49 protein-coding genes (1 of these 49 only partly in view) are annotated in these 56,590 nt (G+C 65.9%); 27 read left to right on the plus strand and 22 right to left on the minus strand.

The annotated features are described in order from the left end of the window. Window positions 1-86 precede the first annotated feature (86 nt). A complete protein-coding gene (locus tag AB1Z25_RS06815; RefSeq protein WP_107800235.1) occupies window positions 87-734 on the plus strand; it encodes a CoA pyrophosphatase in 648 nt (215 codons plus the stop codon). Here the strand turns inward: AB1Z25_RS06815 and AB1Z25_RS06820 are convergent. Continuing rightward, entirely contained in the window at window positions 712-2,592 is a 1,881-nt protein-coding gene (locus AB1Z25_RS06820; RefSeq protein WP_107800234.1) for a sensor domain-containing diguanylate cyclase, read from the minus strand. The genes AB1Z25_RS06815 and AB1Z25_RS06820 overlap by 23 nt on opposite strands. Before the next feature lie 86 nt (window positions 2,593-2,678). Further along, window positions 2,679-3,524, minus strand: coding sequence for a carboxylating nicotinate-nucleotide diphosphorylase (gene nadC, locus AB1Z25_RS06825; RefSeq protein ID WP_227107624.1), 846 nt, complete (start codon window positions 3,522-3,524; stop codon window positions 2,679-2,681). A gap of 100 nt (window positions 3,525-3,624) precedes the next feature. Here nadC and AB1Z25_RS06830 point away from each other — a divergent pair, with 100 nt between their 5' ends. Both AB1Z25_RS06830 and AB1Z25_RS06835 read left to right on the plus strand, forming a co-directional pair. Then, on the plus strand, window positions 3,625-4,299 hold the full coding sequence (locus AB1Z25_RS06830; RefSeq protein WP_486636870.1) for an energy-coupling factor ABC transporter permease: 675 nt from the start codon (window positions 3,625-3,627) through the stop codon (window positions 4,297-4,299). A gap of 33 nt (window positions 4,300-4,332) precedes the next feature. Beyond that, the gene (locus AB1Z25_RS06835) at window positions 4,333-4,713 is read left to right on the plus strand and encodes an MAPEG family protein (protein WP_486636871.1); all 381 of its coding nucleotides are present in this window, start codon (window positions 4,333-4,335) and stop codon (window positions 4,711-4,713) included. Window positions 4,714-4,724: 11 nt separating this feature from the next. Here the strand turns inward: AB1Z25_RS06835 and AB1Z25_RS06840 are convergent, their stop codons facing one another. The 5 genes from AB1Z25_RS06840 to AB1Z25_RS06860 all read right to left on the minus strand — a co-directional run bounded on the left by AB1Z25_RS06840 (window position 4,725) and on the right by AB1Z25_RS06860 (window position 9,333). Beyond that, window positions 4,725-5,336: an HAD family hydrolase gene (locus AB1Z25_RS06840; protein WP_486636872.1), complete on the minus strand. Its 612-nt coding sequence runs from the start codon at window positions 5,334-5,336 to the stop codon at window positions 4,725-4,727. A 44-nt stretch (window positions 5,337-5,380) separates the two neighbouring features. Next, entirely contained in the window at window positions 5,381-6,406 is a 1,026-nt protein-coding gene (gene murB / locus AB1Z25_RS06845) for a UDP-N-acetylmuramate dehydrogenase (RefSeq protein ID WP_486636873.1), read from the minus strand. Beyond that, window positions 6,403-7,809, minus strand: a complete 1,407-nt coding sequence (locus AB1Z25_RS06850) for an MATE family efflux transporter (RefSeq protein ID WP_235089406.1) — start codon at window positions 7,807-7,809, stop codon at window positions 6,403-6,405. The genes murB and AB1Z25_RS06850 overlap by 4 nt, the downstream gene beginning before the upstream one ends. 138 nt (window positions 7,810-7,947) lie before the next feature. Next, window positions 7,948-8,247, minus strand: a complete 300-nt coding sequence (locus AB1Z25_RS06855; protein ID WP_107800227.1) for a hypothetical protein — start codon at window positions 8,245-8,247, stop codon at window positions 7,948-7,950. Between the two features lie 327 nt (window positions 8,248-8,574). Beyond that, window positions 8,575-9,333, minus strand: a complete 759-nt coding sequence (locus AB1Z25_RS06860) for a hypothetical protein (RefSeq protein ID WP_486636874.1) — start codon at window positions 9,331-9,333, stop codon at window positions 8,575-8,577. Between the two features lie 203 nt (window positions 9,334-9,536). Here AB1Z25_RS06860 and pcnB point away from each other — a divergent pair, with 203 nt between their 5' ends. The 7 genes from pcnB (at window position 9,537) to AB1Z25_RS06895 (ending at window position 14,933) form a co-directional block, all read left to right on the plus strand. After that, window positions 9,537-10,895: a polynucleotide adenylyltransferase PcnB gene (gene pcnB, locus AB1Z25_RS06865; protein WP_107800225.1), complete on the plus strand. Its 1,359-nt coding sequence runs from the start codon at window positions 9,537-9,539 to the stop codon at window positions 10,893-10,895. Then, a complete protein-coding gene (gene folK, locus AB1Z25_RS06870) occupies window positions 10,896-11,384 on the plus strand; it encodes a 2-amino-4-hydroxy-6-hydroxymethyldihydropteridine diphosphokinase (protein WP_107800224.1) in 489 nt (162 codons plus the stop codon). A 14-nt stretch (window positions 11,385-11,398) separates the two neighbouring features. After that, a complete protein-coding gene (locus AB1Z25_RS06875) occupies window positions 11,399-12,034 on the plus strand; it encodes a deoxynucleoside kinase (protein WP_081545536.1) in 636 nt (211 codons plus the stop codon). Window positions 12,035-12,239: 205 nt separating this feature from the next. Further along, window positions 12,240-13,031 carry a 3-methyl-2-oxobutanoate hydroxymethyltransferase gene (gene panB / locus AB1Z25_RS06880; protein ID WP_107800223.1) on the plus strand — a complete coding sequence of 264 codons (792 nt, stop codon included), beginning with the start codon at window positions 12,240-12,242 and terminating at the stop codon, window positions 13,029-13,031. A 25-nt stretch (window positions 13,032-13,056) separates the two neighbouring features. Then, window positions 13,057-13,890 carry a pantoate--beta-alanine ligase gene (gene panC, locus AB1Z25_RS06885; protein ID WP_107800222.1) on the plus strand — a complete coding sequence of 278 codons (834 nt, stop codon included), beginning with the start codon at window positions 13,057-13,059 and terminating at the stop codon, window positions 13,888-13,890. A 22-nt stretch (window positions 13,891-13,912) separates the two neighbouring features. After that, window positions 13,913-14,293, plus strand: a complete 381-nt coding sequence (gene panD / locus AB1Z25_RS06890) for an aspartate 1-decarboxylase (protein WP_107800221.1) — start codon at window positions 13,913-13,915, stop codon at window positions 14,291-14,293. Window positions 14,294-14,519: 226 nt separating this feature from the next. Continuing rightward, window positions 14,520-14,933 carry a GFA family protein gene (locus AB1Z25_RS06895; protein WP_107801915.1) on the plus strand — a complete coding sequence of 138 codons (414 nt, stop codon included), beginning with the start codon at window positions 14,520-14,522 and terminating at the stop codon, window positions 14,931-14,933. A gap of 7 nt (window positions 14,934-14,940) precedes the next feature. Here AB1Z25_RS06895 and rraA read toward each other — a convergent pair whose 3' ends face one another. From rraA to rsxB, 4 genes are all read right to left on the minus strand, one after another. Continuing rightward, the gene (rraA, locus tag AB1Z25_RS06900) at window positions 14,941-15,429 is read right to left on the minus strand and encodes a ribonuclease E activity regulator RraA (protein ID WP_227107638.1); all 489 of its coding nucleotides are present in this window, start codon (window positions 15,427-15,429) and stop codon (window positions 14,941-14,943) included. A 114-nt stretch (window positions 15,430-15,543) separates the two neighbouring features. Further along, window positions 15,544-17,025, minus strand: a complete 1,482-nt coding sequence (locus tag AB1Z25_RS06905) for a DegQ family serine endoprotease (RefSeq protein ID WP_227107641.1) — start codon at window positions 17,023-17,025, stop codon at window positions 15,544-15,546. Between the two features lie 69 nt (window positions 17,026-17,094). Beyond that, complete coding sequence (gene nth / locus AB1Z25_RS06910; RefSeq protein ID WP_048413849.1) at window positions 17,095-17,742, minus strand: endonuclease III; 648 nt, start codon at window positions 17,740-17,742, stop codon at window positions 17,095-17,097. Then, a complete protein-coding gene (gene rsxB, locus AB1Z25_RS06915; protein WP_486636875.1) occupies window positions 17,739-18,434 on the minus strand; it encodes an electron transport complex subunit RsxB in 696 nt (231 codons plus the stop codon). Before rsxB ends, nth begins: the two co-directional genes overlap by 4 nt. Before the next feature lie 232 nt (window positions 18,435-18,666). On the opposite strand from rsxB, the gene AB1Z25_RS06920 reads away from it, so the two are divergent. After that, window positions 18,667-20,556, plus strand: coding sequence for a methyl-accepting chemotaxis protein (locus AB1Z25_RS06920; RefSeq protein WP_107800218.1), 1,890 nt, complete (start codon window positions 18,667-18,669; stop codon window positions 20,554-20,556). Window positions 20,557-20,629: 73 nt separating this feature from the next. Here AB1Z25_RS06920 and acs read toward each other — a convergent pair whose 3' ends face one another. From acs to AB1Z25_RS06935, 3 genes are all read right to left on the minus strand, one after another. Then, window positions 20,630-22,594, minus strand: coding sequence for an acetate--CoA ligase (acs, locus tag AB1Z25_RS06925; RefSeq protein WP_107800217.1), 1,965 nt, complete (start codon window positions 22,592-22,594; stop codon window positions 20,630-20,632). A 110-nt stretch (window positions 22,595-22,704) separates the two neighbouring features. Beyond that, window positions 22,705-24,384 carry a cation acetate symporter gene (locus AB1Z25_RS06930; RefSeq protein ID WP_107800216.1) on the minus strand — a complete coding sequence of 560 codons (1,680 nt, stop codon included), beginning with the start codon at window positions 24,382-24,384 and terminating at the stop codon, window positions 22,705-22,707. Further along, window positions 24,381-24,692 carry a DUF485 domain-containing protein gene (locus AB1Z25_RS06935; RefSeq protein WP_107800215.1) on the minus strand — a complete coding sequence of 104 codons (312 nt, stop codon included), beginning with the start codon at window positions 24,690-24,692 and terminating at the stop codon, window positions 24,381-24,383. The genes AB1Z25_RS06930 and AB1Z25_RS06935 overlap by 4 nt, the downstream gene beginning before the upstream one ends. A gap of 451 nt (window positions 24,693-25,143) precedes the next feature. Here AB1Z25_RS06935 and AB1Z25_RS06940 point away from each other — a divergent pair, with 451 nt between their 5' ends. From AB1Z25_RS06940 to AB1Z25_RS06960, 5 genes are all read left to right on the plus strand, one after another. Beyond that, window positions 25,144-26,037 carry a LysR family transcriptional regulator gene (locus AB1Z25_RS06940; RefSeq protein WP_107800214.1) on the plus strand — a complete coding sequence of 298 codons (894 nt, stop codon included), beginning with the start codon at window positions 25,144-25,146 and terminating at the stop codon, window positions 26,035-26,037. Between the two features lie 116 nt (window positions 26,038-26,153). Continuing rightward, a complete protein-coding gene (locus tag AB1Z25_RS06945; RefSeq protein ID WP_146176693.1) occupies window positions 26,154-26,624 on the plus strand; it encodes a hypothetical protein in 471 nt (156 codons plus the stop codon). A gap of 393 nt (window positions 26,625-27,017) precedes the next feature. Next, window positions 27,018-27,671, plus strand: a complete 654-nt coding sequence (locus tag AB1Z25_RS06950) for an ABC transporter ATP-binding protein (RefSeq protein ID WP_233246723.1) — start codon at window positions 27,018-27,020, stop codon at window positions 27,669-27,671. Next, window positions 27,668-29,032: an ABC transporter permease gene (locus tag AB1Z25_RS06955; protein WP_486636876.1), complete on the plus strand. Its 1,365-nt coding sequence runs from the start codon at window positions 27,668-27,670 to the stop codon at window positions 29,030-29,032. Before AB1Z25_RS06950 ends, AB1Z25_RS06955 begins: the two co-directional genes overlap by 4 nt. Window positions 29,033-29,065: 33 nt before the next feature. Beyond that, window positions 29,066-29,836 carry an outer membrane lipoprotein-sorting protein gene (locus tag AB1Z25_RS06960; RefSeq protein ID WP_227107648.1) on the plus strand — a complete coding sequence of 257 codons (771 nt, stop codon included), beginning with the start codon at window positions 29,066-29,068 and terminating at the stop codon, window positions 29,834-29,836. 15 nt (window positions 29,837-29,851) lie between these two features. On the opposite strand, the gene ppk2 is transcribed toward AB1Z25_RS06960, so the two are convergent. Next, window positions 29,852-30,703, minus strand: a complete 852-nt coding sequence (gene ppk2 / locus AB1Z25_RS06965; protein WP_199226031.1) for a polyphosphate kinase 2 — start codon at window positions 30,701-30,703, stop codon at window positions 29,852-29,854. 382 nt (window positions 30,704-31,085) lie between these two features. On the opposite strand from ppk2, the gene AB1Z25_RS06970 reads away from it, so the two are divergent. The 8 genes from AB1Z25_RS06970 (at window position 31,086) to AB1Z25_RS07005 (ending at window position 43,231) form a co-directional block, all read left to right on the plus strand. Then, window positions 31,086-31,757 carry an ABC transporter ATP-binding protein gene (locus tag AB1Z25_RS06970; RefSeq protein ID WP_253314138.1) on the plus strand — a complete coding sequence of 224 codons (672 nt, stop codon included), beginning with the start codon at window positions 31,086-31,088 and terminating at the stop codon, window positions 31,755-31,757. Further along, entirely contained in the window at window positions 31,754-33,130 is a 1,377-nt protein-coding gene (locus tag AB1Z25_RS06975) for an ABC transporter permease (protein WP_486636877.1), read from the plus strand. The genes AB1Z25_RS06970 and AB1Z25_RS06975 overlap by 4 nt, the downstream gene beginning before the upstream one ends. 22 nt (window positions 33,131-33,152) lie before the next feature. Then, window positions 33,153-33,923, plus strand: a complete 771-nt coding sequence (locus tag AB1Z25_RS06980) for an outer membrane lipoprotein-sorting protein (protein ID WP_227107654.1) — start codon at window positions 33,153-33,155, stop codon at window positions 33,921-33,923. 2 nt (window positions 33,924-33,925) lie between these two features. Then, on the plus strand, window positions 33,926-35,158 hold the full coding sequence (locus AB1Z25_RS06985) for a hypothetical protein (protein ID WP_486636878.1): 1,233 nt from the start codon (window positions 33,926-33,928) through the stop codon (window positions 35,156-35,158). A 265-nt stretch (window positions 35,159-35,423) separates the two neighbouring features. Then, on the plus strand, window positions 35,424-36,710 hold the full coding sequence (locus AB1Z25_RS06990; protein WP_107800205.1) for a serine hydrolase domain-containing protein: 1,287 nt from the start codon (window positions 35,424-35,426) through the stop codon (window positions 36,708-36,710). Window positions 36,711-36,866: 156 nt separating this feature from the next. After that, a complete protein-coding gene (locus AB1Z25_RS06995; RefSeq protein ID WP_486636879.1) occupies window positions 36,867-41,414 on the plus strand; it encodes a PAS domain S-box protein in 4,548 nt (1,515 codons plus the stop codon). 185 nt (window positions 41,415-41,599) lie between these two features. Continuing rightward, complete coding sequence (locus tag AB1Z25_RS07000; RefSeq protein ID WP_107800202.1) at window positions 41,600-42,664, plus strand: beta-N-acetylglucosaminidase domain-containing protein; 1,065 nt, start codon at window positions 41,600-41,602, stop codon at window positions 42,662-42,664. A 153-nt stretch (window positions 42,665-42,817) separates the two neighbouring features. After that, window positions 42,818-43,231: a hypothetical protein gene (locus AB1Z25_RS07005; RefSeq protein WP_227107660.1), complete on the plus strand. Its 414-nt coding sequence runs from the start codon at window positions 42,818-42,820 to the stop codon at window positions 43,229-43,231. Between the two features lie 108 nt (window positions 43,232-43,339). Here the strand turns inward: AB1Z25_RS07005 and AB1Z25_RS07010 are convergent, their stop codons facing one another. Then, on the minus strand, window positions 43,340-47,185 hold the full coding sequence (locus tag AB1Z25_RS07010; RefSeq protein WP_486636880.1) for an EAL domain-containing protein: 3,846 nt from the start codon (window positions 47,183-47,185) through the stop codon (window positions 43,340-43,342). Between the two features lie 204 nt (window positions 47,186-47,389). Further along, on the minus strand, window positions 47,390-48,148 hold the full coding sequence (locus AB1Z25_RS07015) for an SDR family NAD(P)-dependent oxidoreductase (protein WP_227103989.1): 759 nt from the start codon (window positions 48,146-48,148) through the stop codon (window positions 47,390-47,392). Between the two features lie 127 nt (window positions 48,149-48,275). Here AB1Z25_RS07015 and AB1Z25_RS07020 point away from each other — a divergent pair, with 127 nt between their 5' ends. Next, entirely contained in the window at window positions 48,276-49,175 is a 900-nt protein-coding gene (locus tag AB1Z25_RS07020) for a LysR family transcriptional regulator (protein ID WP_486636881.1), read from the plus strand. 226 nt (window positions 49,176-49,401) lie between these two features. Further along, entirely contained in the window at window positions 49,402-50,319 is a 918-nt protein-coding gene (locus AB1Z25_RS07025) for a bestrophin family protein (protein ID WP_107800197.1), read from the plus strand. Between the two features lie 111 nt (window positions 50,320-50,430). Here the strand turns inward: AB1Z25_RS07025 and AB1Z25_RS07030 are convergent, their stop codons facing one another. The 4 genes from AB1Z25_RS07030 to AB1Z25_RS07045 form a co-directional block, all read right to left on the minus strand. Then, window positions 50,431-51,003 (minus strand): cysteine hydrolase family protein, encoded by a 573-nt coding sequence (locus tag AB1Z25_RS07030; protein ID WP_486636882.1) that lies wholly within the window; start codon window positions 51,001-51,003, stop codon window positions 50,431-50,433. Between the two features lie 25 nt (window positions 51,004-51,028). Then, complete coding sequence (locus tag AB1Z25_RS07035; protein WP_486636883.1) at window positions 51,029-51,487, minus strand: MarR family winged helix-turn-helix transcriptional regulator; 459 nt, start codon at window positions 51,485-51,487, stop codon at window positions 51,029-51,031. Window positions 51,488-51,565: 78 nt separating this feature from the next. Beyond that, window positions 51,566-51,976, minus strand: a complete 411-nt coding sequence (locus tag AB1Z25_RS07040) for a VOC family protein (protein ID WP_107800194.1) — start codon at window positions 51,974-51,976, stop codon at window positions 51,566-51,568. Between the two features lie 39 nt (window positions 51,977-52,015). Continuing rightward, the gene (locus AB1Z25_RS07045) at window positions 52,016-52,339 is read right to left on the minus strand and encodes a thioredoxin family protein (protein WP_486636884.1); all 324 of its coding nucleotides are present in this window, start codon (window positions 52,337-52,339) and stop codon (window positions 52,016-52,018) included. Window positions 52,340-52,492: 153 nt separating this feature from the next. Here AB1Z25_RS07045 and AB1Z25_RS07050 point away from each other — a divergent pair, with 153 nt between their 5' ends. Continuing rightward, the gene (locus AB1Z25_RS07050) at window positions 52,493-52,852 is read left to right on the plus strand and encodes a translation initiation factor Sui1 (RefSeq protein WP_486636885.1); all 360 of its coding nucleotides are present in this window, start codon (window positions 52,493-52,495) and stop codon (window positions 52,850-52,852) included. 192 nt (window positions 52,853-53,044) lie between these two features. Here AB1Z25_RS07050 and AB1Z25_RS07055 read toward each other — a convergent pair whose 3' ends face one another. Next, on the minus strand, window positions 53,045-56,590 hold the 3' portion of the coding sequence (locus AB1Z25_RS07055; protein ID WP_486636886.1) for an amino acid adenylation domain-containing protein. Its footprint extends 345 nt past the window's final position; only the last 3,546 of its 3,891 coding nucleotides appear in the window; the start codon falls outside the window, past its right edge; its stop codon occupies window positions 53,045-53,047.

The following is a 56,590-nucleotide window of genomic DNA, read 5'->3' on the forward strand; positions in this document are numbered from 1 at the left end:
AGCGGGGCCGCGATTTGGCCTAAGATGGAGCAAGAACATCGCCGGCGCGTTGGCCCGGCGAGCGGATGACGGCAGGGGACAATAAAATGTGGTCGATGGAGGCGGGAGAAGCGGCCGACTGGATTGCCGGTCGGCTGTCGGCTTATGACTTTACCGGCAGGGTGGGCGATTTCAGCTTCCGTCCGGCCGACGGCGGGCTGCGGCCGGCGGCGGTGCTGGTGCCGCTGGTGTGGCGGCACGAGGGGCCGACGGTGATGTTGACCCGTCGCGCGGAGAACCTGCCGGCGCACGCCGGCCAGGTGAGCTTTCCGGGCGGCAAGCTGGAGCGGGACGACGGTTCGGCCGAGCGCGCCGCGCTGCGCGAAACGCGGGAGGAGACCGGGCTGGCGGAAAGCCATGTCCGGCTGCTGGGCCGCTTGCCGGATTATGTGACGATTACCGGCTTTGTGGTGACGCCGGTGGTGGGTCTGGTGTTGCCGCCGTTCGAACTCAGCCCGGAGCCGGGCGAGGTGGCCGAGGTGTTCGAGGCGCCGCTGCCGCTGCTGATGGATACCGGCGCTTACCAGCGCCACAGCCATCAGGGCGACGACGGCCAGCTGCGGGCCTATCTGTCGCTGGATTGGCAGCGCCACCGCATCTGGGGCGCCACCGCGGCGATGTTGTGGCTGCTGTCCGACGCCTTGGGCGTGGCCGGGCAGGAGCCGCCGCCGTTCAGATCATGTCCAGATCGTTGAAGAGGATGTTGCGGCCGGCGACCTTGGCTTCGTAGAGCAGGCGGTCGGCGCGCGCCAGCATCAGTTCCGGCGTGTCGTGCGGCCGCCAGTCGGTCAGCCCGCCGCTGAAGGTCACGCTCTGGTCCACCAGCGGGAAGCGGGTCTGGCTCAGCACCACCTGGACCCGTTCCATCACCTTTTGCGCGTCGCGCAGACGCGTGCAGGGGAAAATCACCAGGAATTCCTCGCCGCCCACCCGCGCGCTGATATCGGTGTTGCGCGTGGTGTCGGTCAGCGCGTTGGCCACCGCCACCAGCACATTGTCGCCGGCCTGGTGGCCGTGGCGGTCGTTGAATTGCTTGAAGTGGTCGATGTCGAACACCGCGATGGTCATCGACTGGCCGTAGCGCTCGCAGCGGCTGATTTCGTCTTTCAGCATCATGTCGGCGTAGCGCCGGTTGTACAAATGGGTCAGCGGGTCGGTGGCCGCCATTTCGCTCAGTTGCTGATTGCTTTCCTGCAATTGCTGCTCCAACTGCTTGCGGCTGGAAATATCGTAGAGCGCCACCAGCGTGGACGGCGGGGTGCGTTCGCCCAGGGGCCGCAGCGAGACGATGACCCAGAGCCGGCTGTGGTCCTCCAGCTCCAGCTCCATTTCTTGATTCTCTATCTCCTGGCCGGCTTCCAGCCACTGCTCCAGCGGCTGTAGTCGAAAAGGCAGGTTGAGGATGTCCGAATCCTCCTTGGTGCCCGGCGCGCGCGGCGGCAGTTGCAACATGGCGCGCGCCAGCGCGTTGGCCCGCTGGATGCGGCGGGTTTTGGGGTTGACCAGCAACAGCGCCAGCGGCGCGGTGTCCAGGATCAGCTTCGCCTCTCCCTCGCTTTGCCGGATCAGATCGGTGCTGCGGCTCAGCAGGGTGTGCTGGCGCAGATTGGACAGATAGTTGCGCAGGGCCAGCAGCGTCATGCCGGCGATGAACAGCCAGCCCAGCAGGGCCAGCATCGCCTTCTCCTGCACCGAGCGGGTGAAATCCTTGCGGGCGAGGCCCACGGCCACTTGGAAGGGATAGCGGCCGGTCTGGCTCTGGCTGTACAGGCGGGTGACGCCGTCGATATTGGACGGCGCGCTGAATTGCGCCTGATTGCCGTCGCGGCTGAGCAGCTTGGCCGGCTGCAGCGGCCGGAATTGCCGCTCCAGTCCCTTGGGGGGCTTGGGCCAGCGCGCCACCATCAGCTGGCGTTGGTCCAGCACCAGGATCTCCCCGTGCTCGCCCACGGTGACGCGCGAGACCTCGTCCTGAAAGAAATTATTGGCGATGACGCCGGCGGCCATGCCGATGACGTTGCCGCCTTCGTCGCGCAGCTTGCTGGCCAGGACGATGCCGTGTTGTTCGGGATTGTGCTGGGCGGCGGTGTAATTGTTTTCCGGGTCTTCGTTGCGATGCAGCCAGCGGCAGAATTCATTGTGGGGCTGACGCACGATGGCGGCCTGGCGGCTGGTGAAGATGGCCTGGCAGGCGCTGTCTATGATTTCGATCCGGCTCAGATAGGGCGCCAGCTGCAGTTGCTGCTGCAGCTGCTGATACAGCTTCTGCTGTCCCTCCTCGCCGCTTGTGCCGGTGTGAAGCAGGGTCTGGACCTGCGGCAGCTGGCTGCTGCTTTGCAGGATCAGGCCGGCTTCGCTGATGCCGGCGGCCAGCCGTTCCGCCAGCAATTGGCTGAGGCCGTTGGCCTGGCGCAGCGCGTTTTCCTCTTCCTGGTGATAGGTGTTGAGCAGTTCCAGGGCCACCAGCGCCAGCGTGCCGAGCAGGAAGAGGATGGAACCCCAGATCGCATAGCGTGCCGGGCGTTTGTTCCGTTTGCGGAGGTTGAAGTCCATGACGCTCGTTATTGGGGGTTATGAACCAGTTATAGCGCTAGGCGGCGGAGTATGACAGGGGCCCGCCGCCGGGCCCGGACGGCGCCTCAGGCCGCGGTGAAGCGCATGGAAAGATCGACGGCGCGGACGTCCTTGGTCAATTTGCCCACCGAAATGCGGTCGACCCCGGTTTCCGCAATCGCGCGCACGGTGTCGAAGTCCACGCCGCCGGAGGCTTCCAGCTGGGCGCGGCCGGCGGTCAGCCGCACCGCTTCGCGCATTTGCTCCAGCGACATATTGTCCAGCAGGGCCAGCTTGGCGCCGTGGAGCAGCGCTTCTTCCAGTTGCTCCAGCGTTTCCACTTCGATTTGCAGGCTGACCTCGGCCGGGGCCAGCCGCTGCGCGGCCCGCAGCGCGGCGGCGATGCCGCCGGCGGCCATGATGTGGTTTTCCTTGATCAGGATGCCGTCGAACAAGCCGACGCGCTGATTGTCGCCGCCGCCCGCGGTCACCGCGTATTTCTGCGCCAGCCGCAGGCCGGGCATGGTTTTGCGGGTGTCCAGTATCCGGGCGCGGGTGCCGGCCACGGCGTCTACGTAGCGGCGGGTTTCGCTGGCGACCGCGGACAGGGTTTGCAGGAAGTTCAGCGCGGAGCGCTCCGCGGTCAGCAGCGCGCGGGCCGGGCCGTCGATTTGGCACAGCACGGCGCCGGCGGCGACCTGCTCGCCTTCGGCGGCCAGCCATTCCACCCGGCAGCGGGGATCGACCTGGCGGAAGCATTCGTCGAACCAGGCCTGGCCGCACAGCGTGGCCGCTTCGCGCGCCGTCACCCGCGCCGCGCCAGCGCTGTGTTCGGGAATCAACAGGGCGGTCCAGTCACAACGGCCGATGTCTTCAGCCAGGGCGGCGGCGACCTGCTGGGCGATCAGGTGAGGGGCGGGCAAGGCGGGCATGCGGGACTCTCCAAGAAAACGTCATTGTACCCAATGGCGGCGGATTGGTGCGCGCGCTCTGGTATCATTCGAAATGGATATATAAGCCGATAGGTAGGCCATGGATTTACCCGCATCGTTTTTCCCCGACGCCGCGCTTTGGCTGAGCAACGGCGCGGCTTTGTCCTTGTTGGCGCTGGCGGCGCGGCGGGTGGTCTGGCGCGGCCTGCCCTTGCCGGCCTGCAACGCCTGGATGGGCGCCTGCGTGCTGGCGCTGGCCTTGTGGCTGCTGCGCGGCGGCGTGGCCCCCGGCCTGTCCTTCCATTTGCTGGGCGCCGGCCTGTTCACCTTGATGATGGGGCCGTGGCTGGCCTTGCTGGCGCTGGCGCTTCCCTTGCTGGCATTGGCTTTGAGCGGACAGGCCGATCCGCAGGCGCTGGGTCTGAACTATCTGAGCATGATCGTGCCGCCGGTGGCGCTGTCGGCCGCGGCGCTGCGCTTGAGCCAGCGCGCCTTGCCCAGCAATCTGTTCGTTTACGTTTTCGTCAACGGCTTCCTCGCCGGCGGGGCCGGCATGTTCGCCGCCGGCTTGTCGGGTTTGCTGGTCTTGGGCCTGGCCGGCGCCTATCCCTGGGACCAGTTGTTGGAGGAGACGCTGCCGTTCTATTTTTTACTGTCGTGGTCGGAGGCCTTCACCACCGGCTTGTTGGCGGCGGTGCTGGTGGTCTACCGGCCGGAATGGGTGGCGACCTTCGACGACGGGCGCTATCTGGGACACAGGCGCCGCTCGCCGTGAGCGGGCGGCCTTTTACACGCTAAAGGAGAAACCATGCCCTTCGCTTTATGGAGCATTTTGCTGGCGGCCTTGCTGCCCTTGATCTGGGCCGGGGTGGCCAAGGCCGGTTCGCGAGTGGACAACCACAAGCCTCGGGAGGCGATGGCCCAGGCCAGCGGTTACCGGCTGCGCGCCAATTGGGCGCAGCAGAACGCCTGGGAGGCGTTCCCGACCTTCGCCGCGGCGGTGTTGGTGGCTTGGGGGATGCATGTGCCGTCGGCGTTTCTGGACGCCGCCGCCGCGGTTTTCATCGCGGCGCGGATCGCGCACGGCTTGCTGTATCTGGCCGATCGGGCGGCGCTGCGTTCCCTGTCCTGGTTGATCGGCCTGCTGACGGTGGTGGCGATTTTCTGCAAGGCCGGCGGGGTGTTCTAGCGCGGTTAGGCCTAATCCAGCCAGCCGTTGGCGCGCAGCGCGGCCTGCACCTGGTCCAGGCCCTTGGTGTGGAAGGCCTGCCAGCCGGCGCGGCGGGCGGCGTCCACGCATTCTATATTGTCGTCGAAAAAGGCGATGCGCTGCGGGGCCGCGCCCAGCTCGTCCTGCACATGGCGGTACACCGCGTCGTCCGGCTTGCGCAGGCCGATCAGGTGGGAGGCGAACAGCCGGTCTAAGCGGTGCAGCAGATCGAATTCGCGTTCGATCTTGCCCCAGTGCAGCGCATTATTGTTGCTGAGCACGGCCAGGCGGTGGCGTTCGCCTAGCCGGGCCAGCATTTCTGCCGCGCCGGGGTAGGCGCCGCGCAGCCAGCTGTCCAGTTGCGCGGTCATGTCCGCCGCGCCGATGTCCAGTCCCAAGTGCTCGGCCATCGCCGCGCTGAAGGCCTCCGGCGTGCAGGCGCCGGTGTCCAGTTCGGCGATCCACGGCGTTTCCATCCAGAAGCGCCGGGCCTGTTCCGGGTCCAGCTTGCCCTGGGAGAGCCGCACCAGCGGATCGATGCCGTTCCAGTCCACCAATACTCCGCCCAGATCGAATACCAGCACATCTACGCTTGAATGCATTGCTTAGCCTTTTGTCTAGGGCGCGAACGGCTCGCGCCTGCAGTTTAGAGAACGATGGGTTCCGGCTCCAGTTCCACGCCGAAGCGTTGACGGACTTCCGCGCGCACCTTGTCGGCCAGCGCGCGCATCTGCTCGCCGCTGGCTGCGCCGTAGTTGACCAGCACCAGGGCCTGGCGCGCGTGCACGCCGGCATCGCCGTCGCGATGGCCTTTCAGCCCGCATTGGTCGATCAGCCAGCCGGCGGCCAGCTTGACCTTGCCGTCGGCGGCCGGGTAGTGCGGCAGCGTCGGATGGCGCGCCAGCAGCGCCTGCGCCTGTTCCGCCGGCAGCACCGGATTTTTGAAGAAGCTGCCGGCGTTGCCCAGCTGGGCCGGGTTGGGCAGTTTGCTCGAGCGGATGCGGATCACCGCGTCGCTGACGTCTTGCGGCGTGGGCGCGGCAATGCCGGCGGCGTCCAGTTCTTGCTGGATGTCGCCGTAGCCGGTGCGCAGCCGCGGCGCGCGCGACAGGCGGAAACGCACGGCGGTGACCAGCAGTCGGCCGGCGGCCTCGTGTTTGAACACGCTGTCGCGATAGCCGAAGCGGCAGTCGGCCTTGCTTAGCGTCAGTTCGGCGCCGCCGCGCTCTAGATCGGCGCAGACGACTTGGTGGATGTGGTCCTTGGCCTCGACGCCGTAGGCGCCGATGTTCTGGATCGGGCTGGCGCCGACGGTGCCGGGGATCAGGCTGAGGTTTTCCAGGCCGTACCAGCCTTGCTCCAGGGTGTGGAGCACGAAATCGTGCCAGTTTTCGCCGGCGGCGGCCTCGACGATCACGTCCTCGCCGCTCTCTTCCAGCAGACGGACGCCGCGCAATTCCAATTTGACCACCAGGCCGGGGTAGTCGCGGGTGAACAGCAGATTGCTGCCGCCGCCCAGCCACAGCACCGGCCCGGCCCGGTAGGCCGGGCTGTCCAGCAGCGCCGGCAGCTCCGAGAGCGCGTCCAGCCGGCAGAAGTCGCGCGCGCGCGCGTCCATGCCGAAGGTGTTCAGCGATTTGAGCGGATGATGGTGGCTGAAGCTCAGGCTCATGGCGCCGGTTCCGTTTGAAGTTGTCGATGCAGGCGTCGGCGGCTTTCGCCGGCCAGGTAGCGGGTCAGGAATAGCGCGGCCACGCTCAGGCTGATCACCAGCGCGGTCCAGAAGCCGAACACGCCCATGGGTTTCTTGCTCAGCCAGTCGGTCAGGCCCAGGGTGATGCCCAGGCCCAGGCCGACGCACCAGAACGACAGGATGTGAATGATCATCGGCACCGTGGTCAGCTTGTAGCCGCGCAGGGCGCCGGAGGCGATGGTCTGGGCGGCGTCGGTCAGCTGGTAGACGGCGGCGAACAGCAGCAGGGTGGAGCCCATCGCGATCACGCGCGGGTCCGGCGTGTACATGCGCATGATGGGCTCGCGGAACAGCAGCACCACCAGCATCGCGCAGAAGGCCATGCTCAGGCCCAGCAGCAGGCCGACGCCGGAGCTGAAGCGCGCGGCGCGGTAGTCGCCGGCGCCGACGTGGTGGCCGACGCGAACCGACATCGCGGTGGCCACGCTCTGCGGCAGCATGTAGATGATGCTGGAAAAATTGAGCACGGACTGGTGAGTGGCCACCACCACGGTGCCCAGCTCGGCGATCAGCAGCGCGATGAAGGAGAACAGGCTGACTTCCACGAAAAAGGACAGGCCGATGGGCACGCCCAGCTTGAGGAAGCCGCGGTACATGCGCCAGTCCGGGCCGCGCAGCCGCTCCAGCAGCCGGAACTGGCGGAAGTTGCGGTGCCAGCTGACATAGGCGAGCAGGGCCAGGCAATTGAACCAGAACACGATGCCGGTGGCCCAGCCGCAGCCGGCGCCGCCCAGCTTGGGCAGGCCGAACAGGCCGTGGATCAGGATGTAGTTGAGCGGAACGTTCAGCGCCAGCGCCAGCAGGCTGACCACCATGATGGCCTTGGGGCGGCCCAGGCTGGACGCGTAAGCGTGCAGCGCGCGGTGGGTCATCGCCGCCGGCATGCCCACGGCGGCGCCGGTGATGAAGAGCATCACCTTGTCGGTCACTTCCGGCGGCAGGTGCAGCCATAGCCGCAGCGCCGGCTCCAGCGCCATCATCATCGCCGCGCCCAAGAGGCCGATCAGCAGGCCGAACCACAGGCCCTGGCGCGCGGTGTCCTTGAATTTGTCGTGCTCGCCGGCGCCCAACTGGTGGGCCAGGATGGGATTGAGCGCGGTGACGATGCCCATCAGCGTGACGTAGAAGGTGATGAAGACGCTGGCGCCCAGAGAGACGGCGGCCAGGTCGTCGGTGCTGACGCGGCCGGCCATCACCGTATCGACGAAGGCGGTGGCCACCTGGGCGATCTGGGCGATCATCATCGGCAAGGCCAGCCGGCTGATTTGACGGGCTTCCAGCAGCACGGCCCCGCGCGGGGCGCGATTGATTTCAAACAGCATGGGAGTAGGGCGGGATGGCACGGAGAACTGGCCATTATACCGGCTGCGGGGTGCGCTTGTCTTTGTCGCGCCATGACAATGGGGCGACATGGCGCGTGCCGGGAACGCAAGGCGGTCCCGGCGGCGCGGGATATGGAATCAGAAGCGCGCGGGCGGGTCGCGGCGCAGATCGCAACTGATCAGCAGCTCGCCGCCGAAGCGGGCGTTGATGCTGAGCGCGTCCAGCAGGGAAATGTCCCGCACGGTCAGTTGTTCGCCGTTGCGGTCCAGGTCATAGCCCAGTTCATGGGCGAAATCCGCCAGCTGCTGCAGGGCGGGGGCGTCGGCCGGCGTGAGCGGAGAGGCGCTCAGGCTGCCGCAAAGGGGGCGAGGTCTTCCCACGGCGTCGAAATTGGCAAAAGAAAAATCGGTATAGCTGTCTTGCAGGCAGTCGTACATGGCGGTTCTCCAGTCGGTTCGGTCGCGGTTCGCGCGCCGGTCCTGGGTATCGCCGGCGACGCTTTAGCAGGATTTTTGGGCGCCCTGCAAGTTGTCATTAACTCGGCGCCAGCCGCGCATGCCCGAAATGGAAACGGGGCGCGGCTCATGCATCGATCCGAAGCGACGGGTCCGCTTAACTGCCTGTACGGGTAAAACAAAACCCGCCTACGACTAAGAGCGCAAGCGGGTTGACCGTTTTAACGCTTTAGCTGGCATTTGTTAAGCGCCCGCAAGCTGTGTCAAATCGGCGCATGAACGTCAGCCTATGCCTTTGGCTTTTGGCTGTCAATCCCCTTGCGGAGCGTCCGCGGGCCAGTCGGCCAGCCAGCCGCGCCAGTGCGGTTCCGGCTGCGTGGCGACGACGGCGCGCAGGCCTTGCCTACAGGCCTGGTGGGCGCCTGAATCCAGCGCGCCCTCCACCCATTGCTGGCGCAGCCACAGCAGATGGCAGCTGGCGGCCTGGCGCGCATTGTGTTCCGCGAGCGCGCCGACGTCGCCGGCGCGGTACAGTTCCCAGCGCCGCGGGCCGTTGAGCTCGGCCTCGCCGGGCAGGCCGCACAGCCGGGCCAGTTCGCCCTGCGGGGTGGCCAGCTCCGCGTGGCCGCCGCTCAGGATCTCGCTCAGCGAGACCTGGGACGAGCTGTCCGCTCCGGCGCGCAGCTGTTCCGCCAGCGGCAGGCCCAGCGCCAGCGCGCGGTGGCGCAGCACCGGCAGTTCCAGCCGCGCGCCGTCCCAGCTGACCAGCCGCGCCCGGCTGTCGCGCAGCAGGTTCAGCCAGTCCGCCAGCATCGCGGCCTCGTCGCCTGCGTCGGCGGCGAGCCCTTGGACGAGACGGGTTTGCCCATCCTGTTGCAGCACGCCGGCGATGGCGACGACGCGGTGCAAGTGGAAGGGGATGAAGTCGGTGCCGCTCTGGGCGCGACAGCGCTGCAGCACGAAATCGGCGACGTCGGCCTCCCCGATTTCGCCGTCCAGCTGGTAGAGCTGGCGGATGGCGGGCACGTTGGGAATGGTCTGGAGATGAAAGCTGAGAGTAGGGCGCACGGGAGGGGTCTTGTCGGAGTCGGCGAATCGGCAGCGATTGTATGCCTATCGCCGATGGGGGGCAATTGGCGGCCATGGGCGCTGCGATGCGGCGGGATATGGCGGCGAATTGTATTTTCTGCAAAGAATAGGGATATAATCGCCGGCTTGACTACCTACTAGTCTTGCGAATCCTGGCATTCCAAGTCGACTATCTTCTCATAATGATCCGCAAGTTTATCCGTAAAGTACTGGACCTGCCCGCCGGCATGGGCAAGCGCCGCACCAAGGCGCGCGTGATTCCTCTGCCGCAACACGGCATCCGCCGAGACCAGCTCAGCTCCGCTGCGCTGAAAGTCACCACCCGACTGCAGGAGGCCGGTTTCGCCGCCTATGTGGTGGGCGGAGCCGTGCGCGACTTGATGTTGGGCGTGTCGCCGAAGGATTTCGACGTCGCCACCAACGCGACGCCTGAGGAAGTGCACCGGGTGTTCCGCCGCTCCCGCATCATCGGCCGGCGTTTCCGCATCGTCCACGTGATGATGGGACCGGAAACCATCGAGGTGACCACTTTCCGCGGCGGTTCGGTGGACGACACCAATGAAACCGGCCGCATCATGGCCGACAACAGCTTCGGCAGCCAGGAAGAGGACGCGCACCGCCGCGACTTCACCGTCAACGCGTTGTTCTACGATCCGTCCGACGAAACCGTCATCGACTATCACCACGGCGTCAAGGACTTGCGCGCCCGCAAGCTGGTGATGATAGGCCAGCCGGCGCGCCGTTATCAGGAAGACCCGGTGCGCATGCTGCGCGCGGTGCGCCTGGCGGCCAAGCTGGGCTTCGATATCGACGAGGCCACCCGCAAGCCGATCCGCACCCACGCCCATCTGCTGAAGAAAGAGCCGCCGGCGCGCCTGTTCGACGAAATGCTCAAGCTGCTGATGTCCGGCCAAGCCTACGGCTGCCTGAAAAAGCTGCGCGAGGAAGGCATGGCGCGCGGCGTGTTCCCGCTGCTGGACGCGGTGCTGGACGATAAGGGCGACGACCTGTTCTTGAAGCTGGGCCTGGAAAGCACCGATCAGCGCATCCGCGCCGACAAGCCGGTGTCGGTAGGCTTCCTGCTGGCCACCCTGTTGTGGAAGCAGGTGCATCAGCGCTGGCAGAAACGCCTGAACGCCGGCGACCGCGCGGTGTACGCGCTGGCGCAGGCGATTGCCGACGTGGAGTCCGAGCAGGACAACGATTTTGCCATTCCGCGCCGCTTCAGCGTGACCATGCGCGAAATCTGGATGCTGCAGTCGCGTTTCGACAGCCGCAGCGGCCAGCGCGCCTACCGTTTCCTGGAGCAGCCGCGCTTCCGCGCCGCTTACGATTTCTTCGCCCTGCGCGGAGAAGCCGGCGAGGTGGACATGAAGCTGGTGTCCTGGTGGAATGACTTCCAGCGCGCCGACGAGGACGAACGCGAGCAGCTGCTGGACATCGCCAAAGCCAGCGGCGAGCCGGACCCGGCCAAGAAACGCCGCCGCCGCCGCCCCGCCAATCGCCGCAAAGCCGCGGACGAGCCGGGCGGAGAGGCCTAAGTGGCGCAGGCCTTCATCGCGCTGGGCAGCAATCTCGAGCAGCCGGCGGCGCAGATCCGCGCCGCGCTGGCCGCGATCGCCGCCTTGCCCGACACCGCGCTGACCCGGCAGTCCGCCCTGTACCGCACCGCGCCGGTGGGCTATGCCGATCAGCCGGACTTCATCAATGCCGTGGCGGAAGTGGACACCGCGCTGGCGCCGCGCGAATTATTGCGCCGGCTGCTGGCGATAGAGGCCGAGTTCGGCCGGGTGCGCACCTTCCGCAACGCGCCGCGGGTGCTGGATCTGGATCTGCTGTATTACAGCGGCGTCGCCCTGAGCGACCAAGACCTGACCCTGCCGCATCCGCGCATGCATCTGCGCGGCTTCGTCATGATCCCGCTGGCGGAGATCGCTCCCGATCTGGCGCTGCCGGCGCTGGGCACGGCCGGCGAACTGGCCGCAGGGCTGGCCGATCAGGGCGTGGAGCGCCTCAAAACAACTAGCTAATAAGGAAGCGAGCGATGAGTCAATTGCGTTATGTCGTGGTCGAAGGGCCGATCGGCGCGGGCAAATCCTCTCTGGCGCGCCGACTGTCGGAATACTGGGGCGTGCGCCTGCTGGCGGAAGATCCCGCCGCCAACCCCTTCCTGCCGCGCTTCTACCGCAACTTGCCGGCCCACGGTCTGTCCACCCAGCTGTCCTTCATGCTGCAACGCGCCGAGATGGCCAAGAGCATGCTGGACGGCGAACTGCTGGCCAGCCCGTTGGTGTCGGACTTCCTGTTCGAAAAAGACGCGCTGTTCGCCAAGATCAATCTGGACGAGGCCGAGCTGGCGCTGTACAAGCGCCTGGCGGGGCTGGCGATGCCCGAGCACCCGGTGCCGGATCTGGTGATTTATCTGCAGGCTTCCGAAGAGAACCTGCTGAGCCGGGTGGCCGCGCGGGCGGCGGAGTACGAAGTCAATTTCCCGGAAGGCTATCTGAAGCGCGTGCATCAGGCCTATAGCGAGTTTTTCCATCAGTACGAGGCCGCGCCGTTGCTGATCGTCAATACCGATCATCTGAATCTGGTCGACGGCGACGAGGACTTCGAACTGCTGATCCGCTGCATCAGCGAGGCGCGAGGCCAGCGCAACTATTTCAACAAGAGCGTCTGAGCCGCCGAGCGCTCAGAGCCGGTTTGCGATGATGCGAGCCAGGACGGGTGACGGCCTTGCGGCCGAGACGGCGGAAGGGCCCAGCCCCGTCCGCGCGTTTCGACGCCGCGCTCGCCGCGCGACCTTCCTGAGGCGCAGCAGATCGTAAGCGGGCTCTAGGCGTCCCGCCGGTCGATACGGACGACTGAAACGAGGAAGAACGGGCATGAAAATTACCGTCAACACCCTGCAGAAAATGGCGCAGGAAGGGCAGAAGATCGCCATGCTGACCTGTTACGACGCCAGCTTCGCCGCCTTGCTGGAACAGGCCGGCGTGGAAATTCTGCTGGTGGGGGATTCGTTGGGCATGGTGGTGCAGGGCATAGACTCCACGCTGCCGGTGGCCGAGGAGGAAATGCTCTATCACGTGCGTTGCGTGGCGCGGGGCGCCAAGCAGGCGATGGTGCTGGGCGACATGACGTTCGGCGCCTATCAGGAAAGTCCGCAGCAGGCGTTCGCCCACGCCGCCCGCATCATCCAGGCCGGAGCGCACATGGTGAAGCTGGAGGGCGGCGCCTATATGGCCGACACCACCCGCTTCCTGGTGGAGCGCGGCGTGCCGGTGTGCGCCCACATCGGCCTGACGCCGCAGTTCGTCAACACCTTCGGCGGCTATCGGGTGCAGGGCAAGAGCGAGGAAGACGCGCGCCGCATCGTCAACGACGCCAAGGCGCACGCCGAGGCCGGCGCCAGCCTGGTGCTGATGGAGTGCGTGCCGGCCGAGCTGGCGCGCGAGATCACCGAGTCGATTTCCGTGCCCACCATAGGCATAGGCGCCGGCGTCGACGTGTCCGGCCAGGTGCTGGTGCTGCACGACATGCTGGGCGTGTATCCGGGCAAGAAGGCGCGCTTCGTCAAGGACTTCATGAACCAGGCGGGCAGCATCCAGGGCGCGGTGCAGGCCTATGTGCAGGCGGTGAAGGACAAGTCCTTCCCGGCGGCGGAACATACTTTCTGATCGGCCCGGTCCAGGACATCAAGCAATGGAAATCATTCGTACCGTGGCGCAGATGCGCGCCTGGCGTCGCCAGGCGGGCAAGCTCGCCTTCGTGCCCACCATGGGCAATCTGCATGCCGGCCATCTGGCCCTGGTCAAGGCGGCGCGCGAGCGCGCCGACAAAGTGGTGGTCAGCATCTTCGTCAATCGGCTGCAGTTCGGCCAGGGTGAAGACTTCGGCGCCTATCCGCGCACCTTCGACGCCGATTGCGACAAGCTGCGCGCCGCCGGCGTGGACGCCTTGTTCTTCCCCGAGGAACAGGAGCTGTATCCGCGCGTGCGCCAGGACTTCAACGTGGAGCCGCCGAATATCCAGAACGAGCTGTGCGGCGCCTTCCGTCCCGGCCACTTCCGCGGCGTCGCCACCGTGGTGACCAAGTTGTTCAACATCGTGCAGCCGGACCTGGCCTGTTTCGGCAAGAAGGATTTCCAGCAGCTGCACGTGATCCGCGCGATGGTGGAGGATTTGAACTCGCCGATCGAGATTGTGCCGGTGGACACCGGCCGCGCCGACGACGGCCTGGCGCTGTCCTCGCGCAACGGCTATCTGAGCGCGGAAGAGCGCGCCGAGGCGCCGCGCCTGTATCGCAATCTGACGCAGGTGCGACAGCGGCTGCAGGACGGCGACAATGATTACGCGGCGCTGGAGCAGGGCGCGCGCGACGATCTGGCCCAAGCCGGCTGGACCGTGGATTACGTGGAAATTCGCCAGGCCGACACCCTGGCGGTGGCGCACGCCGGCGAAAAACGCCTGGTGGTGCTGGCGGCCGCCCGACTGGGGCGCACCCGCCTGATCGACAACATCGAAGTGTTCCGCTGATCAGCGGACGAAGGATGCAATCATGCAGCGCAATATGCTCAAATCCAAGCTTCACCGGGTAACCACCACGCACAGCGAGTTGCACTATATCGGCTCCTGCGCCATCGACGAGAACCTGCTGGAAGCGGCCGACATTCTGGAATACGAAGAAGTGCAGATCTGGAACGTCACCAACGGCGAGCGCTTCGCCACTTACGCGATCAAGGCCGAGCGCGGCTCCGGCACTATCTCGGTCAACGGCTCCGCCGCGCGCCGCGCCGCGCCGGGGGATTTGCTGATCATCGCGTCTTTCGCCCAGTACGAGGCCGCCGAGCTGAAGGATCACCAGCCCAAGCTGGTGTTCGTGGACGCCGGCAACCAGATGACCGAGGTCAAGGGCGCGACCCCGACGCAGGCGGCCTGATCCGCTTCCGGTTTCGCCAGCCAGCGGCCGCCTTAGGGCGGCCGTTGTTTTTTTGTTGCAGCACAGCATCCATTTCGGGGCCGGAGCCGGTTTATTTCGGCTTGGCGCTTGGCGCTGGCGCAGGCGGTGAATCATATTTAAAAAGCGGCGTTGTCTGGCTGCCGGCTTGAGCCGGCCCGGCAACCGCTTCCTGATCCATCGTCAATCCAGCAGCGAGGGAGGCATCATGAGCGCAGGCCAGAATCTGACCGGGGGCTGCTTATGCGGCGCAGTGCGTTACCGTTTGCGCGCCGAGCCTTACGATGTGGTGCATTGCCATTGCAAAAGCTGTCGTCGCGCCAGCGGCGCGGCCTTCGTCACCTGGTTCACCGTACGCGTGGCCGATCTGGACTGGCGCGGGGAAAAGCCGGTGCTGTATCACTCCTCGGCCGCGGTCAGCCGCGGTTTCTGCCCGCATTGCGGCTCCACCCTGACGTATCGCCATGAGTCGGACCCGGAGGAGCTCGACATCACCGTGTCCTCGCTGGACCACCCGGAGCGGGTGGCGCCGGCCGGCCATATCTGGTGGGAGCAGCACCTGCCCTGGGGCAGCCCCGCCGCGCAACAGGAACTGCCCGTCTATCAACGCAGCGAGGCCTGAGGCGCGGTCACTTGGTTTGATGCAGCGCGCCGGGGGAGACCACCACGCCGTCTTCGTCGGCGTACAGCCAGTGGCCTGGGCTGAAACGCGTCTGGCCGAACTCCACGCTCAGATTGCGCTGGCCTTCGCCGCGCTTCACCGATTTGCGCGGGTGGGTGCCCAGCGCGCGTATGCCCAGCGCCAGCTTGTTCAGGGCGGCGGAGTCGCGGATGCAGCCGTTGATCACCACGCCGGCCCAGCCGTTGGCCACCGCCAGCACGCCCAATTGGTCGCCCAGCAGCGCGCAGCGCAGCGAGCCGCCGCCGTCCACCACCAAGACCTTGCCGGCGCCGTGCTGACTCAGCGCCTCCCGCACCAGGCTATTGTCCTCGAACAGCTTCAGGGTTTCGATGCGGCCGAAAAATCGGGCCTGGCCGCCGTAGCGTTGCAGCGAGGGCGTCAATACCTGCAATTGTTCGTCGAACTGATCGCATAGATCGGCGGTGTGAAAGTCCATGGCGGCTCTCCTGTGGCGGACGCGAAAGCTCAATCCTAACAGCGCGGGCGGTATGCCATCAAAATGAAAAAGCCGCCTGACGGCGGCTTTGGGCAATGCGGGTCGAGACGACGCTTATTCCAGCCGCAAGGGCACGAACAACACGGCCTCGTTGCGGCGCACCAACAAGGCGATATGGCCCTTGGCGCTGGCCAGCGCTTTTTCGAAGTTGGCGATGGTGGAGACTTCCACCTGGTTCAAGCCCAGGATCACGTCGCCGGCCTGCAGGCCGGAACGAGCGGCCGGACCTTGCGCCTTCTGGATCAGCAGGCCGCCGCGCACGCCCAGCTCCGAGCGCTGGTTCGGCGTCAGCTCGCTGAGCGTCAGACCCAGTTTGCCGAACTGGAAGCCTTGCGGCGAGCTTTCTTCCTGAGACTGCTGCGCGCTCGGCGCTTCCTGCGCCAGTTCCGCCAGCGTGGCTTCCAGATCCTTTTCCACGCCCTTGCGCCACACCGTCAGCTTGATCTTGGTGCCCGGCTGCAGCGATCCGACCAGCACCGGCAGATCCTTGGAGCTTTCTATGGACTTGCCGTCCAGTTTCAGGATGATGTCGCCGGCCTGCAGGCCGGCGCGAGCGGCCGGTCCCTTGGGATCGACGCGCACCACCAGCGCGCCGCTGGGGCGCTGCAGACCGAAGGACTGCGCCAGCTCCTGAGTCACTTCCTGGATATTGATGCCCAGCTGGCCGCGGCTGACCTTGCCCTTGGCCTTGAGCTGGTCGACCACGCTCATCGCCAAATCGATGGGGATGGCGAAGGAGATGCCCATGAAGCCGCCGGAACGGCTGTAGATCTGCGAGTTGATGCCCACCACTTCGCCGCGCAGATTGAACAGCGGACCGCCGGAGTTGCCTGGGTTGATCGCCACGTCGGTCTGGATGAAGGGGACGAAGTTTTCGTCCGGCAGGCTGCGGCCCTTGGCCGAGACGATGCCGGCGGTGACGGTGTTGTCGAAGCCGAAGGGCGCGCCGATGGCGGCTACCCATTCGCCGACTTTCAAGTCCGCCGGGCTGCCGATCTTGACCACCGGCAGATCCGCCGCCGCCACTTTCAGCAGCGCCACGTCGGTGCGCTTGTCCACGCCGACCAGCTTGGCGCGCAGTTCGCGCTTGTCGGTCAGCATCACCTTGACCTGCTGGCTGTCCGCCACCACATGGGCGTTGGTCAGGATGTAGCCGTCGGCGCTGATGATGAAGCCGGAGCCGAAGGAGACGCTTTCTTCCTGCGGCTGTTCGCGCTGAGGCGGATGATTGGGGATGAAGCGGCGGAAGAAGTCGTACAGCGGATCGTCTTCCGGCACCGGAATCGGCAGATTGCTGGGCTGGGAGGCCCCGCTGTCTTCGCGGCTGGCCTGGATATTCACCACCGCCGGTCCGTCGCGGCTGACCAATTGAGTGAAGTCCGGCAGCAACATGGCGACGCGGCCATCCTGTTGCGCGGGAATGGCGACCGGCGCGGGCTGGGAGTTGCCTTTGAAGAAGCGCTCGACCTTGTCGCAGCCGGACAGCAACGAGGCTGCGAGCAAGGCGCCAACCAGGGTGCGCAGATACGTTGTCACAGGCTATCCTTTTAGGTTGATGTCTATGCGGAAAATAAGGGCGGAACCGGAGTTTTTCCAGTATTTGATTCAGTTGTCTTTAATCATAACGGTTTTTGCCGGATATTCGCAGAGGTCGGCAATGACGCAGCGCTCGCATTCCGGTTTTCTGGCTTTGCAGACATAGCGTCCGAGCAGGATCAGCCAGTGATGCGCATCGACTTTGAATTCGTCGGGGATGTATTTTACCAGTTTATCCTCGACTTCTCGCACGTCTTTGCCGGGCGCGATCCGGGTGCGGTTGGACACCCGGAAAATATGGGTGTCCACCGCGATGGTGGGCTGGCCGAAGGCGGTGTTCAGCACCACATTGGCCGTTTTGCGGCCGACGCCGGGCAGCGCCTCTAGCGCCTCGCGGGTTTGCGGCACTTCGCCGCCGTGCTTTTCCAGCAGCAGGTGACAGGTGGCGATCACGTTCCTGGCCTTGGTCTTGTACAAGCCTATGGTCTTGATGAAGTTGGCCAGCGATTCCTCGCCCAGCGCCAGCATGGCCGCCGGCGTATTGGCCACCGGATAGAGCCGGCGCGTGGCCTTGTTGACGCCGACGTCGGTGGCCTGAGCCGACAGCAGCACCGAGATCAGCAGTTCGAACGGGCTGCTGTATTCCAGCTCGGTGGTGGGATGCGGATTGGCGTCGCGCAGGCGGGTGAAGATTTCTTTGCGTTTGACGGCGTTCACGGCTTGTCCTTGTCTGCTTGTTCGCGGGCGGCGCGCATGGCGGCGGCGCGCTCCATCGCCTTGCGGATCAATTCGTTCTTGTCGGCCGCCGGCGCGGGCGCGGCGGAAACGGTCGGCGCGGCGGCGGGGGAGGCCGGCGCCGCGTTCACCGCCGTGCGCTCGGCCAGGCGTCTGGCCTTGTCCGCCTGATCGCGCGCCTTGCGCGCCTGCCGCCGTTCATAACGGACGCGGGCCTGGGCGGCGCGGGCCATGAGCCGCTCGCGCTCGCCGTCGGCCGGGTCGGCCACCGGCTCCAGGTCGATGCAGTCCACCGGACAGGGCGCCAGGCACAGTTCGCAGCCGGTGCATTCGGCGGCGATGACGGTGTGCATCTGCTTGGCGGCGCCGACGATGGCGTCCACCGGACAGGCCTGGATGCACAGGGTACAGCCGATGCAGCTGTCTTCGCGTATCACGGCCAGCGCGCGCGGCTTGGGCTGCGGGCCGTCGGCGGCGAAGGGAATGATGTCCCGGCCCAGCAGTTCCGCCAGCGCCCGGATGCCGTCGTCGCCGCCCGGCGGGCAGCGGTTGATCGGATCGCGGCCTTCCGCCAGCGCCTCCGCATACGGGCGGCAGCCGGCGTGGCTGCATTGTCCGCACTGGGTCTGGGGCAGTAGGGCGTCTATCCTTTCGACGAGTGTGATCACGGGCATGCTGTGGGATTCCGCTTCAAAAACCGCTAATTATCGACGCTAGGGGCCGCGGCTTCAACTCCCGGCGCGGACTAGGCTTCGGGAGGTCCTTGCCGGCGCGCGCGCTTGAAGCGGGGAATCCGGCGTCGCCGGGGGCGCGGCGCGCGATTTTCGTAAAAAACAAAGCGGCGGGGCTTGGAGCGGCGCGCGGGTGCGCTATGGTGAAAATACTCACTTTTCCGGACCGCCCGCCATGAAAATCGCTCACAAAGCCGGCCTGATTTCCGCGCTGGTGCTGGCCGTGACCTTGTCGACCCTGTCCTGGATGCAATACCTGAGCGTTGCGGACAGCATACGCGCGGGCAAAGAGCAGGAAGTGACCCAGACCAGCCAGGTGCTGGCCGAGCAGATCGCCAATTGGTTGAACGGCAAGCTGGCTCAGATCCAGCTGATGTCGGAGACCATAGACGCCGGTTTCAGCAACGAGCGCATTTTGGAGGTTTTCCAGCGGCCCATGCTCAAGAACGAGTTCAAGCTGGTGTTCGGCGGCTTGGACAGCGACGGCAAGAGAATCTCCAACGATCCGTCCTGGAATCCTCCTCCCACTTGGGACGCCCGCAAGCGGCCATGGTATCCGGTGGCCAAGGCGGCCGCCGGCGTCGGCCTGACCGATCCCTATCCCGACGCCGCGTCCGGCGAGATCCTGATTTCGGCGGTGGCCAAGCTGACCGACAAGGGCGCGTTCAAGGGCGCTTTCGGCGGCGACCTCAGCCTGAAGTCGGTTTCGGACGCGTTGAACACCGCCACCTTCAACGGCGCGGGCTACGCCTTCCTGCTGTCCGCCGACGGCAAAATCATCAGCCACCCGGACGCCAAGCTGAACGGCAAGAGCGTTGCGGAGTTGTTCGGCGGCAAAGCGCCGGCCCTGGACGGCAAGGTGCAGGAGGTGGAGGTCAACGAGCAGCGCCTGATGGTGGCGTTTCAACCTCTGTCGCATCTGCAGCCGGCCAAGTGGCTGGTGGGCGTGGTGCTGGACGAGGGCAAGGTGATGGCCGAGGCCAAGCAGATAGGCTGGCGCGGCTTTTGGGGCGCGGTGATAGGCGTGCTGCTGAGCATGGTCATCCTCAGCACCCTGATGCAGCAGATCCTGCGGCGCCCCTTGCAGCAGCTCAAGCAGTCGCTGACCGAGCTCAACAGCGGCAACGGCGATCTGACGCGGCGCATAGACGAAAGCTCCCGCGACGAATTCGGGGAGGTGGCGAAGGAATTGAACCGCTTCATCGCTTATCTGCAGCGGCTGATCGGCGATATCCGCCAGATTTCCACTCGCGTCCACCATGGCGCCGAGCAAAGCGCGGAAGAGGCGCAGCAGAGCAGCGGCGAGGCCAGCCGTCTGCAAAGAGAGCTGGAGCAACTGGTGGCGTCCATCGGCCAGATGGCGGAGGCGTCCGGCGAAATGACGTCCAACGCCGGCGCGGTGGCCGAGGCCGCGCGGCAGGCGCACGAGGAGACCGGCAGCCGGATGGCGCTGGTGACGCAGTCCAGCCAGGCGATACGGCGTTTGGCCGACACCCTGGAGCAGACCTCGCTGTCCATGAACGAACTGGCCGAATTCAGCAAGAACATCGAATCCATCGTCAGAGTGATCACCGGCGTGGCCGAGCAGACCAATCTGCTGGCGCTGAACGCCGCGATAGAAGCGGCGCGGGCGGGGGAAATGGGACGCGGCTTCGCCGTGGTGGCGGACGAGGTGCGCAAACTGGCTTCGCAAACCCAGGAGGCGACGCAGGAGATCCGCAGCATGATTGAGCAACTGCAGCGCGGCGTGAACGAGGCCCGGGACAAGATGGACGAAAGCCGCGATTGCGCCAGCAACACGGTGAAGGACGCCGAGCAGATCAGCGAGATGCTGACGCGCATCCGGGACGTGATCTCCGACATCAACGCCAAGAACAGCGACATCGCCGGCGCGGTGAGCCGCCAAAGCCAGATGACGCGGGACATCAACGACAGCGCGGGCAGCATTCAGCACATCGGCCAGCGCGTCAGCGACGCGGCGCAAGTGCAGTTGCGGCATTGCCAGGGCACCGCCGCCGACGTGGCCGAACAGGATGAGATGATCGCGCGCTTCCGGCTGGAGTAGCGCTGGGACGGATAGGCGGGAGGCATGAAAAAGCCGGAGCCGCATGGCGGCTCCGGCGCGGCGAATCCGGCGTTTATAGCGGCTGTTGCAGCTGTTGCAGGATTTGCGGGTTTTCCAGCGTGGACACGTCCTGGGTGATTTCCTCGCCCTTGGCGATGGAACGAAGCAGGCGGCGCATGATCTTGCCGGAGCGGGTCTTGGGCAGGTTCTCGCCGAAACGGATATCGTCCGGCTGGGCGATCTTGCCGATTTCGTGCGCCACCCAGTTTTTCAGCTCGGCCGCCACTTTCTTGGCTTCCTCGCCCTGAGGGCGAGCGCCCTTGAGCACCACGAAGGCCACTACCGCCTCGCCCTTGACCTCGTGCGGCTTGCCGACCACGGCGGCCTCCGCCACCAGCGGGTTGGCCACCAGCGCGGATTCTATCTCCATGGTGCCCAGGCGGTGGCCGGACACGTTCAGCACGTCGTCGATGCGGCCCATGATCCAGAAATAGCCGTTCTCGTCGCGGTTGGCGGAGTCGCCGGCCAGATAGTATTGGCCGTTGAACTCTTCCGGGAAATAGGTTTTCTTGAAGCGTTCCGGATCGTTCCAGATGGTGCGCACCAAGCTGGGGAAGGGCTTCTTGATCACCAGGAAGCCACCGCGGCCCGGGTCCACCTGAGCGCCGGACTCATCGACGATGTCGGCCATGATGCCCGGCAGCGGCAGCGTGCACGAGCCGGGCTTGGTGGCCACCGCGCCCGGCAGCGGCGAGATCTGGATGGAGCCGGTCTCGGTCTGCCACCAGGTGTCGACAATTGGGCAGCGGCCGCCGCCCACGGTTTCGTGATACCAGATCCAGGCCTCGGGGTTGATCGGCTCGCCCACGGTGCCGAGCAGGCGCAGGCTGGACAGATCGTGCTGCTTGGGCAGGTCCGCGCCCAGCTTGATCAGCGAGCGGATGGCGGTGGGCGCGGTGTAGAAAATGCTGACCTTGTGCTGTTCTATCATGCGCCAGAAGCGCGAGGCGTCCGGATAAGTGGGCACGCCTTCGAAGATGACCTGGGTGGCGCCGTTGGCCAGCGGGCCGTAGCAGATATAGCTGTGGCCGGTGATCCAGCCCACGTCGGCGGTGCACCAGAACACGTCGTTGGGCTTGTAGTCGAACACCCAGCGGAAACTGTTGGCCGCGCCCAGCAGATAGCCGGCGCTGCTGTGCTGGATGCCCTTGGGTTTGCCGGTGGAGCCGGAGGTGTAGAGGATGAACAGCGGATCCTCGGCGTTCATCCACTCCGGTTCGCATTGTTCCGGCTGGCCGCTGACCAATTGATGCCACCACACGTCGCGGCCCTCGCTCCAGGCCACCTCGTTCTGGGTGCGCTGGTAGGCGACCACGTGTTTGACGCTGTCGCAGCCGTCCATCGCCAGCGCTTCGTCCACCGTGGCCTTCAGCGGCACGCTCTTGCCGCCGCGCAGGCCTTCGTTGGCGGTGATCACCAGCTTGGCGCCGGCGTCCTGGACGCGGTCGCGCACCGCGCCGGCGGAAAAGCCGCCGAACACCACGGAGTGGATGGCGCCGATGCGGGCGCAGGCCTGCATCGCCACGACGGCCTCGATCACCATCGGCATGTAAATCACCACGCGGTCGCCCTTGCTCACGCCCAGGCTCTTCAGGCCGTTGGCGAACTGGCAGACGCGGCGGTGCAGCTCGGCGTAAGTGACGCGGGTGACCGCGCCGTCGTCGGCTTCGAAAATCAGCGCGATGCGGTTGGCGTTGACCGCCAGGTGGCGGTCCAGGCAGTTGTAGGAAACATTGAGCACGCCGTCGTCGAACCATTTGAAGAACGGCGCCTGGCTATCGTCCAGCACGCGGGTGAACGGTTTTTTCCAGGAGATCTGATCGCGCGCCAGATCGCCCCAGAACGACAGGTAATCGGCGTCCGCCTGCTCGCACAGCGTGTGGTACGCCTCGATGCCGGAGATCGTCGCCTTTTGGCGGAAATCGTCGGAAGGCGGAAAGCTGCGGGTTTCCTTGAGGACGGATTCTAGCGTGGACATAAACTTCTCCTGGATTAACGGTGTAGCGATGCCGCCGCTCCGGAACCGCTGGAGCGGCGCGGTGGGTTGTAAAGGCAGGCCGACATCCTCGGCCCGGCCTTATGTCATTGTCAATGTTTGGAGGCCCCGGACGCGCCGATGCCGGTCATCGCGCGCACGAACTGGGCTTCGAACTTGGCTTTTTCCTCGTCGGCCTGGCGGGACTTGTCCAGCACCGAGATCAGCCAGGTGGAAACGAAGGCCAGAGTCATCGAGAAGATGGCCGGGTTCTTGTACGGGAACACCGCGTGCTCGTGCTTGAGCACCTCCACCCAGACCGTCGGGCCCAGCACGATCAGCACCACCGCCGACAACAGGCCGATGAAGCCGCCGATCACCGCGCCGCGCGTGGTCAGCCCCTTCCAGAACATGGAGAGGAACAGCACCGGGAAGTTGGCCGAGGCGGCGATGGAGAAGGCCAGGCCCACCATGAAGGCGATGTTCTGCTTTTCGAACACCAGACCCAGCACGATGGCCACCACGCCCAACACCACGGTGGTGATCTTGGACACGCGGATCTCGTCGGCCTCGTTGGCCTTGCCCTTCTTGATCACGCTGGCGTACAGATCGTGCGACACCGCCGACGCGCCGGACAGCGCCAGGCCGGCCACCACCGCCAGGATGGTGGCGAAGGCCACCGCGGAGATGAAGCCCAGGAACATGTCGCCGCCCACGGCCTCGGCCAGGTGCACCGCCGCCATATTGTTGCCGCCGATCAGCTGGGTGACGGATTTGCCGTTCTTGACCACGGTTTCCATCATGCCCGGCTGGTTTAGCACCAGCATGATGGCGCCGAAGCCGATGATGAAGGTGAGGATGTAGAAATAGCCGATGAAGCCGGTGGCGAAGAACACCGATTTGCGAGCTTCCTTGGCGTCGGACACGGTGAAGAAGCGCATCAGGATGTGCGGCAGGCCGGCGGTGCCGAACATCAGCGCCAGGCCCAGGGAAATGGAGTCGATCGGATCGGCCTTGCCCGGCGCCATGATGGCGACGCCCTTGCTATGCGCGGCCACCGCTTTTTCAAACATGACTTCCGGGCTGAAACCCACGGTGGCCAGCACCATGATGGCCATGAAGGTGGCGCCGGAGAGCAGCAGCACCGCCTTGATGATTTGCACCCAGGTGGTGGCCAGCATGCCGCCGAACAGCACGTAGCACACCATCAGCACGCCCACCATCAACACCGCCGAGCTATAGCTCATGCCGAACAAGAGCTGGATCAGCTTGCCGGCGCCCACCATCTGCGCAATCAGGTAGATGGCGACCACCACCAGGGTGGAGGTGGCGGCGAAGCTGCGCACCGGCGTCTGTTGCAAGCGGTAGGAGGCGACGTCGGCGAAAGTGTACTTGCCCAGGTTGCGCAGGCGTTCCGCCACCAGAAACAGGATGACGGGCCAGCCCACCAGGAAGCCCATCGAATAGATCAGGCCGTCGTAGCCTTTTTCGAACACCATCGCGGAAATGCCGAGGAAGGACGCGGCGGACATATAGTCGCCGGCGATGGCGAGACCATTCTGGAAACCGGTGATGCCGCCGCCGGCCGCGTAAAAGTCGCTGGCGGACTTGGTGCGGCGCGCGGCCCAATACGTGACGCCCAGAGTGAAGGCCACGAAGAGCAGGAACATGATGATGGCGTGCCAGTTGGTGGCCTGTTGCTTGACATCGCCCTCAATGGCCCCGGCCGCCATGGCCAAGGAGGGCAGCAGAAGGCCGGAGACGCAGGCCAGTTGCAAGACGCGTTGCTTCATTGTTTGGACTCCTCGACGATTTGCTGGTTGAGCAGATCGAACTCGGTGTTGGCGCGGCGCACATAGATGCCAGTCAGCGCGAAGGCCGAGACGATGATCAGCACGCCGATGGGAATGCCCACCGTCATGGTGGCGCCCGCGCTGACGGGATGGCCCAGCGTGGCCGGCGAGAACGCCAGCACCAGGATGAAGCCGTAGTAGATGACCAGCATGACTAGGGTGAGCTGCCAACCCAGGCTGGTTTTCTTGTGCACCAGTTCCTTGAATTTGGGGTTGGACTGCACTTTCTTGAGTATGTCCTCGTTCATTGCATCCTCCTTTGTGGTCGCGACTTGGGTTGTCGCTGCTGAAAACATAAGGGAGGTGACGGAGGCGAATCTAATCGCTTTTTTTGATGCGGAAAATTATTCAGGCCGATGATGCAGTGCAAAAAACAAATAAAATCAATAACTTGAATTAGAATTTTTGCTCTTAATTCGGCGGCGAAATAGGGCTGATCGAACCAAAAAATCCAGGCCCGGACCGGGCGTCGCCGCCGCGTCGCGCCTTGCCGCAAATGCTTGGCGGGGCCGGCGGCGGGGCATAAAGCGCTTGTTATTTAGCCGGCATTGCGCCGAAAATGGCTCGCACAAGAGAAAACCATCATCGGCCGGGCTTAGCTCAGGCCGCCGCATCCGTCGCAGACCCGCCATCATGCCGCCCATGCCTGCCGCGTACGGCGATCCGGCCCGCCGCCAAGCATCCAAGTCAGGGGAGAACATGGAAATCTATCAGTTGCGCACCTTTGTCACCGTCGCCCAGCAAGGGCACCTGACACAGGCCGCCGAATTGCTGCACCTGTCGCAGCCGGCGGTCACCGCGCAAATCAAGGCCCTGGAAGAAGAAGTGGGCATGCAATTGTTCGAACGCAGCGCGGGCGGGGTGTCGCTGACCCGGACCGGCCAGGAATTGTTGCCGCAGGCGCAGGCGATACTGGGCGCGGCCAGCGGCATCATCAACCACGCGCGGCAATTGAAGGGCCAGTTGTCAGGCAAGGCGCGGATAGGCGTCACCCTGACGCCGGACACTTTGAAGATCGGACCCTGGGTGGCGGGCCTGGTGGAGCGTTATCCCTTGCTGGACATCCAATTGCGCCACGGCGTCACCGTGGACGTGCTGAACCTGGTGCGCAAGAAAGAACTGGACGCCGGCTTCTATCTGGGCAAAAACCCCTATGTGAACGTCTCCACCGTCAAGCTGGCGGAATTGCCGTTCCGCATCGTCCTGCCCGCAGGCTGGGCGTCGCGTTTGGCCGGCGGCGGCTTGAGGGAATTGGGCAAATTGCCGTGGATAGGCATTTCGCAGTTTTCCAGTCTTTCCAAAATCACCGCGGAGTTGTGGCGAGAACTCAACATTTCGCCTAAGAAGGTAGCGGAGTGCGATCATCTCGACGCCATCCTTGAATTGGTGGCCTCCGGGGTGGGGGTGGCGCTGGCGCGGGAAGAGGCGGCGCAGGCCTGGCAAGACGCCGGCAGGTTGACAGTGCTGCCGGATGTGCGCAAATTGGCCGAGTTGCAATTCGTCTACCCGGCGGACCGGGCGGGCGATCCCGTGTTGGAAACCTTGTTACAAGAATTGCTGCAGGTGTGGCGTTTGCCCGCCGTTGCGGCTTAGAACCTGCTTGTGATCCGCTGCGCGTCTTCAGGGCCGCGGCGCCTTCCTTGCAAGCAGGCGCTTAGGGCGGCTGCCGCGAGATGAGGCGGCCCGCCGGGTTTGATCGAGGAGTGGCAATGACCCGTAGTTGGTTGATCGGCGCGATGGAGAGTTACCGCAGCGCAGTGGAGCGCGGCCAGCAGCGCATGCTGGACGCCCAGCACGAGGCCTGTATCGTCTGGTGGTCGGCTTTTGCGCCGGCGTATCCGATGTCCCAGGGCGATTTGGAGCGCAGGCTGGACGACACCCTGTTGGTGGGCGCCAATCTCGTGCAGGCGCAAGCGGATACTCAGCGCGATTGGATGTTGCTGACCGAGCGTTGGCTGTCCGAGATGAACCGCGACGTGCAGGCCAGGCTGGACGCCGCCAGCGACGACGCGCCCTCGCTGCACCCGCTGTGTCGCGCCTGGCAGGTGGGCAGCCTGTCCGGCACCGCCTTGTCCAAGGTTTCCCGCCAAGTGGGGCATTTCGCCGCCACCAGCCTGTCGTCCACGCCCTTGCGCGCCGCTTGCGACGCCAGGCGGGTGTGGAAGCGACAACGCTCCTGATTCTCTTTCCCATAACACTAGCGCACGCCATGCCTCGATATTCATCGAGGCATTTTGTTTTTATATCGAGTGCGGCGCTGTCTGATTTGAAGCCGGGACTGCATGGAGTGCGTGGCCTGGCTGTATTTGGTTTGATTTTTAATATTAATTAGAGTTTTATTTAAGAATTTAATTTTTTAATTCATGGGACGTTTTGTTGGTTTATTGCTTTGTTTTTCAATTGAAAATTTAGAGCGGGTTTTCAGGTATATTCAAGCGGTATCAGTGGTAGAACCTGTTCAAAGCTTTGCGCAGCGTGGCAGACATTGAAACGCTTCGCGAAATTGGACGGCGCCGATTTTCAAGGAGCGGGCGATGGCGGCGGAAATGCGCGGCGTATTTAAAACATACCGGATGGACCAAGTGGAAGTGCCGGCTTTGCACAATGTGGAATTGAAAGTGGCCGCCGCCCGATTCACTGTTTTGGCCGGGCCGTCCGGCAGCGGGAAAAGCACGATTTTGCATTTGCTGGGAGGCGTGGACAGGCCCGACCGCGGCGAGGTCGTCGTCGCCGGGCAGAGCATGGCGGCCTTGAGCGACGACGCGCTTAGCGATTTTCGCGCTCGCCACCTGGGCTTTGTGTTTCAAAGCTTCAATTTGCTGCCGGTGCTGTCCGCGCTGGAAAACGTGGAATATCCGCTGCGGCTGCAGGGCGCGCCGGCGGCGCGGTGCAAAGCGCGGGCGCTGGAGATGCTGGCGGCGGTGGGCTTGGCGGACAAGGCGGCGCACCGGCCCGGCCAGTTGTCCGGCGGCCAGCGCCAGCGGGTGGCGATTGCGCGCGCGCTGGTGCACGAGCCGGCGCTGGTGTTGGCCGACGAGCCCACCGCCAATCTGGACAGCGGCACCGGCGCCGCCATCCTGGCGCTGCTCAGGCAGTTGCAGCGCGAGCGCGGCGTGGCGGTGGTGTTCTCCTCGCACGATCCGCTGGTGATCGCGGCGGCGGACGAGCGTTATCGGGTCAGCGACGGCCGGGTCCGCGCGCTGGCCGCCGGGGAGGCGCCGGCATGAATGTTCTGCAACTGGCCTGGCGCAATCTATTGCGCAATCGCCGCCGCACCTGGGCAAGCGCTTTGACCATGGCGGTGGGCATGGCGGGCGTGCTGTTGTTCGGCGGCTATCAGCGCGCGGTCCAGTACGGGCTGGAAACGGCTTTTGTCCGCAAGCTCGGCCATTTGCAGGTGCAGCATCGCGATTATCTGCAATACGGCAGCGGCAACCCGGCCGCTTACGGCATCCGCGACTACCGGCGCATCCAGCGCGAGATCGAGTCGGACCCGGAACTGAAGGACATGTTGGCGGCCGTCACGCCGACCTTGACGCTGGGCGCCATCGCCGGCCATTACGCCAGCGGCACGTCGCGCACGGTGCTGGTGCAAGGCAGCGAGCCCGAAGGCCAGAACCGCTTGCTGCGCTGGGACGCGCGCGGTTTGCGCCAGGCGGCCAAGCCGATGGCCTTGACTGGCAGCGACGCCAACGCCGCGGTGCTGGGCGGCGGCGTCGCCAAGACTCTGGGGCTGTGCCTGTCCGACGGCGACCGGGCTTGCGCGGCGGCGGCGGCGGAAGGCGAGGGGCTGCCGCCGGACCTGGCGGCCTTGACCGGGCCGGCGCGCGCGGCGGACGGCAAGCGGATCGAACTGTTGACGGCCACCGCCGCCGGCGCGCCCAACGTCGCCCGCTTGCGGGTGTTGGGCGTGGAGCGGCAAGGCGCCCGGGAATGGGACGACGTCTATGTGGGCCTGCATCTGTCGCAGGCGCAACGGCTGCTGTACGGCGAGGGAGAGCCGATGGCGACGGCGATCTTGCTGCAGCTGAAGAGCAGCGGGCAGATCGAGGCCGCGCGCCGGCGGCTGCTGCAGCTGTTTCAAGCCGGTTTGAGCGCGCAGCCGCTGGCGGCCCACGATTTCGCCGCGCTGCAGCCGCTGTACGAGCGCATCGTCGACATGTTCGGCGCCATTTTCGGCTTCATGGCGGCGCTGATCGCCAGCGTGACGCTGTTCACCACCGGCAACACCATGAATATGGCGGTGATGGAGCGCACCCGTGAAATCGGCGCGCTGCGCTCCATCGGTCTGAGACGCGGCGGCGTCCAGCGGCTGTTCTTGTGCGAGGGTGCCCTGCTGGGCGTCATCGGCGGTTTGGGTGGCCTGCTGCTGTCGCTGGGCCTGGCCTGGCTGATCAACCGCGCCGGCCTGAGCTGGCTGCCTCCGGGCGTGGTGGATCCCAGCCCCATCCTGATCCGGGTCTGGGGCGAGACGCCGCTGCTGGCTTCGTGCATGGGCGGTTTGATGGCGGTGGCGCTGTTGTCGTCGTGGTGGCCGTCGCGCCGGGCGGCGCGCTGGAACATCGTCGACGCCTTGAGGCAGGCCTGAGCCGGCATGGCGGATGAGGGAAGGGAGCGGAAAATGAAGCGCGCGCGCATATTGGGCTTGGTTTTGTTGGGCTGGCAGGGTTTGGCCTGGGCCGCGCCGGACGCGCAGCAGATACTGGCCTGGAGCGACGAGGTGCGCAATCCGGGCAAGTCTTTCAGCCTGAAGGTCGACCTGCTCAGCTATAAGCAAGGCAAGCCTAGCGAAGCCAGCTCGCTGGTGTTGTATTCGCGGGCCGATCCGCGGCGCGGCCAGTTTCGCAGCCTGTTGCGCTTTGTCAGCCCCAGCCGCGACGCGGGCAAGCTGACCTTGAAAAGCGGCAAGGATTTATGGGTGTTCGACCCGGCGAGCCAGGCCAGCGTGCCGATTTCGCCGCAGCAACGGCTGCTGGGCCAGGCGGCCAACGGCGACGTGGTGACGGTGAACTGGACCCTGGACTATCGGGCCACTCTCGCGGCGGAGGAAACCGTGATGGACGGCGACCGCCAGCCGCGCGCCAGCTACAAGCTGCGGCTGAGCGCGAGGCGGCCGGACGTGACTTACCACGCCATCGAGCTGTGGGTGGATCGCGACGGTTACCGCAGCCGCAAGGCGCAGTTCTACGCCGCCAGCGGCGAGTTGCTGAAAACGGCTTATTACCGCGGCTACCGCCAGGCCCTGGGCCGGGACCGCCCCACTGAGACCGTCATCATCGACGGCCTCAATCCGCAGTGGGTAACCGTGATGCGCAAGAGCGGTTTCGCTTGGCGCGAGGTGCCCGAGGCCTGGCTGCAGCGGGATTATCTGCCGCGGTTCCGGGTGGAGTGAGTGGCGGCGGTACGCTCAAATCCGCAACAAGGCGTCGCTGTCCTCCGCGTCCATGGTGTGCGGCTCGCCCACCAGCAGCGGATCGGCCGCTCGGGCGACGCGCGCGTCCTTGTCCGGGTAGTCCAGCCGGGACAGGAAGTAGCGGATGCAGTTGAGGCGGGCCCGCTTCTTATCGTCGGATTTCACCACCGTCCACGGCGCGTCGCCGGTATGGGTGTGGAAGAAGGTCGCTTCCTTGGCCGCGGTGTAGTCGTCCCATTTGTCCAGCGACTGTATGTCTATGGGCGACAGTTTCCAGTGCTTCAAGGGATCGTCGCGGCGGGAGATGAAGCGGCGCAGCTGTTCCTCGCGGCTGACCGAGAACCAGAACTTGAACAGACGGATGCCGCTGTTGACCAGCATGCGCTCCAGTTGCGGCGTCTGGCGCATGAACTCCAGATATTCGTGCGGATGGCAAAAGCCCATCACGCGCTCCACGCCGGCGCGGTTGTACCAGGAGCGGTCGAAAAAGACGATCTCGCCGGCGGTGGGCAGGTGTTCGATGTAACGCTGGAAGTACCATTGGCCGCGCTCGCGGTCCGACGGCTTTTCCAGCGCCACCACGCGCGCGCCGCGCGGGTTTAGGTGTTCCATATAGCGTTTGATGGTGCCGCCCTTGCCGGCGGCGTCGCGGCCTTCGAACAGGATCACGATCTTCTGGCCGCTTTCCTTGACCCAGTTCTGCACTTTCAACAGTTCGATCTGCAGCGCCTGCTTCTGCAATTCGTACTCCGGGCGGCGCATCCGCGTGCGGTAGGGGTAGCTGGCCGGCAGTTCGGCGCTGACGCTGTCCTCCGCGCTGCCTTGCGGCGCGGCGGCCACTTGCAAGGCCACCGGCTGCTGACTGACGGTTTCGATGGCTTGCACCGATTCCTGGTGCGCGCGCTCCACATTGTTGCGGCGGTGGCTGGCGGTTCGGCGCAGCGGCTTGACGGCCGGCGGCTGGGCGTCGGCGTCCGCTTCCGCGGGCAGGGGGGCTTGAGGCGGGTTTGTGTTTTGTGTCATGCAAGCTCCTTTGCGAGGGATAAAACCATGCTACTCCCATGGAAAACCGGTGTCGATGCGCGCGCTTTGGCGCGGCCGGAACACCGTTGGAGTCCGCAATGGGCGTTTTGTCACAAGGCAAAGCTTTTCATGCCGATTTCATGCATATTCATGCCATTGTGTTTTGACGGCGGAGCGGACTATGTGGGCGGTTGAGGTGAACGGGGTGTCTAAAAGCTACTGGATGGAGCAGGTGAGGGTGCCGGCGCTGGCCGATGTCAGCCTCAAGATCGCCGCGGCGCGCTTCACCGTGCTGTCCGGCCAGTCCGGCAGCGGCAAGACCACGCTGCTGAATTTGATCGGCGGCATAGACCGCGCCGACGTCGGAGAAATCGAGGTGGCGGGACAGGCGCTGAACCGTTTGAGCGATGACGCGCTCAGCGATTTTCGCGCGCGCCACATCGGCTTCATCTTCCAGAACTTCAATCTGATGCCGGTCTTGTCGGCTTTCGAGAACGTCGAATACCCGCTGCAATTGCAAGGCGTGCCGGCGCGGCAGCGGCGCGAGCGGGCGCTGGAGATGCTGGCGGCGGTGGGCTTGGCGGACAAGGCGGCGAACCGGCCCGGCCAGCTGTCCGGCGGGCAGCGCCAGCGGGTGGCGATTGCGCGCGCGCTGGTGCACGAGCCGGCCTTGGTGCTGGCCGACGAACCCACCGCCAATCTGGACAGCCAGACCGGAGCGTCCATCCTGGCTCTGTTGCGCCAATTGCAGCGAGAACGCCGAGTGGCGGTGGTGTTCTCCTCGCATGACCCGCAGGTGATCGCGGCGGCGGACGAGCGTTACTTGGTCAGCGACGGCCGGGTCGGCGTCTTGAACGCGGGGGAGGCCTTGGCGTGAACACCTTGAAACTGGCTTGGCGCAATCTGCTGCGCAACCGTCGCCGCACCTTGGCGACCTTGTCCACCATGATCATAGGCCTGGTGGCGGTGCTGCTCTTCGGCGGTTACAACCGCACGGTGCAATACGGCTTGCAAACCGGCATGGTGCGCGCGGGCGGCCATCTGCAGGTGCAGCACCGGGATTACTTCCTGTACGGCAGCGGCAATCCGGCCGCTTACGGCATCCGCGACTACCGCGCGGCGATGCGGCTGATCGAGAACGATCCGGTGCTGCGGCCCATGCTGACCGTGGTCACGCCCACGCTGAGCCTGGGCGGCATCGCCGGTCATTATTCCGCCGGCGCCTCGCGTACGGTGATTGCGCGCGGCAGCGAGGTGGACGCCCAGAACCGCTTGCGGCGCTGGGACGATTACGGCTTCAACGACAAGCGCAAGCCGGTGGCGCTGACCGGCACCGCGCCGAACGCGGCGGTGATAGGCACCGGGGTGGCGCGGGTGCTGCAACTGTGCGCGGCCTTCCAGCTCAAGGATTGCGCGCCGCCGCCGGCTCCGCCGGGCGGCAAGGACCTGCCGGCCGATCTGGAGGCCTTGGCCGCGGCGGCGCCGCCGGCCAGCGTCCGCGACGATCAGATCGAACTGCTGGCCGCCACCGCCGCCGGCGCGCCCAATGTGGCCCGTCTGCAAGTGGCCAAGGTGGAGAGCCAGGGCATCAAGGAACTGGACGATATGTATGTCGGCCTGCATCTGCGCCAGGCGCAACAGCTGGTGTACGGCCAGGGCGAGCCGATGGCCACCGCCATCGTGTTGCAGCTGCGGCACACCGCGCAGATTCCGGCGGCCGAGGCGCGTTTGCGTCAGCTGTTCGCCACCAGCTTGCGCGGCCAGCCGCTGGCGGCGCACGACTTCGCCACGCTGCAGCCGCAATACGGCCAGATCACCGGCATGTTCGGCACCATTTTCGGCTTCCTGGCGGTGTTGATCGCCTGCGTGGCGCTGTTCACCATAGGCAACACCATGAATATGGTGGTGCTGGAGCGCACGGTGGAGATCGGTACGCTGCGGGCGATGGGCCTGCGCCGCCGCGGCATCCAGCGGCTGTTCCTGTGCGAAGGCTGGCTGCTGGGCCTGGGCGGCGGGGTGCTGGGCATCGCGCTGGCGCTGTTGCTGGCCTGGCTGATCAATCACGCCGGGCTGACCTGGCTGCCGCCGGGGCAGGTGGACCCCAGCCCCATCCTGGTGCGGGTATGGGGGGAGTGGCGGATGATGGCGGTGACCGCCGGCGGTTTGATGGCGATGGCGCTGCTGTCGTCGTGGTGGCCGGCGCGGCGGGCGGCGGCGGCCAATATCGTGGAGGCTTTGCGTCATGCGTGAAACGTTTGGAATCTCTACCGGCATGAAGACGACACGCTGGGCCGCGTTGAGCGTTGCCCTGTGGGCGGCGTCGGCGCTGGCGGCGCCGGACGCGCAGACCATCCTGGCCAATAGCGACGCGGTGCGCAATCCGGAACGCTCTTTCGGGCTGGTGGTGTCCCTGGTCAGCTATAAGGACGGCAAGCAGAACGAGGCCAGCGCGCTGGCGGTGTATTCGCGCGCCGATCAGAAAAGCGGCCAGTTCCGCAGCCTGCTGCGTTTCATCAATCCCAAGCGGGACGCCGGCAAGCTGATGCTCAAGAGCGGCAACGATCTGTGGTTTTTCGATCCGGCGAGCAAGGCCAGCGTGCCGATTTCGCCGCAGCAGCGGCTCTTGGGCCAGGCGGCCAACGGCGACGTGGTCACCGTCAATCTGGCGCTGGACTATCAGGCGGCGCTGGCCGGCGAGGAAACGATACAGGACGGGGACCGCCAGGCGCGGCTTTGCTACAAGTTGCGGCTGAGCGCGCGCAATCCCGGCGTCACCTACCACGCCATCGATCTGTGGGTGGACCGCGACGGCTACCGCAGTCGCAAGGCGCAGTTCTACGCCGAAAGCGGCGGTTTGCTGAAGACCGCGTATTACCGCGCTTACCAGCCGGTGCTGGGACGCGAGCGCCCAACCGAGACCGTGATCATAGACGGCCTCAATCCGCGCTGGATCACCGTGCTGCGCAACAGCCAGTTCGCCTGGCGCGAGGTGCCGGAAGCCTGGCTGCAGCGCGATTATCTGCCGCGCTTCCGGGCCGAATGACGATGCGGCGGCTGGCGTTTGGGCTGGCGCTGGTCTGCGCCGCCGCGCGGGGCGCAGACGCGTCGCTGGAGGAGGACGCGCTGCGGCTGGCCGATCAGACCCGGATGGAGGATGACAAGCTGCGGGATCTGAAGCTTCAACTGGAGGCCGCCGCCTTGTCGCCGCGGCCGGGGGAGGACGGCCAGCGGCTGTCCTTCGATCTGCGCTGGGACGGCCGGCTGAGCCCGGCCTGGCGCGGCGTGCTGGCCAACCGGCTGGATTGGCGCTTCGCCGGCTCGCCGCGGCGGGACCACGGCGTCAACACCTTGAAGGAAGCGTATCTGAGCCGCGAGTTCGGCGTCGAGACGATGATGGACCTGGGGCGTATCAATACCCGCTACGGCGTGGCCGTCGGCTACAACCCCACCGATTTTCTCGGCGCGGGCACCGTGCGCTCGGTGGTGTCCGCGGACCCGGACAGCCTGCGGCAAAACCGCTTGGGCAACGCCATGCTGCGCTGGCAGAAGCTGTGGGACCGCGGCTCCTTGACCGCGATCTGGTCGCCCAAGCTGGGGTCGGGGCCGAATCCGGACGGTGCCAGCCTGGACTGGGGCGCCAGCAATCCCCGGCAGCGGCTGCTGTTGGCCGGCAGTTATCGCTTTGCGGAGAACCTCAATCCGCAATGGCTGCTGTTGCAGGAGCAAGGCCGTTCGCCTCAGCTGGGCTTCAATCTGTCGCGCGTGCTCGGCGACGCCACCGTGGTTTATCTGGAATGGGCCGGCGGTCGGCAGCGGACCGATTGGAGGCAAAGCCTGGGACGGCCGGATTCGGCCTGGCGCAATCGCCTGTCCGGCGGCTTGAGCTGGACCGGCGCCAACAAGCTGAGCCTGACGCTGGAGGGACAGCAGGACGGGGCGGCGCCGGACCGGGACGAATGGCGCGCGCTGCGCGCGAGGCCCGCGCTCTACGCCGCCTATCGGGCGGGGGTGGGCACCGGCGGCGGCCTGCCCACCCGGCGCGCCGCCTTGCTGCGCGCGCATTGGCAGGATGCGCTGGTGGACGATCTGGACGTGACCGCGATGCGCAGCTTCGACCTGGTGGACCACAGCGGCATGAATTGGGCGGAGGCCCGCTATCACCTGGGGCCGGCGGATCTGGCCTTGCAGTGGCAACGCTTCGACGGCGCGCCGGACAGCCGTTACGGCGCCAGCCCGGCGCGGCGGGTCTGGCAAGTGCTGTTCGACTATTTCTTCTGAGCGCCTGTTCACGATCCGCCTCGCTGCGGCGAAGCCTTGCAAACCCCTTCGAAATTCCCGTGCTTCGTACGGCTATTCCATTTTCTCCGCCGCAGCGCCCTGTCTTGCCCCGGCTCGCGACCGCGCGGACAGCCCTGAGTCGGTGCGCGTGATGACCGCCGCGCCGCGGGAAGGCATGGCGAGCGGCGGGGAAAGCAACCATAGTGATGTGTGGGCGACGCGATGTCGCTAGGCGTCGATAGGATCCTGACGGAGGGGGACGGGCATGGGCATGAATACGGCGGCCGCTTTGCAAACGTATCTGCGTTCCTGGAATACGGCGGGCTGCCTGCACGGCGTGGCCGCCGTCTCGCTGGCCGACGGCGAACGGGTGGCGGTGGCCGGCGGCATGGCCGATCCCGGCCTGGGCGTGGCCAACGAGAAGGACACCGTGTTTCGCATCGGCTCGCTGAGCAAGAGCTTCACCGCGGCCGCCTTGCTGCAGCAGGTGGCCCAGGGGCGGCTGGAGCTGAGCGACAGCCTGGAGCGCTTCTTCCCCGATTTCCCCAATGCGGCGGGCATCAGCCTGCATCAATTGCTGAATCACAGCGCCGGCACCGCCAATTTCACCAGCGCGGCCGAGTATTGGCCGACGCGGATGCGGCTGGCGCACCGGCCGCAGGAACTGCTGGACTGGGCGCACGCCTTGCCGCCGGCCTGCCCGCCCGGCATCGCCCACGCTTACAGCAATACCGGCTATTTGTTGCTGGCGGCCATTGTGGAGCGGGTCGCGGATCAGGACTTCGCCAGCTATCGGCAGCAATACCTGTTCCGGCCGCTGGGCCTGGAGCGCACCTATGTCGACGACGGCCGCGTCATCCTGCCGCAAGCCGCGCGCGGCCTGCATCCGGGAGCACCATGGCGCTACGCGGAACCTATGGACATGTCGGTGGCCTGGGGCGTTTACGATCTGGCCTCCAGCGCCGGCGATCTGTGCCGCTGGCTGGAGGCCCTGCAGCGGGGAGAGGCGTTGCCGGCCCGGCTGGCGGCCTTGATGCTGGACGTGGGGGCCTTGGAGTACGCCTACGGGTTTTACGGCGAGGACTGGACGCTGGCCGGCCGCCGGCAGCGGCTGGCCCAGCATTTTGGCGACGTCAACGGCTTCTTCGCCTTCATGAGCGTCTTGCCCGGTGGCGGCGGCGTGGTGGCGCTGACCAACGCCTTCGGCTCGCCGGTGGAGCGTTTGGGCAGGGATTTGGCGCGCATCGCCAGCGGAGAAACGCTGGAAGCGCTGCCGCCGCCGGGACGGCAGCAGCCGGACGAGCAGTTGTTCGTCCCCGGTCGCTATGAGAACGGGGAAGGGGCGTGGCTGGAGTTGTTTTACAACGAGCACGGCTGCTATGCGCGCAGTCCGCGCCGTTACGACCTGCCCATCGCCTACCCGTTGACGGTGACGGCGCAGACGCCGCAACTGGCGCGCGCCGCCGTGCTGCCGGAGACCTTGTTGATAGAGGAAGGGACCTTGCAATGGTGCGACGCGGAGGGGGTGACCAGGCGTCTGCGGCGGCAGTAGGCGGTTTGTCCGGCGGGATGGCGTGGTCTATCGTGAGAACAGACAAAACCAAGCCAGCTTTCGAGTCGAGGCCGAGAATTGACGGACTTTAAACAAGGGGCGCGGGGGTGGCGTTTCCGGGCCTTTCTCGCTGTCTTTCCATGGCGCGCGTGCGGGATGGGGGCTCTGGTGCCCTTGCTGGCCCTGTCCGCGCAATGGCTGTTGTGGGACTGGGTCCGCCCTTACGCCTGGTTCCTGTTTTATCCCGCCGTCTTCCTCTCCGCCATGCTGGGCGGGCTGGCCGGCGGCCTGGTCGCCACCGCCTTGTCGGTGCCGCTGGTCTGGTATCTGTTCATCCCCCCGCAATGGAGCTTCGCCATCGCCCGGCCGGCGGATGCCGCCTCCATTGTCCTGTTCGCGCTGTGCGGCTTGATGTTGAGCCTGTTCAGCCAGCGCCTGATCAGCCGCCGTTCGCGCTGGGCGGAGAGCGAACTGACGCGTCAGCAGGCCTTGTTGCACGCCATCATCGACAACTCCACCGCGGTGATTTTCGTCAAGGACGTGGACGGCCGCTATCTATTGGTCAACCAGCGCTATCCCGAGTTGTTCCATATCAGCGCGGAGGCCATGCGCGGCTTGCGCGACGAGGATCTGTTCCCGCCGGAGGTGGTGGCCAGTTTGCGCAGCGCCGACTTGGAGGTGTTGAGCAGCGGGCAGGCGCGCGAATACGAGGAGACGGTGCCGCAGGACGATGGCCCGCACACCTATCTGGTGTACAAGTTTCCCCTGCGCGACGCCAAGGGGCGAGCCTACGCGGTGTGCGGCATCGCCTCCGACATCAGCGCGCGTAAGCGCGCCGAGGCGGAACAGAGGCAGCGGGAGGAGTGGCTGCGGGAAATGAGCGCCATCGCCCGGGTGGGCGGGTGGTGGTTCGATCCCGCCAGCGGGGACGGCGGCTGGACCTCGGAAGTGGCCCGCATTCACGATCTGCCGGCCGACGAGCCGATCAACACCCGCATTGGACTGAGTTTTTTCCACGGCGAAGACAGACAGCGCATCGAGGAGGCCGTGCGCCGGGTGGTGGAGGAAGCCGAACCCTATGATCTGGAGTTGCAACTGCTGAGCGCAAGCGGCCGGCGCAAATGGGTGCGCGTGTCCGGCAGACCGGTGCTGGCGGACGGCAAGGTGGTGTCGGTGCGCGGCGCGATGCAGGATGTGTCCGAGCGCAAGGCCATGGAAAACGCCTTGCTGGAGAGCGAGGAAAGGCTGTCGCTGTTCATCGAGCACGCGCCGGCGGCGCTGGCGATGTTCGATCGCGACATGCGTTATCTGGCCGCCAGCCGCCGCTGGCTCGACGATTACCGTTTGGACGGCGAGACGCTCATCGGCCGATCCCACTATGAGGTGTTTCCGGAAGTCCCCGCCGTCTGGCGGGAGGTGCATCGGCGGGCGCTGGCCGGGGAGGTGATACGCGAGGAGGAGGACCGCTTTCTGCGCCTGGACGGCGCGGCGCAGTGGCTGTGCTGGGAAGTGCGGCCATGGCATGCGCGCGACGGATCCATCGGCGGCATCGTGATCTTCACCGAGGACATCACCGTCCGCAAATCCATGGAAGAAGAGCGCCACCGGCTGGCGGAAGCGCTGGATCAATCGGCGCAGCCGGTGGTGATGACCGACGCGGCCAAGAACATCTTGTACGTCAACGCCGCGTTCGGCGAACTGATGGGGTATCCGATGGGCGATTTGCTGGGCTCGTCGATCTCCCGCTTCATCCCGGACGACCCGGCGAGGAGGGCGGAACGGGCGGCGCTGGAACGGCAGGTGGTGGAACAAGGGCGCTGGAGCGGCGAACTGGCCCGCGTCGCCCGCAACGGCGAAATCATCCCGGTTTACGCCTCCGTCACCGCCATGCACGATCTGTCCGGCGCGTTTTGCGGCTTTTTCGGCACCTATAACGATTTACGGCCGTTGCGTGAAAAAACCCAGGCGCTGGCCAGCGCCGAAGCGCGGTATCGCAGCGTGCTGGATCATGCGGCCGACGCGGTCTTGGTGGCGGACGCGGAAGGGCGTTATCAGTACGCCAATCTGCAAGCCTGTCAGCTATTGGGCTATGAGGAAGCGGAAATCCTGGCGATGCGGGTGGGCGATTTCAGCGTCGACTCTGCGGCGGGCGACGCGCAGTCCTTGTTCCGGCGCCTGCTGTCCGACGAGCAGCTGAGCGCCGAGATGCTGTTGCGGCGCAAGGACGGCGCCGAGGTGCCGGTGGAAGTGAACGCGATCCGCCTGCCGGACGGCGGGGTCTACGGCGCTTTCCGCGACATCACTCTGAGACGGCAGGCGGCGGAACGGATCCGTCAGCTGTCGATGGCGGTGGAACAGAGCCCGGAGAGCGTCGTCATCACCGATCTGGAGACGCGGATCGAATACGTCAACGAAGCCTTTGTCCGCAATACCGGCTACAGCCGGGAAGAAGTGATGGGGCGAACGCCCAATCTGCTCAAGTCCGGGCTGACCCCGGCGGAAACCTATGCCGAACTCTGGGAGGCGCTGCAGGCCGGCAAGCCGTGGAAAGGCGAGCTGTTCAACCGGCGCAAGGACGGCAGCGACTATGTGGACTTCGCCCATATCTCGCCTATCCGTCAGCCGGACGGCAGAATCAGCCATTATCTGTCCTTGCAGGAGGATATCAGCGAGAAAAAACGCCTGGGCCTGGAACTGGACCAGCATCGTCATCATCTGGAAGAGTTGGTGGCGATGCGCACCGCCGAGGTGCGCGCCACCAGCGCCAAACTGCAAACGACCCAGTTCGCCATGGACAGCGTGGGCATAGGCATACATTGGGTGGACGTCGCCAGCGGGCGGCTGATCTACGTCAACCGCTACGCGGCGCAATTGCTGGGCTACGACATCGAAGACATGCTGCGCCTGAACGTGTCCGACATCGTGCCCGACACCACGCCCGACCTTTACGCGCGCACCGTGGAGCGCCTGCGGCAACAGAGCCGGGCGCAGTTCGAAACCTGGCAAAGAACGCGGGACGGGCGGCTGGTGGCGGTGGAGATGATTTTGTACTATTTGCCGGACACGCCGGGCGCCTCGGACACCATCATCGGTTTCGTCACCGACATCACCCGGCGCAAGGAAACCGAGCAGGCTCTGGTGCGCGCCAAGGAGGACGCGGAAGCGGCCAATCTGGCCAAGAGCGCCTTCGTCGCCAATATGAGCCATGAAATCCGTACGCCCTTGAACGCCATCATCGGTTTCACCCACTTGCTGATGCGCACCCAGCCGCGGCCGGAGCAGCAGGCCAAGCTGGAAAAGGTGCTGGTGGCCAGCGGGCATCTGCTCTCCATCATTAACGACATTCTGGATCTGTCCAAGATCGAAGCCGGCAAGTTGTCGCTGGAGCGGACCGACTTCTCCGTCGGGGCGCTGTTCGACCATGCGCGGTCGCTGATCGACGAAGCGGCGCAGGCCAAGGGCTTGCGCGTGGAGATCGATTACGCCGGCGTGCCGCCGTGTCTGCGCGGCGATCCCACCCGCCTGCGCCAGGCCTTGCTCAACTACGCCGGCAACGCGGTCAAATTCACCGAGCGGGGCACGATAGCCCTGCGCGCCCGGCTGCTGAGGAGCGAGGGCGAGCGCCTGCTGCTGCGCTTCGAGGTGCGCGACACCGGCATAGGCATTCCCGCCGACAAGCTGGCCGGCCTGTTCCAGGCGTTTCAGCAGGCGGACGATTCCACCACCCGCAAATACGGCGGCACCGGCCTGGGGTTGGCGATCACCCAGCGGCTGGCGGCCTTGATGGGCGGCGAAGTGGGGGTGGAAAGCCGGGAAGGACAGGGCAGCGTGTTTTGGCTGACCGCCTGGCTGACCCTGGGGCGGAGCGTGGCGGCCGAGCCCGCCGGCGTGGAGCCGGACGAGGTGGAGGCCGAACTGCGCTTGCGCGCGGACGCGCGGGTGCTGGTGGTGGAGGACGACGTGATCAACCAGGAAGTGGCGCTCTGGCTATTGGGCAGCGTCGGCCTGAGAGCCGAGCTGGCGAGGAACGGCCGCGAGGCCGTGGAGTGCGCCGCCGCGAGCGAATACGATCTGGTGCTGATGGACGTGCAGATGCCGGAGCTGGACGGCTTGGAGGCGACGCGCCGGATCCGGGCCATGCCGAGCTGGGAGCGGGTCCCGATTCTGGGCATGACCGCCAACGCCTTCGACGAGGATCGCCAGCGTTGCCTGGAGGTCGGCATGAACGACTTCGTGGCCAAGCCGGTGGACCCGGAACAGCTGTTCGGCTTGCTGCTGAAATGGCTGCCGTCGATGATTCCGCCCGAGAGGATCCGCGTCGATCCGACGCCGGAAAGCGGGCGCCGGGAACAGTTGATGAGGCTGCCCGGCGTGGACCTGGAGGCGGGCCTGCGCATCGTCGGGGACGACCTGGAGCGTTTTGAGCGCTTGCTGCGCAAATTCGCGGGCATGCACCGCGACGACTTGGCCAGGCTGCAGGGCCTGGCGCGGGCCGAGGAGGGCGAGGAGGCATGCCGTATCGCTCATTCGCTGAAAGGCGCCGCCGGCTCCTTGGGGCTGGTCCGCATCCAGACCGAGGCCGCCGCGCTGGAAGCCGTCTTGCGGCAAGGGCGGCTTGAGGAGGCTATGCCCGGCATGCAGGCGCTGGGCCTGGAGCTGACGGCCTTGTGCGCGGCCCTGGACGCCTTGCCGGCAATGGCATAAGCGCGCCAGATTCTGGCCTTTTCATGCAACTTGGCGCAGCTTATTGAGTCAATCAATAGGATGAAGTCATTTTTTCCGATGGCCGGCGGCCATTCCGGTCGCCGGCCGGGCGCGAAGATCCGGCCTGGCGTTGGACGCGAGGCAGGCTGGCGCCGATGCGCCGAGGACGCGGAAGGTTTCTCTACATGAATATCCCTTTAGGCACTATCGAAGGCTTCTACGGCAAGCCGTGGAATTGGGCGCAGCGGGAGCTGCTGGTCACCACGCTGGCGGCGCACGGCTACCGTTTCTATCTGTACGCGCCCAAAGCGGACGCGTATCTGCGCCGCCAGTGGCAGCTGGACTACCCGGCTGAGCAGGAGGCTAGGCTGGCGGCGTTCGCCGCTCATTGCCGGCGGCAGGAGGTTGGTTTCGGCATGGGGCTGAGCCCGTACGAAGCGTATCTGGATTTCAACGACGAGGCCCGCCAGGCGCTGGCGCGCAAGCTGGAGCAACTGCAGCGCATCGGCGTCAGCCAACTGGCCATCCTGTTCGACGATATGCGCGGCGATCTGCCCGATCTGGCGGAGCGCCAGGCGGAGATCGTCGCCTGGGTGCGGCAGCGCTGCGCGGTGGAGCGTTTGTTGGTCTGCCCCAGCTATTATTCCAGCGATCCGGTGCTGGACCGGGTGTTCGGCCAGCGCCCGGCCGGCTATCTGCAGCAACTGGGCCAGTGGCTGGCGCCGGACATCGATATTTTCTGGACCGGCGAGGAGGTGTGCTCGCGCGAAATCTCGCCTGGACACCTGCTGCAAGTGGGCAAATGGCTGGGCCGCAAGCCGGTGTTGTGGGACAACTACCCGGTGAACGACGGCGCGCGGATGTCGCAATACCTGCACCTGCGCGGCTTCACCGGGCGGTCCGCGGCCAACGCCGAGCTGCTGGCGGCGCATGGGATCAATCCGGCGCAGCAAGCCGCGCTCAGCCTGATTCCCGCGCTGACGCTGGCGGACAGCTACCGCTTGGGGCCGCGCTATCAATACGGCGCCTCGATGCGCCGGGCGGCCCAGGTGGTGGCCGGCGAGGAACTGGCCGACATGCTGTGGCGGGATCTGCTGCTGCTGCAGGACGTGGGGCTGGATCAACTGGGCGAGCGCGCGGCGGAACTGCGCGCGCGTTACGCGGCGGTGGAGCACCCTTGCGCGCACGAAGTGGTGGCCTGGCTGGATGGCGAGTATCGGATCAGCGAGCTTGAGGTGCAGACTCAGTAGGGAGGCTACTTGGCGTTACATGCCTTTACAACTGACTAACAGACGGGGGCGGGCCGGGACGCCTAGGATGAGCAGCAAGGAAACACCAAAGCCTGGCGTCGCGGCCGCACTGAGCAGACGGACGCCCCCCTGACCCGACTGGAGAATGTCATCATGAAAAAACTGAGCCTGATCGTACTGTCCGCCGCTTTCGCCCTGAGCTCCGCCGCCGGTTTCGCCGCCGAAGCCGCCAAGCCGGCTTCCGCCCCGGCCGCCAAAGCCGCTCCCGCCGCCAAGAAAGCGCAGCACAAGGCGGTGAAGAAGCACGCTTCCGCTCCGGCGCAGAAAGCCCAGGCGGCCAAGGCGGAAGCCTCCGCCCCGGCCAAGGCCGCCAAGAAGCCGGCGCAGCACAAGAAGCACGTCGCCAAGAAAGCCCACAAACAAGCGGCCTCCGCTCCGGCTCAGAAAGCGCAAGCGGCCAAGGCGGAAGCTTCCGCTCCGGCCAAGGCCGCCAAGAAACCGGCGCAGCACAAGAAGCACGCCGCCAAAAAGACCCACAAGAAAGCCGCGGCTTCCGCAGCCAAGTAAGCTGAAAGAGGCCGCGCTCAGCGCGGCCCGAACGGGGACGAAGGGAGGCTCAGGCCTCCCTTTTTGCATGCTCGCGGCGTGGATCGGGCGCCGTCCGGCCGGGCGGAATCAGCCCGCCGGCGCGGTGGCGGGGGGCTGCACGGTGTTGAGCAGCGGGGCGCAGGGATCGGGCCGCTCGCGCCAGAAGCGGCGTTCCAGCTCCGCCGCCGGCAGCGGTTTGCTGAACAGATACCCTTGCAGGGTGTCGCAGAACATATACGTCAACGCGGTGGCTTGTTCGTCGGTTTCCACGCCTTCCGCCACCACCCGGAGCTGCAGCGAATGGGCCAGCGCGATGATGGCGCCGGTCAGCGTCATCGCGTCCTGATCGTTCAGCATCGCGCGGACGAAGGACTGGTCGATTTTCAGCTCCTGGGTGGGCAGCTTGGCCAGATAGGACAGCGAGGAATAACCGGTACCGAAATCGTCGATGGAAATGCCCACTTGCATGTCGCGGATGCGGCGCAGCGTTTCGCCGCAGGTGTTCAGATTGTCCAGCACCACGGTTTCGGTGATTTCGATGTCTATGCCCGGCACGGCGGCGCCTTCGCTCAAGGCCTGTTGCAACTGTTCGGAGAAATCGGCCTGGCGCAGTTGCAGCGGGGAGACGTTGACCGCGATGCGCGGCGCCGGATAGCCGGCCTCCAGCCAGCGCAGATGGTCGCGCGCGGCCTGACGCAAGGCCCAGACGCCCACCTCCAGGATCAGGCCGGTTTCCTCCAGCAAGGGGATGAATTGCGCCGGCGACACCAGGCCGCGCTCCGGGCTCTGCCAGCGCAGCAGCGCCTCCACGCCGACGATCTGCCGCGACACCGCGTCCACTTTGGGCTGGTAGTGCAGCACGAACTCCTGGCGCTCCAGCGCCAGACGCAGCCGGTTTTCCAGCTCCAGCGTCACCGCGGCGCGTTCGCTCATCTCCTGACGGTAGAACAAATAGCGCTCATTGGTGCTTTGCGCCAGCTTGAGCGCGGCTTCCGCGTTCTCCAGCAGGCTTTCCGCGTCGGCGCCGTCTTCCGGGAAGATGGCGATGCCGAATTTGGCCGACACGCGCAATTGCTTGTCCAGGATGGCGATGGGTTGGGCGACGCAGTGTTCCTGCAACTGCATCACCTGACGCGCGATGTCCTCCTCGCTCTTGACCTCGGGGATGATCAGCGCGAAGCGGTCTATCTTGACGCAGGCCAGCAGCCGGGCCTCTTCGGTAAACGACTCCAGCCGCGCCGCCAGCAGGCGCAGCACCTGGTCGCCGGCCCAGCGGCCGTAGACGTCGTTGATGGATTTGAAGTGCTCGATGTCGAGGAAGATCACCGCCAGGCGGCGCTGTTCATGGTGGCTGGAGCTGATTTGCTGCGCCAGGCGCTCGTGGAACAGGCTGCGGTTAGCGAGGCCGGTCAGCTCATCGTAGTAGGACAGGAAGTGCAGCCTTTCCTCTTTTTCGATGTGATCCAGCGCGAAAGCGATGTCGCCGGCCAGTTCGGCCAGCAGCTGCATTTCCTCGTGGTCGAAGGCGTTGGCTTCGTTGGAGCACAGCGTCAGCGAGGCGGCGCGTTGTCCGGGCAGCGGCAGCGGCAGGCAGGCCAGCGAGCGGATGCCTTGCGCCAGCAATTGCTCGCGCGCCGCGTAGGGCAGCGGCGAGCCAAGCTGATTGCAGACGATGTTGCCGCCGCTGGCGATGGCGGCGGCGGACAGTTGCAGCAGCGCGTCGGCGTTGGGAGGCGGCTCGGTCTGTCCTTGCAGCGCGGCGATGCGGTGTTCGCCGTCGCTCCGGTCCAGCATGCTGATCCAGACCAGTTTGAACGCGCCGCTCTGGGTGGCGATGCGGCAGGCTTCGCGAAACAGTTCCTGGCGGTCGTGGCAGCGCACGATCAACATATTGATGCCGCTGAGGATGGCGTAAACGCGGTTGAGCCGTTCTATGCGCAGCCGCAGCATGGAGTGCTGCAAGGTGATGGCCAGTTGCTGGGCGAAGGCCCGGGCGATCTCCAGATGCTCGAAGCCATGCTGGGCAACCTCCTGGAAGGCCAGGTTCAAGGAGCCCAGCAACTGTCCTTCCGCCATCAGCGGCAGCCGCAGATAAGCGCGCACGCCGTGGCTGCGCAGCCATTTGACCAGCGCCGGCGGCTGCGCCAGCGTGGTGATGTCGTGCACGAAGCTGGGCTGTCCGCGCTTGAGTTGCTCCAGATCGCTCAAGCCATAGCTGGAGAAGGGGAAGCGGCTGTCGATCGGGATCTCGTCCTTGGCGTCGCACTCCAGCGCCAGGAAGATGGTTTCCTCGTGCCTCCAGTCGAACACCGTGGCCGACGCGCCCCAGAACGGCACCAGTTGCGCCAGCATGCGCAAGGCCTCCTGCGCGGTTTGCTGCGGGCTGGCGGCGGACAGCAGGGTCAGGCCCATGTCGCGCAGCGACTCCAGCTGCTGGCTGTGGCGTTTGAGCTCCTGTTCGGTTTTCAGCCGCAGGGTGATGTCGCGCATGATGGCGGTGTAATACTTCTGGCCTTCCACCTCCAGCTGGGACACCGAGGCTTCTGCGTAGAACTCGCTGCCGTCGGCGCGCAGCCCGCGCACGCCGCCGGCCGGCGCCAGGCTGCGGCTGACCGGGCCGTTCTGGCCGAAGCCGTGGATCCGCTGAGCGTGGCCGGGCCGGAGCGCTTCCGGCACCAGCATGTCTATCTGCCGGCCCAGCACCTGCTCGGCGCGATAGCCGAAAGCCTGTTCCGCCGCGGGGTTGAACAGGATGATGTTCAGATCGGCGTCGATGGTGACGATGGCGTCCATCGCGGTGTTGATGATGCCGGCGCGTTGCATCTCGCTGAGGCGGATCGCCGTGACATGCGTTTGCAACTGGTCCAGCATCAAGTTGAACTGGCGCGACACCGCGCGCAATTCTTGCGGTCCCAGTTCCGGGGCGCGCGCCTGCGCGTCGCCGTCGGCCACCGCTTGCGCGGTTTCGGCCAATCGGCGCGCCGGCCGCGTCAGCGCGCGGCTGAAGCTTTGCGCCAGCAAGCCGCAGAGCAGCAAGGTGACGATGCCGCTGGCCGCGCTCCAGCGCAGGCGGCTGTAGTAGGGCGCGAGCACCTCTTGTTCCGGCAGCGCGGCGATGATCAGCCAGTTGGCCTGGGAGAATTTGCGGTAGGAGTAAAGCCGCGACACCCCGTCGCGGCCGACGCCCAGTTCGAAACCGGAGGCGTTGCCGCGGATGCGAGCGATGGTGCGGGCGACGTTGATCGAGGTTTTGCCGTGCCACAGCGCGGGATCGGGGTAACGCAACAGAAAAGCCGCTTGCGAGCTCAGCACCGCGATGGTCAGCTTGCGGTCCAGCGTCGAGGGCAAGACCTGGGCCTGCAGCGTCAGCAAGTCCATTTGCACGGTCAGCAGACCAATGGGCCGGCCTTGCTCGTCGCGCACCGGATAGCTGGGCATTATCACCCAGCGCTGGGTGGCGGGCTCCAGCAAGGGCTCGCTGAGCATCAGTCCGGGCGCCGCCAGCGCGCGCTGGAACCAGTCGGCCTTGGTCGGCGGCGTTCTGACCGCGGGATTGGACGCGTGGCTGCAGACTTGCAGGCCGGTGGCGCTGCTGAGCGTCAGCTGGGTGGCGGAGGGAAAGCTCAGCGCGATGTCGCGGAACGCGACGGCGCATTCATCGAAGTCGAAGCGACGTATCGGCGTCCGCCTGCTCAACTGCGCCAGCACGCGTTCCAGTTCCGTGATCTTGCTCGCCAGCGCCTGGTCCACCTGGTCGGCCAGCACGCGGGTCTGATCCTGAGCGGCGTCGCGCATGTCGCGGGCCGATTCGAAGGCGCCGATGCCGATCAGCGCCGCGGCGGGCAGCAGGCAGGCCAGCGCGAACAGCAGCAACTGAGCGCGCAAGCCCAGTCCGCTGACGAAGGACAGAATGCGGTTCAGGCCTGCGCGCATGTGGCGGGTACTCTCCGGGGCTGGGGATACTCAAAAATTAGTTCCTGTCGCCGGAGGGGGCAAGTCATATGTATGCCAAATGCGTTGCCTGGGCCGCGGGCGTGCGGCCGCCCCCGCGCAAGCCTTGCCAGGCAAGGCTTTCACGGGGGAAATCCGGTGCTAAGTACTTACACTTAGACGGCTGGGGAGGGCGGCTTCCAACGCTCAGAGGAACATGCCGCCGGAGGCTTCCACGCGCTGACCGTTGACCCAGGCGGCGCCGTCGCTGAGCAGGGTGGCGATGGCGCCGCCGATGTCGTCGGGGCGGCCGACGCGGCCCAGCGCGGTTTGCGCGGCGATATGGGCGTTGACCTGTTCGTTGTCGCGCACCAGGCCGCCGCCGAAGTCGGTTTCAATCGCGCCGGGGGCGATGACGTTGACCGCGATGCCGCGCGGCCCCAGCTCCTTGGCCAGGTAGCGGGTCAGCACCTCCACGCCGCCCTTCATCGCCGCGTAGGCGGCGTAGCCGGGCAGGGCGAAGCGGGTCAGACCGGTGGAGACGTTGAGAATGCGGCCGCCGTCGGCGATCAGCGGCAGCAGTGTCTGGGTCAGGAAGAACGGGCCTTTGAGCTGGATGTTCATCAGTTGGTCGAACTGCGCCTCGCTGGTGTCGGCGAAGGCGGCGTGGATGCCGATGCCGGCGTTGTTGACCAGAAAATCGAAGTCGGCGCGTCGCCATTGCTCGGCCAGCGTCTGGCGCAGCCGCTCGGCGAAGGCGGCGAAGCCGGCGCTCTGGCCGACGTCCAGCGCCAGCGCGGCGGCCTGGCCGCCCAGTGCTTGAATCTCGGCGACCACCGCCTCGGCGTCGGCGGCGCGGCTTTGGTAGGTGATGACGACGTCCACGCCCTGGCGCGCCAGGTGCAGGGCCGCGCTTTTGCCCAGGCCGCGGCTGCCGCCGGTGATGACTGCGATTTTCTTGCTCATGGGAATCTCCTGTAGGGGGCGGGTGCAGGCTTGGACCCGATGAGCTCAGTTTATTGTATAGTTTTTGATAAACAAATATGATTATTTAAATTATAGTGTTCGTATATTGATAACAATTGGCGGCGGCATGAACAAGCTGGAAGCGATGCAGATTTTTGTCCGGGTGGCCGAGTTGTCCAGCTTCACGCAGGCGGCGGACAGCTTGGGCCTGCCCAAGGCCAGCATCTCGGTGGCGGTCAAGCAGACCGAATCCTGGCTGGGCGCGCGCCTGTTGCACCGGACCACGCGCAAAGTGCAGATGACTCAGGACGGGCAGGCTTTTTACGAGCGTTGCAAGGACGTGCTGGCGGACATGGACGAGTTGCAAAGCATGTTCCAGCGCGGCGAGGAGGCGCTGGGCGGGCGGCTGAGGGTGGACATGCCCAGCGGCGTGGCGCGCTACCAGGTATTGCCGAGGCTGGACGAATTCCTGCAGCGCCACCCGCGTTTGGAGCTGGAGCTGAGCAGCACCGACCGCAAGGTGGACATCGTGCGAGAAGGTTTCGATTGCGTGCTGCGCGTGGGGGAGCTTGGCGACTCCAGCCTGGTGGCGCGGCCGCTGGGACGTTTTCGGCAGCTCAATTGCGCCAGCCCCGGCTATCTGGCGCGTCACGGCGCGCCGGCCGGCCTGGAGGACCTGGCGCGGCACCAGCTGGTTCACTACGTTTCCACCCTGGGCGCGCGCCCGGCCGGCTGGGAGTGGCGGGACGGCAACGGCAGCCATTGGCTGGCCATGGCCGGCAGCGTCATCGTCAACAACGCCGACGCCTACCAGGCCGCCTGTCTGGCCGGGCTGGGCCTGATTCAGGCGCCGGAGTCAGGCGTGCGCCATTTGCTGGACAGCGGCGAACTGGTGGAAGTGCTGCCGGACTACCGCGCCGCGCCGATGCCGGTCACGCTGTTGTACGCCCACCGCCGCAACCTGCCGCGCCGGGCGCAGGTTTTCATGGATTGGCTGGCGGAGGCGCTGGCGCCGCATCTTGTGTGAATCGGGCGCAAACATGGCGGGCCGGGGCCAAGCTGCCCTATCATGGAGGCCGGTCAACCATTTTAGAACCTGTTTACGATCAGCTGCGCGTTGGCGATACGGCGTTGAAAACCCCTTCGAAATGCTCATGTACCGTGTGTACATTCCGCTTTCTCAGCGGTTTTCGCCTTGTCTCGCCTTAGCTCGCGAGATCGTAAACACGTTCTTACTTCGTCATATTCCCGCCATGATTGTTAGATCCACTTCTTCCTGGCTGCGCCTGTTGTTTGTCTGGCACGGTTCGGTGCTGCCGCGCATCATGCCGCGCCTGCTGCTGGTCTTCTTCATTTCCATCGCCGCCGCCGCCGTGCGCGGCTGGTGGCTGAGCGAACACGCGGACTCCGCGCTCAGCATTCCCGCCTTTACCTTGATGGGGGTGTCGCTGGCCATCTTCCTGGGTTTCCGCAACTCGGTCAGCTACGAGCGCTTTTGGGAGGCGCGCAAGCTGTGGGGCAGCTTGCTGATCGTCAACCGCTCGCTGGCGCGGCAGGTTCTGTCGCTGGCGCCGGACAATGCGGACGCGCGGCGTCTGATAGACGGCTGTTGCGCCTTCGCCTACGCGCTCAAGGCGCAGTTGCGCGGCGACGACGCCGACGCCCATCTGCGCCGTTTGCTGCCGGAGGAGATTCTGGACAAGGCGTTGGCGGCGCGCTTCAAGCCGGCGCTGATCCTGTCCTGGCTAGGGCAATTGGCCGCGCGCATGCGCGGCGACGGCGTGTTGGGCGATATGCAATGGCATGCGCTGGACCGTAATCTGAACTCGCTGTCGGAAGTGCTGGGCGGCTGCGAGCGCATCGCCTCCACGCCCATTCCCTTCACTTACCGGGTGCTGCTCAACCGCACCGTCACGGTGTATAGCCTGCTGCTGCCGGCCGGCCTGGTCACCAGCATAGGCTGGCTGACGCCGGCGATCGCGGTCTTCATCGCCTACACCTATCTGGCGCTGGAAGTGATAGGCGAGGAGCTGGAGGAACCGTTTGGCAAGGAGGGCAACGATCTGCCGCTGTCCGCGCTCTGCCACGGCATCGAAGCCTCCTTGCGCGAGATGCAGGGCGAGGAAGTGGCGGCTCCGGCGCCTTCGCAGCAGGGTATTTATCTGTATTGAGCCATCGAGCCGCATAGTTTAGAACGTGTTTACGATCTAGCGAGCTAAGGCGAGACAAGGCGTACTCATCGTGCCGCATCTCACGAAGCGCAGCAGGTCGTAAACAGGTTCTTACAGCGCGGCCAGCTCGTCCAGGCTGATGATGCGGGCTATCGTCGCCAGCTGGCGCATCGAGATCTGATGCTCTTCCTCGCTGGCGGCGGCGCAGCCGTCCTCCAGCACCAGCACCTGGTAATCGCGGTCGTGAGCGTCGCGTGCGGCGGCCTGCACCGCCCAAGTGCTGCTGACGCCGGACAGGATCAGGCGTTCGATGCGATGGGCGCGCAGCACCGCTTCCAGCGAGGTGGCGTAGAAGGCGCTGACGCGCGGCTTGATCACGATGGCGTCTTCCGGCCTTACGTCCAGCTCCGGGTGGAAGGCGGTGCCGGGGCCGGACAGATCCAGCGCGCCGAATTCGTGAGCGCGGCCGAACAGCGGCGAGGCCTTGGGTTGTTCCACATAGGAGGGCGCGAAGCCCACTTTCACCTGCGCCACCAGCCAGCGGCGGCGGCGCGCCTCGGCGATGGCCTGGTTGGCGGCGGCGATGACGCCGCGTTGACGCGCGTGCTCGGCGCAGCGGGCGACCTTGCCGCCGTCCATCATGATGTCACGGATATAGTCCAGTCCGATAAAAGCGGTGTTCATCGCTGAGTTCCTTATGGCGTATTGATCAAGACCGGCGAACGGCCGGCGTTTCAGCCGCGGCCAGTTCCGCCAGCAGCTCGCCGGCGGCGAGCAGCAGTTCCAGGCGCTGCGGCGGCAGTCCGGCCAGAGCGGCGCGCAGCCAGTCGTCTTTGCGCAGGCGGTGAGCGTCAAGGACCTGGCGGCCGGCGCCGCTCAGGCGAATCCGGACTTTGCGGCCGTCATTGGGGTCGCCGGCGCGCAGAATCAGGCCGCCGGCGTCGAGTTCGCGCAGCAGGCTGGCCAGGTTGGAACTGCGCAGCTTTTCCGCGCGGGCCAGCGCAGACGGCGTTGCGGCGCCGTCCGCGCGTTCGATGCTGGCCAGCAGCGAAAGCTGGGCAAACGGCAATTCGTCGTCCTGGGCCTCCTGGCGCAAGCGGCGCGTCAAGGCCATCAGTTGCAGGCGCAGCCGGGACACGGCCTCCGCCGGGATCGATGAGTTAGGCATTTTTCTATTTTAACATAGCTATGTTTGTATAGATAAGTCGGCGAGAAAACGGCGCCGCCAGCGACGCCGAGGCCAGCTCTAGCCTTGTTTCTGACAGTTGCTCATCCAGCGTATGCCGAAGCGGTCCACCAGCATGCCGAAGCGGGCGCCCCAGAAGGCGTCGTGCAGCGGCTCGTTGATCTGGCCGCCCTGAGCCAGGGCTTCAAAGATCGCGGTCTGCTCCGTCTCGCTGTCCAGCATGAAATTCAGCGTGATGTTTTCACCGATGGCGGGCGTGCGGCCCGGCATGCCGTCGGAGGCCATGAAATGAACGCCTTCGGCTTTGAACTCGGCGTGCAGAATCTTGTTCTTGGCCTCGTCCGGGCTGGGGAAGTCCGCGTCGCCGAAGCGCATGAGCGCCACGATTTCGCCGTTGAAGCATTGGCGGTAGAAGGCCAGCGCCTGTTCGCACTGGCCGTGGAAGTTGATGTAGGGCAGCAGGGTTTTCATCAGGGAGACTCCTGGTGGGTGGGGAGGGGCGGCCGTGTTTCAGGCTTGCAGGCATTGCCGCAGCGCATTGTTGACGGCTTCCACCGTTGCCGGCCGGGTCAGGCGAGCGGTTTCCTGGCCGTGGCGCAGGAAAATCAGCGTAGGCCACAGCTTGACGCGGTAGCTGCGTCCCAGGCGGCGGCCCGGCCCGTCTTCGATTTGCAAATGACGGACGTCGGGATAGGCCGCCAAGGCATGTCGAATCAGAGGCTGAGCCGCCTGGCAGTGGCCGCACCAGGGCGCGCCGAATTCCAGCACGGTGACGCCGGGCTGGGCATCCAGTTCGGTGCGTTCCGGCGCCGGGTCGCGATAAAGCTTGTCCATGGTCAGGCTGGGGCAAGGGTGGATTTTAAATATGCCAAAGGACTTGCGTATTTGCCAGCGCCGTGATGAGAGGGCTGGCGGGGCGGGCTTGCCAAAGCCGGGCAAAACCGCGACGATGCAGGCCGTTTCATCAATGGCTCGGGGTTTGAACTCATGAAATCGCGCAATGTTTCCGGCGGCTTGGTGTATTCCACCGAACACGGCCGCATGTGTCCGCAGTGCGGCTTTGCCGTCGCCCAATGCCAATGCGGCAAGCAGGAGGCGCCGGCCGGCGACGGCGTGGTGCGGGTGCGCAGGGAAACCAAGGGCCGCAACGGCAAGGCGGTCACCGTGATTCAGGGCGCGCCGTTGAACGCGCTGGAACTGGCGCAGTTGGGCAAACAGCTGAAAAACGCCTGCGGCAGCGGCGGCACGGTCAAGGACGGCGTCATCGAGATCCAGGGCGATCATTGCGAGCAGGTGCTGGGCTTGCTCAAGCAGCGCGGCTGGACGGTGAAGCGCGCCGGCGGCTAGACGCGCTCCAAAGCCTGTAGCGCCTTGTCGGAGACGAGGCGGCGGGAATGCTTTTCACCGTACGGCCCTGCCGCTTTTTCAGCGGCAGGGCCTTGTCTCGCGCTGGCTTGCGAGGTTTTGGAACAGCGGCTTGGGATTGCACCGGAATGAAAAAGCCCGCGGCGTGCCGCGGGCGGGGTGGAGCGATGGGGCTTAGGCCGGCTGCGCCTGCCGCTGCGGGCTGGGGCTGAGCGGCGTCCGTCGCTGCAGCTCGGCGGCGAATTGCGCGCCGAATTGTTCCAGGTACTGGCGTTGCAGCAGGCATTCATGCGGCGCGTTCACCTCGTACTCAATCAGCTTGCCGGAGACGTAGGGCTGCCAGAGCGACGGCTGCTGGTCTTCGGGGCGCAGGATGTCGGTGGTGGCGCGGATGAAGATCAGATCGCCGTCGTAACGCTGGTAGCGGCAGCGGGCGAGCAGTTCCAGCATCAGCTTGGAGTCGTTCACCAGCCGGGTCAGAAACTCCTCGCCGACCTGGCTGCCGCCCAGCGCTTCTTCCATTGCGCTCTTCAGCCCCTTGATGCCGGCACGCGGCGCGCCGACGATGGCCCGGGTCATGCGGGTGATGATGGTGGCGTCGTCCAGTTTCAGCGAGGCCGGCCCGCCCTGCAGCGGATAGCTGTCGAACATGCACAGGAAGCTGACCTCGTGGCCGTCGGCCTGCAGCATGGCGGCCAGGCGCAGCGCCAGATTGCCGCCCACCGACCAGCCCGCCAGCTGATACGGCCCCTGCGGCTGCACCGCCTGGATGCGTTGCCGGTACTCCTCCGCCAGTTCGTCCAGCGATTCGACGACGCGTTCCGGGTCGCGCAGTATCGGCGACTGGATGGCGTACAGCGGCTGGTCCTCGGGCAGGAAGGGCAGCAGGCCGGCATAGGGCCAGGCGATGCCGCCGCCCGGGTGAATGCAGAACAGCGGCGGGCGGCCGCCCTGGACGCGCAGCGGCAACATGGCGTCGAAAGGATCGCTGAAAGCGGCGGGCCGTTGCAGGCGCAGGGCCAGCTGGCGCGGCGTGGGGGCGGCCAGGAAGTCGGCGATGCCCAGCGAGACGCCGAAGGTTTCCCTGACGCGGTTGATCAGTTGCAGCCCCAGCAGCGAATGGCCGCCCAGCGCGAAGAAGTTCTGATTGGCGTAGAACTCGCCGCATTCCAGCGCCGTTGCGAACAAGCGGCACATGATTTCCTCTTCAGGCGTGCGCGGCGGAGCCTGTTCGCCGTCGTCCAGCAGCGTCGGCGTCGGCAGCTCGCCGGTGGCCAGCTTGCCGTTGGGCGTCAGCGGGAAGACGGGCACCACCATGATGACGCTGGGGATCATATGATGCGGCAATTGCCGGCTCAGCGCCTGTTTCAGGCCTTCGCTGTCCAGGTCCAGCTGTTGGTTGGCCACATAGCCGACGATGGCCGGGCCGTGGGGCAGGTCCCGCAGCAAGGCGACGGCGTCCTCTACGCCGCCGCAGCCCAGCAGGGCGTTCTTGATTTCGTCCAGCTCGATGCGCAGCCCGCGCAGCTTGATTTGATTGTCCTGGCGGCCCTGATAGTGGATGCGGCCGGCGTGGTCGAAGAACACGCGGTCGCCGGCCCGGTACATGGTGTCGGCGGGGTCCAGCAGATCGGGGACGAAGCCTTTGGCCGTCAGCTCCGGGCTGTTGCGGTAACCGCGGGCCACGCCGGGGCCGCCGATGAACAAATCGCCCCAGGCGCCGGGCGGCAGCAGCCGCTGCCGCGGGTCCACCACATAGAGCCGGGTATTGGCGGTGGCGGGCCCGATGGACAGGTCGCCGTCGCCGTAGTCGGCGTTGATCGAGGTGGCGAAGGAGGTTTCGGTCGGTCCGTAGACATTGAGCAGGCGGCAGTGGGAGAAGCGCGCCAGCAGCGCCGGCGTGCAAGGCTCGCCGCCCAGCATCAGGACGGTGTCTTGCGGGAAGTCCTCGGTCTGGTGGTAGGCCAGCAGGCTGGGCGTCATGACCACGAGCTTGATGTTTTCCCGTTTCACCAGCGCGGCCAGCGGTTTGCCGGGCGCGCTGGCGACTTTGTCGCAGATGACCAGGGTGGCGCCGGCCAGCAGCGTCATCATGATTTCCAGCACCGACATGTCGAAGCCGGCGGCGATGAATTGCAGCACGCGCTGGCCGGCTTGCAGCCCAGCCGCCCGGATGGCGGTGTCGGCGATGGGCACCAGATTGCGGTGGCTTACTTCCACGCCCTTGGGCTTGCCGGTGGAGCCGGAGGTGTAGATCAAATAGCCGGGCGCGGCGGGGTCTACGCGGGGAAGCGGTAGGGCGGCCGGCGGCAGCGCGTCCAACGCCGCGGCGTCCAGGAGCAGCTGTTTTTCCGGCGCGATCCCGGCCTTGACGGCGTCGCCGCCGGCGATGATGACCGCGGCCGGCGAGGCGTCGGCCAGAATGTATTCGATGCGGGCTTCCGGCAGGTCGGGGTCCACCGGCACATAGCCGGCGCCCAGCTTGAACAGCGCAACGGCCGCGACCGCCCACTCTATGCTGCGCGACACGATGACGGCGACATCGTCCCCGTGGCGCACGCCGCGCGTCAGCAGCAGGCTGGCCAGGCGGTTGGCGCGCTCGTCCAGCTCGGCGTAGCTGAGTTCGCGCTCTCCCTGGCGCAGCGCCGGCCGATGGGCGTGGCTTAGCGCAGAGGCGGCGAAGGCGTCGGCGAAGACCGGTTGCGCGTCGGCGCGCGCCGGCAGCGGATAGCGGCGTTCTCGTTCGCCCGGCAGCAGCAGTTGGTAATCCGCGGCGAGGGTTTCCGGGTTGGCGACGAAATGCTCGAGCAGCAGAATCATCCGCTGATAGTGCAGTTCCAGCGCCTCTAGCGGGTAGAGATCGGCGTTGGCGTTGAAGCCTATCTCCAGCCGCCCGTCGGCGTTGCGGTCGAAAATGTCGATGCCGAGATGATCGGCCGGACCGTTGGCGACATTCTGCACCGTGGCTTCGCAGCCGTCGAAGCTCACTTCCTGGTCATAAGCCACGATATTGAGCAGGGTGTTGAACAGCGGCTTGTGACCGCGTTCCGCGTACAGGTCGCGGATCATGGCCTCCGAGCGGTAGCCCTGATGCAGCAGATGGCGGCGCAGCTGGCGCTGGATGTCCGCCGCAACCGACAGCACCGTGGCCTCCGGCGCGAAGGAGATGCGCAGCGGCAGGATGTTGGCCACCATGGCCGGAATCTCGCGCAGGGCTTTCAGCTGACGGGCCGCCACCGGCATGCCCACCGCCAGTTCGCTCTGGCCGGTCATGCGGTGCAGATAGGTGGCGCAGGCCGCCAGCAGCAGGCTGGACAGACGCAGGCGGTGTTGGCCGGCGGTTTCCCGCAGCCCGTCCACCGCCGCGCCGGAGAAGGCCTTGCGCAGGCGGTTCAGCTTGCGCAGGGGCGCGTCGCCGGGGACCAGTTGGGTGGCGTCGGGCAGGTCCAGGCAGTATTGGCGCCAGTAAGACTGGTCCTTGAGATAGGACTCGCTCTGGCGATAGGCCTGCTCCGCCTCGAACACCTGGCTCAGCGGCTGCGCCGGCAGCGCTTCGATGGCTTCGCCGCGCGCCAGCCGGACATAGCAATCGGTGATGTGCTTGAACAGGATGGCGTGGCCGAAACCGTCCACCACCAGATGGGAGCCCAGCTCTATCATGCGGTGGCGACGGTCGCTCAGTTTGACGATCAGATACCGGATCAGCGGTTGTCGGGCCAG

This window comes from Chromobacterium sp. HL1 (assembly GCF_057418835.1).

Bases quoted from the DNA above. Each gene is read 5' to 3' on its own strand.
- AB1Z25_RS06815 (WP_107800235.1), top strand. From the start codon at position 87: ATGTGGTCGATGGAGGCGGGAGAAGCGGCCGACTGGATTGCCGGTCGG.
- AB1Z25_RS06820 (WP_107800234.1), bottom strand. From the start codon at position 2,592: ATGGACTTCAACCTCCGCAAACGGAACAAACGCCCGGCACGCTATGCG.
- nadC (WP_227107624.1), bottom strand. From the start codon at position 3,524: ATGCCCGCCTTGCCCGCCCCTCACCTGATCGCCCAGCAGGTCGCCGCC.
- AB1Z25_RS06830 (WP_486636870.1), top strand. From the start codon at position 3,625: ATGGATTTACCCGCATCGTTTTTCCCCGACGCCGCGCTTTGGCTGAGC.
- AB1Z25_RS06835 (WP_486636871.1), top strand. From the start codon at position 4,333: ATGCCCTTCGCTTTATGGAGCATTTTGCTGGCGGCCTTGCTGCCCTTG.
- AB1Z25_RS06840 (WP_486636872.1), bottom strand. From the start codon at position 5,336: ATGCATTCAAGCGTAGATGTGCTGGTATTCGATCTGGGCGGAGTATTG.
- murB (WP_486636873.1), bottom strand. From the start codon at position 6,406: ATGAGCCTGAGCTTCAGCCACCATCATCCGCTCAAATCGCTGAACACC.
- AB1Z25_RS06850 (WP_235089406.1), bottom strand. From the start codon at position 7,809: ATGCTGTTTGAAATCAATCGCGCCCCGCGCGGGGCCGTGCTGCTGGAA.
- AB1Z25_RS06855 (WP_107800227.1), bottom strand. From the start codon at position 8,247: ATGTACGACTGCCTGCAAGACAGCTATACCGATTTTTCTTTTGCCAAT.
- pcnB (WP_107800225.1), top strand. From the start codon at position 9,537: ATGATCCGCAAGTTTATCCGTAAAGTACTGGACCTGCCCGCCGGCATG.
- AB1Z25_RS06875 (WP_081545536.1), top strand. From the start codon at position 11,399: ATGAGTCAATTGCGTTATGTCGTGGTCGAAGGGCCGATCGGCGCGGGC.
- panB (WP_107800223.1), top strand. From the start codon at position 12,240: ATGAAAATTACCGTCAACACCCTGCAGAAAATGGCGCAGGAAGGGCAG.
- panC (WP_107800222.1), top strand. From the start codon at position 13,057: ATGGAAATCATTCGTACCGTGGCGCAGATGCGCGCCTGGCGTCGCCAG.
- panD (WP_107800221.1), top strand. From the start codon at position 13,913: ATGCAGCGCAATATGCTCAAATCCAAGCTTCACCGGGTAACCACCACG.
- AB1Z25_RS06895 (WP_107801915.1), top strand. From the start codon at position 14,520: ATGAGCGCAGGCCAGAATCTGACCGGGGGCTGCTTATGCGGCGCAGTG.
- rraA (WP_227107638.1), bottom strand. From the start codon at position 15,429: ATGGACTTTCACACCGCCGATCTATGCGATCAGTTCGACGAACAATTG.
- rsxB (WP_486636875.1), bottom strand. From the start codon at position 18,434: ATGCCCGTGATCACACTCGTCGAAAGGATAGACGCCCTACTGCCCCAG.
- AB1Z25_RS06920 (WP_107800218.1), top strand. From the start codon at position 18,667: ATGAAAATCGCTCACAAAGCCGGCCTGATTTCCGCGCTGGTGCTGGCC.
- acs (WP_107800217.1), bottom strand. From the start codon at position 22,594: ATGTCCACGCTAGAATCCGTCCTCAAGGAAACCCGCAGCTTTCCGCCT.
- AB1Z25_RS06930 (WP_107800216.1), bottom strand. From the start codon at position 24,384: ATGAAGCAACGCGTCTTGCAACTGGCCTGCGTCTCCGGCCTTCTGCTG.
- AB1Z25_RS06935 (WP_107800215.1), bottom strand. From the start codon at position 24,692: ATGAACGAGGACATACTCAAGAAAGTGCAGTCCAACCCCAAATTCAAG.
- AB1Z25_RS06940 (WP_107800214.1), top strand. From the start codon at position 25,144: ATGGAAATCTATCAGTTGCGCACCTTTGTCACCGTCGCCCAGCAAGGG.
- AB1Z25_RS06945 (WP_146176693.1), top strand. From the start codon at position 26,154: ATGACCCGTAGTTGGTTGATCGGCGCGATGGAGAGTTACCGCAGCGCA.
- AB1Z25_RS06950 (WP_233246723.1), top strand. From the start codon at position 27,018: ATGGACCAAGTGGAAGTGCCGGCTTTGCACAATGTGGAATTGAAAGTG.
- AB1Z25_RS06955 (WP_486636876.1), top strand. From the start codon at position 27,668: ATGAATGTTCTGCAACTGGCCTGGCGCAATCTATTGCGCAATCGCCGC.
- AB1Z25_RS06960 (WP_227107648.1), top strand. From the start codon at position 29,066: ATGAAGCGCGCGCGCATATTGGGCTTGGTTTTGTTGGGCTGGCAGGGT.
- AB1Z25_RS06980 (WP_227107654.1), top strand. From the start codon at position 33,153: ATGAAGACGACACGCTGGGCCGCGTTGAGCGTTGCCCTGTGGGCGGCG.
- AB1Z25_RS06985 (WP_486636878.1), top strand. From the start codon at position 33,926: ATGCGGCGGCTGGCGTTTGGGCTGGCGCTGGTCTGCGCCGCCGCGCGG.
- AB1Z25_RS06990 (WP_107800205.1), top strand. From the start codon at position 35,424: ATGGGCATGAATACGGCGGCCGCTTTGCAAACGTATCTGCGTTCCTGG.
- AB1Z25_RS06995 (WP_486636879.1), top strand. From the start codon at position 36,867: ATGGGGGCTCTGGTGCCCTTGCTGGCCCTGTCCGCGCAATGGCTGTTG.
- AB1Z25_RS07000 (WP_107800202.1), top strand. From the start codon at position 41,600: ATGAATATCCCTTTAGGCACTATCGAAGGCTTCTACGGCAAGCCGTGG.
- AB1Z25_RS07005 (WP_227107660.1), top strand. From the start codon at position 42,818: ATGAAAAAACTGAGCCTGATCGTACTGTCCGCCGCTTTCGCCCTGAGC.
- AB1Z25_RS07010 (WP_486636880.1), bottom strand. From the start codon at position 47,185: ATGCGCGCAGGCCTGAACCGCATTCTGTCCTTCGTCAGCGGACTGGGC.
- AB1Z25_RS07015 (WP_227103989.1), bottom strand. From the start codon at position 48,148: ATGAGCAAGAAAATCGCAGTCATCACCGGCGGCAGCCGCGGCCTGGGC.
- AB1Z25_RS07020 (WP_486636881.1), top strand. From the start codon at position 48,276: ATGAACAAGCTGGAAGCGATGCAGATTTTTGTCCGGGTGGCCGAGTTG.
- AB1Z25_RS07025 (WP_107800197.1), top strand. From the start codon at position 49,402: ATGATTGTTAGATCCACTTCTTCCTGGCTGCGCCTGTTGTTTGTCTGG.
- AB1Z25_RS07030 (WP_486636882.1), bottom strand. From the start codon at position 51,003: ATGAACACCGCTTTTATCGGACTGGACTATATCCGTGACATCATGATG.
- AB1Z25_RS07035 (WP_486636883.1), bottom strand. From the start codon at position 51,487: ATGCCTAACTCATCGATCCCGGCGGAGGCCGTGTCCCGGCTGCGCCTG.
- AB1Z25_RS07040 (WP_107800194.1), bottom strand. From the start codon at position 51,976: ATGAAAACCCTGCTGCCCTACATCAACTTCCACGGCCAGTGCGAACAG.
- AB1Z25_RS07045 (WP_486636884.1), bottom strand. From the start codon at position 52,339: ATGGACAAGCTTTATCGCGACCCGGCGCCGGAACGCACCGAACTGGAT.
- AB1Z25_RS07050 (WP_486636885.1), top strand. From the start codon at position 52,493: ATGAAATCGCGCAATGTTTCCGGCGGCTTGGTGTATTCCACCGAACAC.